Origin of the sequence: Nitrospirillum goiasense, assembly GCF_034427435.1 — a bacterium.
GTDB lineage: Bacteria > Pseudomonadota > Alphaproteobacteria > Azospirillales > Azospirillaceae > Nitrospirillum.
In genome coordinates, this window is sequence record NZ_JAXQNP010000001.1 from 400,391 (window position 1) to 458,061 (window position 57,671).

20 protein-coding genes (2 of these 20 running past the window's edge) are annotated in these 57,671 nt (G+C 70.1%); 6 read left to right on the forward strand and 14 right to left on the reverse strand.

Annotation, left to right across the window (positions count from 1 at the left end; translation table 11 throughout):
• The 5 genes from ULB03_RS01570 to ULB03_RS01590 form a co-directional block, all read right to left on the reverse strand.
• Positions 1-6,681 carry the 5' portion of a hypothetical protein gene (locus ULB03_RS01570; RefSeq protein WP_322481567.1) on the reverse strand. 18,708 nt of this gene lie to the left of the window's left edge, so only the first 6,681 of its 25,389 coding nucleotides appear in the window; it begins with the start codon at positions 6,679-6,681; the stop codon falls past the left edge of the window.
• 542 nt (positions 6,682-7,223) lie between these two features.
• Positions 7,224-7,940, reverse strand: coding sequence for an SDR family oxidoreductase (locus tag ULB03_RS01575; protein ID WP_322481568.1), 717 nt, complete (start codon positions 7,938-7,940; stop codon positions 7,224-7,226).
• Positions 7,941-8,019: 79 nt separating this feature from the next.
• Complete coding sequence (locus tag ULB03_RS01580) at positions 8,020-8,688, reverse strand: peroxiredoxin-like family protein (protein WP_322481569.1); 669 nt, start codon at positions 8,686-8,688, stop codon at positions 8,020-8,022.
• 51 nt (positions 8,689-8,739) lie between these two features.
• Positions 8,740-9,360: a glutathione S-transferase family protein gene (locus tag ULB03_RS01585; RefSeq protein ID WP_322481570.1), complete on the reverse strand. Its 621-nt coding sequence runs from the start codon at positions 9,358-9,360 to the stop codon at positions 8,740-8,742.
• The gene (locus ULB03_RS01590; protein WP_322481571.1) at positions 9,353-9,508 is read right to left on the reverse strand and encodes a hypothetical protein; all 156 of its coding nucleotides are present in this window, start codon (positions 9,506-9,508) and stop codon (positions 9,353-9,355) included. The genes ULB03_RS01585 and ULB03_RS01590 overlap by 8 nt, the downstream gene beginning before the upstream one ends.
• A gap of 116 nt (positions 9,509-9,624) precedes the next feature.
• Between ULB03_RS01590 and ULB03_RS01595 the strand changes: the two genes are divergently transcribed.
• From ULB03_RS01595 to ULB03_RS01610, 4 genes are all read left to right on the forward strand, one after another.
• On the forward strand, positions 9,625-10,521 hold the full coding sequence (locus tag ULB03_RS01595; protein WP_322481572.1) for a LysR family transcriptional regulator: 897 nt from the start codon (positions 9,625-9,627) through the stop codon (positions 10,519-10,521).
• Between the two features lie 99 nt (positions 10,522-10,620).
• Positions 10,621-11,391 (forward strand): enoyl-CoA hydratase/isomerase family protein, encoded by a 771-nt coding sequence (locus ULB03_RS01600; protein ID WP_322481573.1) that lies wholly within the window; start codon positions 10,621-10,623, stop codon positions 11,389-11,391.
• Positions 11,392-11,842: 451 nt separating this feature from the next.
• Positions 11,843-13,129: an SPFH domain-containing protein gene (locus ULB03_RS01605; protein WP_322481574.1), complete on the forward strand. Its 1,287-nt coding sequence runs from the start codon at positions 11,843-11,845 to the stop codon at positions 13,127-13,129.
• Between the two features lie 20 nt (positions 13,130-13,149).
• On the forward strand, positions 13,150-15,723 hold the full coding sequence (locus tag ULB03_RS01610; protein ID WP_322481575.1) for a WD40/YVTN/BNR-like repeat-containing protein: 2,574 nt from the start codon (positions 13,150-13,152) through the stop codon (positions 15,721-15,723).
• Between the two features lie 195 nt (positions 15,724-15,918).
• Here the strand turns inward: ULB03_RS01610 and ULB03_RS01615 are convergent, their stop codons facing one another.
• The 9 genes from ULB03_RS01615 to ULB03_RS01655 form a co-directional block, all read right to left on the reverse strand.
• A complete protein-coding gene (locus ULB03_RS01615; RefSeq protein ID WP_322481576.1) occupies positions 15,919-16,500 on the reverse strand; it encodes a YcjF family protein in 582 nt (193 codons plus the stop codon).
• Between the two features lie 97 nt (positions 16,501-16,597).
• A complete protein-coding gene (locus tag ULB03_RS01620) occupies positions 16,598-17,218 on the reverse strand; it encodes a YcjF family protein (protein WP_322481577.1) in 621 nt (206 codons plus the stop codon).
• Between the two features lie 457 nt (positions 17,219-17,675).
• Complete coding sequence (locus tag ULB03_RS01625; protein WP_322481578.1) at positions 17,676-19,325, reverse strand: cyclic peptide export ABC transporter; 1,650 nt, start codon at positions 19,323-19,325, stop codon at positions 17,676-17,678.
• The gene (locus ULB03_RS01630; RefSeq protein ID WP_322481579.1) at positions 19,325-21,004 is read right to left on the reverse strand and encodes a cyclic peptide export ABC transporter; all 1,680 of its coding nucleotides are present in this window, start codon (positions 21,002-21,004) and stop codon (positions 19,325-19,327) included. Before ULB03_RS01630 ends, ULB03_RS01625 begins: the two co-directional genes overlap by 1 nt.
• Positions 21,001-24,600, reverse strand: coding sequence for an AMP-binding protein (locus tag ULB03_RS01635; RefSeq protein ID WP_322481580.1), 3,600 nt, complete (start codon positions 24,598-24,600; stop codon positions 21,001-21,003). The genes ULB03_RS01630 and ULB03_RS01635 overlap by 4 nt, the downstream gene beginning before the upstream one ends.
• Positions 24,597-28,958 carry an amino acid adenylation domain-containing protein gene (locus ULB03_RS01640; RefSeq protein ID WP_322481581.1) on the reverse strand — a complete coding sequence of 1,454 codons (4,362 nt, stop codon included), beginning with the start codon at positions 28,956-28,958 and terminating at the stop codon, positions 24,597-24,599. Before ULB03_RS01640 ends, ULB03_RS01635 begins: the two co-directional genes overlap by 4 nt.
• On the reverse strand, positions 28,955-32,140 hold the full coding sequence (locus tag ULB03_RS01645; protein ID WP_322481582.1) for an SDR family NAD(P)-dependent oxidoreductase: 3,186 nt from the start codon (positions 32,138-32,140) through the stop codon (positions 28,955-28,957). Before ULB03_RS01645 ends, ULB03_RS01640 begins: the two co-directional genes overlap by 4 nt.
• The gene (locus tag ULB03_RS01650) at positions 32,059-41,586 is read right to left on the reverse strand and encodes a non-ribosomal peptide synthetase (RefSeq protein ID WP_322481583.1); all 9,528 of its coding nucleotides are present in this window, start codon (positions 41,584-41,586) and stop codon (positions 32,059-32,061) included. The genes ULB03_RS01645 and ULB03_RS01650 overlap by 82 nt, the downstream gene beginning before the upstream one ends.
• Positions 41,583-46,397 carry a polyketide synthase gene (locus tag ULB03_RS01655; RefSeq protein ID WP_322481584.1) on the reverse strand — a complete coding sequence of 1,605 codons (4,815 nt, stop codon included), beginning with the start codon at positions 46,395-46,397 and terminating at the stop codon, positions 41,583-41,585. Before ULB03_RS01655 ends, ULB03_RS01650 begins: the two co-directional genes overlap by 4 nt.
• Before the next feature lie 461 nt (positions 46,398-46,858).
• Here ULB03_RS01655 and ULB03_RS01660 point away from each other — a divergent pair, with 461 nt between their 5' ends.
• Together ULB03_RS01660 and ULB03_RS01665 are read left to right on the forward strand one after the other, a co-directional pair.
• Positions 46,859-50,722: a non-ribosomal peptide synthetase gene (locus tag ULB03_RS01660; protein ID WP_322481585.1), complete on the forward strand. Its 3,864-nt coding sequence runs from the start codon at positions 46,859-46,861 to the stop codon at positions 50,720-50,722.
• 36 nt (positions 50,723-50,758) lie between these two features.
• A protein-coding gene (locus ULB03_RS01665; RefSeq protein ID WP_322481586.1) for a non-ribosomal peptide synthetase/type I polyketide synthase crosses the window boundary here: on the forward strand, positions 50,759-57,671 show its 5' portion. The gene runs 5,558 nt beyond the window's last position; only the first 6,913 of its 12,471 coding nucleotides appear in the window; its start codon is at positions 50,759-50,761; its stop codon lies beyond the right edge, outside the window.

Consider the following 57,671-nt stretch of genomic DNA (forward strand, 5'->3'; position numbering starts at 1 on the left):
CACCAAGCCGGCGACCGTGCCGCCCAGGACGGCGGCGGCGTAGCTGGACCCCGCCCCGCCGGCCACCAGGGTGGCCGCGCCCGCCGTGTAGTTGCCGGCCGAGGACAAGCCAGCCAGGACCGTGCCGGCGATGGTCGCGCCATCGCTGACCACCAATTCGCCATTGCCGCCCAAACTCAAGGTGCCGGACGCGCCCTGGCTATAGGCACCGGTGATGCTGACGACGGTGGTGAGCGCCAGGCTGGCGCCGCTGTTCACCACCGTGTGGCCAGTGGCGACGATGCTGTCGTTCAGCAGCAGGTTGCCGCCAATGAAGGCCACGTCAGCATTGCTGATGAGCCTGCCCAGGCTGCCGGCCAGTCCGGTCAGGGTGCCGATGGTGGCCCCGGTGCCGCCGCTGATGGTCAGGACGGTGCCGCTGCGGTTGTTCACCGTGCCCTGGATCAGGCCACTGTCCACCAGCGCGCCCAGGACCCCGTCGATGACCAGGGCGCTGGCGGTGCCGTTGATGGTGCCGCTGTTGATCAGGGTCAGGATGGTGCCGCCCACGGCGATGGCGCGCGTGCTGCCCGTGATGGTGCCGCTGTTGACCAGGATGCCGGTGGTGCCCTGGCCGTAGTAACCGACGCTGCCGCCGGTGATGATGCCGCTGTTGTTTACCAGGCCGATGGTGCCGCCGTTGCTCACGCCAACCGACGCACCTGAGATATAGCCCGCGTTGCTAAGCGTCCCCAGCGTCCCGTAGTTGGAGAAGCCCGCCGCCGACCACGGGGCGCCCTGGCCAATCAGCGTGGCACCGGCCCTGTTGATAAGGGTGCCGAGATAACCGCCGGTCGCGATGCTGACGGCGATCGTGGCGGCGCTGACGGTGCCATCGTTGGTGAAGGTGCCCAGGCTGCCGGAGGTGGCGATATACGCGCCCACCGCGCCCGCGCCGATGCTGCCGCTGTTGCCCAGGCTGCCCAGCGTCCCGCCGATGTAATCGTTGGTGATGGTCAGCAGCAGGTTGGTGCCGCTGCCCGCGACGCTGGCCGCCAGGCCGGTGATGGTGTCGCCCAGGACGGCGGTGTAGGTGGACCCACCCCCGCCGGCCACCAGGGTGGTGCCGCCCACGGTGTAGTTGGCGCCCTGGGAAAGGCCGGCCAGCACGGTGCCCGCCACGGTGGCGGCGTCACTGACCACCAGTTCGGCGCCCGTGCCCAGACTCAAGGTGCCGGACGCGCCCTGGCTGAACGCGCCGGTGATGCTGACGATGGTGTCGAGCGCCAGCGACGCGCCGCTGTTCACCACGGTATGGCCGGTGACGGTGATGCTGTCGTTCAGCAACAGATTGCCCGACGAGAACAGCAGGTTCGCCAGGGTATTGACGATGGTGCCCATGCCGGACTGGCCGGTCAGGGTACCGATGGTGCCGCCGCTGCCGCCGGCGATGGTTAGTCCGGTAACGTCGTCGTTCTGGATAAGGCCGGCGATGACGCCACTGTTGATGATCGACCCGATGCTACCGGCATTGTACAGGGCGAAGCTCGCACCCGTGATCGTGCCGCTGTTGATGATCAGGCCAATGGTGCCGCCCCGGTTGCCGATGCCGGACTGGCCGCTGATCATGCCGGTGTTGTTGAGGGTCCCCAGGGTCGCGTTGCTGATGCCATCGCCGAACAGCAGGATGGCCGGGCCCTGAACGCCCTGGATCGCGCCGCTGTTGTCGATCCTACCGATCGTGACATCGTTGCTCCCGAAACTTGGGCTGGTGCCTATCCGGACGCCGATGAGGCCGTTGATGGTGCCGCTGTTGCTGAGGGTGCCGAGAGCCGCCGACGTGCCTGTCACGCCGCTGAAGGCCAAGGCGGTCGTCCCGCCACCGCTGAGGATGCCCCCCTGGTTAACCAGCGTGCCAACATACCCACCCGCCACGATCCTCATGGCCCGCTGACCGGCCATGAGGGTACCCGAACCAGTGTTGGTCAGGGTGCCGATGGTGCCGCCAACGTACAGCGCCGTGGTCATGCCAGCCAACAATGCGCTGTTCGACAGGCTGCCGACGCTGCCATGGGCGGCGATGTAAATCGGCAATTGGGCGGAATTGAAATTGGTGGTGTTGATCAGGCTGCCCAGCGTGCCGCCGATGTAGTCGTTTGTCACCGTCAGCAGCAGGTTGTTGCCGCTGACGCTGCTCCCCACGTCCGTCACACCGGCAATGGTATTGCTGATGTTGACGGTGGCGCCGCTGTAGTCGGCGCCATTGGCCGCGCCGACCAGGGTGATGGCCGTGTCCACCAGGTAATTGGCCGTGTCCGACGTGGCGGCCGTCACCATGCCGGCAATGGTGGCATTGCCGCCACCCAAGACCTGCAACTGCCCGGCGGTACCCAGATTCAGGGTGCCGCTGGCGGACTGGACGTAGTTGCCGGTGATGCTGACGATGGTGGACAGCGTCAGGTTGGCGCCGGTGTTGAAAACCGTGTGGCTGCTGGCGCCGATGCTGTCATTCAACAGCAGGTTGCCGCCGACCAGGGTGGTGTCGCCCGTCAGGCTGATGAAGCCCTGCGTGCCGGGGGTATATCCGCTAAAGGTGCCGACCGTCGCACCGCTGCCGCCCTGTATGGTGGCAATGGAAAAGCTGTTGAGGCCAAAAGCGGGGGTGAAGTTACCCAGGATGGTGCCGCTGTTGTTCAGGGTCCCGATATATCCGCCACTGATGGCGGCGCTGCCGGCGATCAGGCCGCTGTTGCTCAAGACGCTGATGACGCCGCCATAGTTCTGTATCGCGGTGATTCTATTGGTGATGGTGCCGGCATTGGTCAGCTGGCCGATGGTGCCTGTATTGGAAAGAGCGGCGACGTAGTTTGCGGCAATAGTGCCGCTGTTGATCAGCGTGCCGATGCTGCCCGAGCTAGTAAGGCCAGTGTTGCTTCCGGACAGAATACCGCTATTGCTCAGGCTGCCGATCAGCCCCCGGTTGAAAACGCCGCCCGCGGTCGAGCCATACATCCGGCCACCGTTCAACAGCGCGCCGATGGTGCCCGTGTTCCAAACGCCGGCATTGGCTGAGATGGAACCGCCGTTGTTCAGCGTGGCAATGGTACCGCCGTTGAAGATCGCGAAGGTTCTGGAACTGATGGTGCCACTGTTGGTCAGCAGGCCAAGGGTGCCCTGGTTCTGAATGGCGGCTTTGCTGGTAGAGCTCCTGACAACACTGTTGTTGATCAGCGTGCCGATACTGCCCTGATTGTTGACGCCCCTGAATTGGCCGCTCGAAAGCGTGCCGTCGTTGGTCAGCGTGCCGATGCCGCCCGTGCTGGCGACATACAAGGCGGTGGCGGACGGGGCGGTGATGCTGCTGACGTTGTGCAGCGTGGCCAGCGTGCCGCCGATGTAGTCGTTGCCGACGGTCAGCAGCAGATTGTTGCCGACCGTGCTGGTGGCGCTGGTAAGGCTGGTCAGGGTGCCGATGGAAACGGTGGCGCCGGCCAGCGACAGGCTGGACCCGCCGACCAGGGTGGAAACGCCTGCCAGGTAGTTGCCGAGGCTGGAGAAGGTGGACAGCACCGTGCCGCCGGACAGGGTGGCGCCGCCGCTGACGATCAAGCCCTCCTGGGTGGGGCCGATCACCAGGGTACCACCCGTCTGGCTGTAGGCGCCGGTGATTCTGACGATGGAGTTGAGCGCCAGCGACGCGCCACTGTTCACCACGGTATGGCCGGTGGCGTTGATGCTGTCGTTCAGCAGCAGATTGCCCGACGCGAACACCAGGTTCGCCGAGGTGTTGAGGATGGTGCCCATGCCGGACTGGCCGGTCAGGGTGCCGATGGTACCGGACGCCCCGCCGGTGATGGTCAGCGCAGAGGCGCTGTCGTTGAGAATGTTGCCGGCGATGAGGCCGCTGTTGGTCACAGGGCCCAGCGTGGCGCCGGATGCCACCAGCAGGGCGGTGGGGCCGCTGATGGTACCGCTGTTGTTGATGACACCGACCGTGCCGCCATTGATGGAAATGCCCACCTGCGTCCCGACGATCCGACCGCTGTTGGTGATCGTTCCGATGGTGCCTTGGCTGTAAATACCCCCGGTATTGCCGCTGATCAGCCCGCTGTTGGTGATCTGGCCGATAGAGGCGCTATTCAGGTTGTTCCCAATGCCGCTGCTGGCGCCGCTGGTGATCGTGCCGGTGTTGACGATGCTGGCGATGGTACCGCCGCCGTTGGCGATGCCGCCGGCAGCACCCGCCCCCGCGACGGCCACGATACGGCCCTGGTTGGTGATGGTGCCGACCTGGGCGCCGCTGTTCAGAAAGATGCCCCTGGTGTTCCCGGATAGCGTGCCGCTGTTGCTTAAGCTTCCCACCGATCCGGTGCCGGCCAGATAAATGGCGGTCTTCGCAGCGCTGATCGTGCTGCTGTTGCTGAGGCTGGCCAGCGTGCCGCCGATGTAGTCGTTGCCGACGGTCAGCAGCAGATTGTTGCCGACCGTGCTGGTGGCGCTGGTAAGGCTGGTCAGGGTGCCGATGGAAACGGTGGCGCCGGCCAGCGACAGGCTGGACCCGCCGACCAGGGTGGAAACGCCTGCCAGGTAGTTGCCAAGGCTGGAGAAGGTGGACAGCACCGTGCCGCCGGACAGGGTGGCGCCGCCGCTGACGATCAAGCCCCCCTGGGTGGGGCCGATCACCAGGGTACCACCCGTCTGGCTGTAGGCGCCGGTGATGCTGACGATGGAGTTGAGCGCCAGCGACGCGCCACTGTTCACCACGGTATGGCCGGCGGCGTTGATGTTGTCGTTCAGCAGCAGATTGCCGCCGGTGAACGCCAGGTTGGACAGCGTGCTGACGATGCTGCCCATGTTGGTGACGGTGTAGCCGGTCAGCGTGCCGATGGTGGCGCCGGTGCCGCCGCTGATGGACAGGACGTTGGCGCTGTGGTTGAGGATGTCGCCGGCGACCAGCCCGCTGTTGCTGAACCCGTTGACGATGGCGCCGGTCAGGGTCAGCGCGTTGGGACCGCTGATGGTGCCGCCGGCCAGATTGATCAGGGTTCCCAGGGTGCTGTAGTTCGCGATCGCGTTGGCACCGTCGCTGATGAGGCCCCTGTTGCTTAAGGTTCCCACCGACCCGGAGAGGATGTAAATAGCCGCCGTGGTTCCGCTGGCGGTGCCGTGGCTGATGATGGTGCCGGTATTGCTGATCTGGCCCACGGAACCATCGAGGACGAGTCCTGCGCTCTTCCCGCTGATCAGTCCATTATTAGTGAGCTGGGCGATGTCCTGGACCCACACCCCGGTATTGTTGTCGCCGACGATGGTGCCAGTGACGTTGTTGACGATGGTGCCGATTGAACCAAAATCATCGAGGCCTTGCTTGCCGCCCCTGATCAAGCCGCTGTTGATGAGGCTGCCGGTATTCCCCCCATCCCCCAAATAAACGCCCGTGGTGCCGCCGTAGAACGTACCTATGTTGCTAATCGTGCCGATGGACCCGCCGTTGCCCGACCCCGTAAAGGCCATATAGAGACCGCGCGCACTACCGCTGATCGTCCCGCTGTTGGTCAGGGTGCCGACCGTGCCGGTCAGGGCGATGTACACGCCGCTCGCGACGCCGCTGATGGTGCCGCTGTTGCCGATGCTGGCCAGCGTGCCGCCGACGTAGTCACTGTTGGCCATCAGCAACAAATTGTTGCCGTTCACGGTGCCGCTGGCCGCCAAGGAGCCGACCGCCAGCGTGACGCCGACGGCCACGCCGGCGTAGTCGGACGCGCCGCTAGCCTGCACCAGGGTGGACACCACGGTGCCGGCCAGATAGTTGCCGGTGCTGGACAGGCCAGCCAGGATGGTGCCACCGGTGATGCTGGCGGCGCCGGTGACGGACAGCGCGCCGGCCGTACCCAGCACCAGTTGGCCAGCCGTCTGGCTGTAGGTGCCGGCGACACCGGCCACCGTGGTCAAGGTCAGGGCGGCGCCAGCGTTGCTGACGGTGTATCCGATGGCGGTGATGTTGTCGTTCAGCAGCAAATTGCCCGATGCGAACACCAGGCCACCGCCGGTTAGGGTTATGGTGCCCGGGGTGGTCAGGGCATAGCCGGTCAGCGTGCCCACCGTGGCACCCGACCCGCCGGATATCGTCAGCGTGTTGTGACCGGTGTAAAGGACGTCGCCGGCGATGGTCCCGCTGTTCTCAATTGAATTGATGGTGCCGGGAATATTATTGAATGATGAATTCAGCAGCGCATAGCTGGCGCCCTCAATCAGGCCGGAATTGATGATGGTCCCAATAAAGCCGGCGTTGTGGATGGCGTCGCTGGCCGCACCGCCGATCGTGCCGCTGTTGACGATGAAGCCAATGCTGCTGCTGGTGTTGTTATTGGAGATTCCGCTGATACTACCGCTGTTGGTCAGCGTGCTTATCAAGCCCTGGTTGAACAGACCGGTATTCGCGATCAGGGTGCCGCTGTTGCTGAACGTGCCGATCGTTGAAAAGTTGCCAAAGGCGGTACTGACGCCACCAGCGGTTACAGTGACGCCAGACACGATGGAATAGGTGGTGACGATACTGGAGTTGCTTAGCCCGCTGCGGGACGACGTGATGGTGACGTCGCCCCCATGGGCGGGGCGGGGCGTGGCCAGGACTAAGCCGACCACCATCAGGGAAGAGCCGGCCAGCAGCGCCTTCGTGGACTTCTCACGCTTCATCATCATCCCCAAACCCCTGCCCCACACCCCTGGGCGGACGGGAAATGGGAACAGGTGCGGGCGCGAGACAAAGGCACCCCGAGGTGCCAAATGCCGCCCCACCTTAACCCTTGGATTTTTCCCGCACGCCCGTACCAACGCCAAGACCAGGCAACCACCTACCCAAAAGAGGGTAAATCGTACCCGTTCTGCGCGAGATAACTTGCACTGTCAATTAAACGATGACGAATGCGGGCGGCATCCAAATGTGAGCAGGAAAGTTATCATTGTCATTATTTTAATTGTTACTTGGCAGGTTAATTGGCAATAAAATTACCCAATCCGCTGCGACAACCCCACGAAATATCAGAATTCATTAGATTCTTGTTTTTCCGCCGGGGGACGACCCAGCATATTTAGAATATCGGGTCGAATACTAGCGATAATGCAACTATGAGGAGAACCTCAGCGCACCGCCAGAATGACCCCCTATCCTTAAGGATAGGAAATCCCCCCGGATTCTGAAACCAAGCCTACGCTTGTCCAGTGGCGCGCACAACACACCGCGATCAGAAAGCGGTCTTGCCGATCGAGGCGCCGCCATCGACATGCAGCGTCTGTCCCGTGATGAAGCCAGCCTCCTCGGATAGCAGAAAGGCGATGGCCGCGGCGATTTCGTCGGGTGTCGCGAAACGGCCCATGGGGACGCCGGCGAGATAGCGGCGCTCCCCCTCGCCGCCCGGAGGATTGTTGGCGCGGAACAGCTCCGTTTCCGTGGGGCCGGGAGAGACCGCGTTCACCGTGATGCCGGTCGTGGCGAGTTCCAGCGCCCAGCCCCGGCTGAAACTGACAAGGGCGGCTTTGGCCGCGGCGTAGGCCGTGCGCTCGACCGACCCCAGCACCGTCAGGCTGGAGATGTTGACAATGCGCCCCCAGCCCCGCTCCCGCATCCCGGGCAGCAACGCCTGCACGGTTTGAAGCGCGGGGTGCAGGTTGACCCGCATGACCTCATCGAGAGTGGCCAGGTCGACCGCGCCGAGCGGTTGCGGGCGGACCAGGCCGACGTTGTTGACGACACCATCGACGCGAAGGCGGGTACAGAGGTCGGCCAGCACGTCGCCGGTCGCGCGCCCATCCGCCAGGTCAACGGGAATGAGCGTGCCGGGGAAGGCGGGCGCCGCCCCCCGCGCCAGGCCGACGACCGTATGACCCTTTCGGGCCAGGCGATGGGCCAGCGCCAGCCCGATACCCTTGCTGGCGCCGGTGATGAGAAAGGTCCGAGACATGGGGCAAACCTCCGTGACGGGGACACGGCCATTGGCGTGGCCAGGGGGTGGTTAGAAGGGGGCGATCAGGCGGGGGAGATTAGGCGACGGTGGCGCGGCGTAGCGCCGGCAGCATGTCCTCGGGTTCGGGCCGGCGGGTGTAGTCGGGGTTCACCTCGGCGTAGAGGATCGTCCCGTCCGGCGCGATGACATAGCGGGCCGGCATCGGCAGCGTCCAGCTCTGGTCCCCATTGAAGGCGGGGAGGTCGTTCTTCAGGCTCTTGTAGAGGTCGACAAGGTAGCCGGGCAGGTCGAAGCGGAGGCCGAAGGCGGCGGCCACGTCGTTGTGCGTGTCGGACAGGATGGGGAAACCGAGCGCGTTCTGGCGGACGGACTTTCGGCTGTTCACCGGCAGTTGCGGAGAAATGGCGACCAGGCTGGCGCCCAGCGCCGCGAACGCCGGCAGGGCGGCCTGAAGCGCCTGCAGTTCCATATTGCAGTAGGGGCACCACACGCCGCGGTAGAAGCTCACCACCAGCGGCCCTTTGGTGAGCAACGCCGCCGAGGAGACGGGCCTGCCCTCGGGATCGTTCAGTGTGAAGCGGGGGGCCTGGTCGCCAGCCTTCAAGGCGCGGCTGGCGGCACCGCTGGCGATGAGTTCGGCGGTCGCGCGGTGCATGGTCTCGATCACCGACGGCGGCACGCTGTAGGGCGGCTTGCCGGCTTCGAAGTCCGCCTTGAAGGCGTCGAGCTTGGATTGAAGGGACATGCGATGTCTCCAACGGAAGGGGCAGGGCTTATTCCCCGCCGGAATTGCCGATCAGGCGGACGGCAGCAGCGCGTTGACGCGGGACAGGGCGCGCTGGATGGCGGGTCGCGCCGCGACGTCGGCGTACCAGCGCGCGACATGGGGGGTGTCCTCCAACCCGACGCCAGCGAACTCGCGCCGCCATAGCCAGCCGAAATGGGCGATGTCGGCGATGGTGAAGGCGTCGCCGGCGGCGTAGCGATGCCGGGACAGAACCCCGTCCAGCACGGACACGGTGCGTTTGGCCTCGCCCAGGAAGCGCTCGATCGCGATGGGCTGCGGCTCGGCCGCGAAGCGCTGGAAGAAGCCTGACTGGCCGAAGGCCGGACTCAGCCCCGAGGCATGGAAGAAGAGCTGCTCGAACACCCGCGCCCGGCCGTCGCCGGAGGCTGGCAACAAACGGCCGGTCTTCTCGGCCAGATGGACCAGGATGGCGGCGGACTCGGTCAGCACAAGATCGCCATCGACCAGCACCGGCACCTTGGCGTTCGGGTTCAGCGCGACGAAATCCGGCGCCTTCTGTTCGCCCTGGCGGACGTTGATGGCGTGCAACTCGTAATCAAGCCCCAGCTCCTCCAGCGCCATCGGCACCTTGATGCTGTTGGGCGTGGCGAAGGCGTAAACCTCAAGCATGGTGGTCTTCCTTGTGACGCAGCCCGGCGCGCAGGATGGGCGCGGCCAGCGCGAGCAGGGCTGGAACCGGGCTGCCGGTGATTTGAAAGGCGAGGATCCCGTCCAGCAGGGATGGCGCGACGGCGGTTCCCATCAGCCAGCGGACCATGATCTCGATCTCCTCGCCCCCTTCGGCCCATCCGAAGGCATGACCATGAGTGCCTCTTCCGTGCTCGACGGGGCAGCCAGCTCCGGGCGATAATGATCATTCCAAGGAGGAATGACGTGGACCGATATCAAGCGATGGCGACGTTCGTGCGCGTGGTGGAGACCGGCTCCTTCTCGGCGGCGGCACGGCAACTCAATGTCGGCCAGCCCGCCATCTCGAAGACGATCGCCCAATTGGAAGACCGGCTGCAGGTCAGCCTGCTGATCCGCTCGACCCATGGGCTGAGCCCGACCGAGGCGGGCCACCGCTTCTATGAGCGGGCCAAGGCCGCCATCCGGGAGGCCGATGAGGCGGACCTGGCCGCCCGTGGCGCGGGGGCGGGGTTGTCCGGCTGCCTGAGGGTTTCGGCGGCGACCACCTTCGCCCGCCTGCATATCGTGCCGATGCTGCCGCGCTTCCTGGAACGGCATCCCGAGCTTGAGATCGACGTGATCCTTGATGACCGCGTCATCGACCTGGTCGCGGAGGGCGTCGACGTATCGCTGCGGATGGGCGCGCTGCCCGATTCATCGGCGGTCGCGCGCAGGCTGGCGACCGGCCCGCGCTCCGTGTTGGCCACGCCGGCCTATCTGGCGCGCCGGGGGGAGCCGCAGGGCCCTGCCGACCTGGCGGGGCACGAGGCCGTGATCCACAGCCACTTGCCCACGGTGTGGTGCTTCACCCGCGACGGCACCGAAGCGTCGGTTTCCGTGCGCGGGCGCGTCAAGGTGAGTGCCGCCGAGGGGCAGCGGGCGGCGGTGCTGGCCGACATGGGGCTGACGATCGCCTCGGACTGGATGTTCGCGCCCGAACTCGCCAGCGGCGCGGTGCGCCGGGTGCTGCGGGACTGGACCCTGCCCGCGCTCGACCTGTGGGCGGTATTTCCCGGCGGCCGCATGGCCAGCGCCAAGGCGCGCGAATTCGCCCGCTTCGTGGAAGCGGTGATGGCCGCGCCCTATTCCGCGCTGGAATAAGCCATATCGCCCCGCGCCCTCGTCCGTCCCGCCCTGGGTTGGCCTAACTAATCCCTCACGCCGCCACTTCCGGACGGCTTGAGATCAAGGATCAGCATCATGGCCAAGTTCGAGACCTATCGCGACGCTTTCCCCAACGCCCGCCTCACCCGCAAGGACAATGGTGTCCTGGAAGTCGCCCTGCACACCGACGGCGGCAAGCTCGTCTTCAACGGGCATACGCATGAGCAGTTCGTGGAGCTGTTCCACCAGATCGGTGAGGACCGCGACAATCGCGCGGTGATCCTGACCGGCACGGGCGACGCCTTCATGGACATGATCAACCCCGAGGGCTTCGACTTCTTCACGCCCCAGGGCTACGACAAGATCCTGCGCGAGGGCCGCAAGGTGCTGTCCAACATCCTCGATATCGAGGTGCCCATGATCACGGCGCTGAACGGCCCGGTTCTGCTGCACAGTGAATACGCGCTGCTGACCGACATCATCCTGGCGACGCCGGAAACAGTGTTCCAGGACAAGCCGCACTTCGAATTCGGCATCGTGCCCGGCGACGGCATGCACCTGCTGTGGCCGCACGTCATCGGCTCGGTCCGGGGGCGCTACTTCCTGCTCACCCGCCAGGTGCTGGACGCCCAGACGGCGAAGGACTGGGGCGTCGTCAACGAGATCGTGCCGGCCGACCGCCTGCTCGCCCGCGCCCATGAGATCGCCGATGGCATCGCCGCGCTGCCGCCGCTGACCGGCCGCTACACCCGTATCGCGCTGACCCAGCAGCTTCGCCGCCTGATCGATGAAGGCACCGCCTACGGGCTGGCCCTCGAAGGCATCAGCGCCGCCGATGTGGCCCGCCGCATGGCCACCCAGGGCTGATACCAGAGGCACGAGATAGAGACTCGTGCCTCTGTAGCCCGCGACTGCGGGCGCTGCAGCGAGCACCGCCCAGTTCATGTAAAGGGGGACGCAGCGAGGAAGCCAAAGGGCGCGGATGCGCCCGCCGGCGCTTGAGGCGGCATTTGAGAGGTCACGATCAAATGCCGCGCGTATGAGATCGCGGCCGCCGCCCGGTCAGCGCCGGGCGGCGGTCCCCATCCCGTCCCAAGGCGCCCAGGCCGCCACAATCTCTGGGCGGGAAATTTAGTAGGTTTTGTTCGGAATACGATTAGCGGCTTCTCGCGCTCGCCAAATTCAGTTAATTTTCGGCGTCGTTTAAGGCCAAGGGGGCTCCCGGAATGACCGCCGCGCTGATCGCCCGCCCTCAGCCTACCCCATCCGGGGACTATTCCCAACCCGTTGAGGACCTGATGAAGAACGGTGTGGAGGCATGACCGCAGCCACGGACGCGAACACGGCGCCCCCCGCCGCGAAGCCGGGCCTGCGGGCCCGCTTCAAGGCCTGGCGCCGCCGCCATCGCTTGAACATATTCCTGGCCGTCCTGGTTCTGGCTTTCCTGGTCGTGGCCCTGGCTGACCGCATCTTCATCAACATTCCCGCCGGCTCGGTGGGCGTGTTGTGGCTGCGCTTGGCCGGCGGCACCCAGTTGGGGTTCCACTTCAATCCCGGCCTGAAGATCATCGCGCCCTGGGACCGCATCTACATCTACGACGTCCGCCTGCGCCGGCTGGACGAGACGGTGCAGGCCCTGACCCGGGATGGCCTGTCGGTCGACGTGCAACTGACCATCTCCTACTTCATCGACCGCGACCTGGTGGCCAACCTGCATGAAACGCTGGGCCCGCAGTTCGAGACGACCCTGATCCTGCCGACCATGAGTTCCGAGATCCGCAACGCCATGGCGGAGCTGCGGCCGGATGATCTGTACAGCATCAATCGCTCCATCCTGGAGCAGCGGGTGGCGACCCTGGTCCGCAATGAACTGACCCGCAGCCACCTGGACATGGGCGGCAACCGCCAGATGCTGAACATCCAGGACATCTTCATCCGGAACATCGCCCTGCCGCCAACCGTGCAGGCCAGCATCGAACAGAAGATCGCGGAAGAGCAGAACGCGCTCCGCTTCCAATTCGTGCTGGAGAAGGAACGGCTGGAAAGCGAGCGCAAGGCCATCGAGGCCCAGGGCGTGCGCCAGTTCCAGGAGATCGTGTCCAACGGCATTTCCGACCGCTACCTGCGCTGGAAAGGCATCGAGGCCACCCTGGCTCTCGCCAAATCGCCCAACGCCAAAGTGGTGGTCATTGGGTCGCAGAACGGCTTGCCGCTGATTCTCGACACCACGGATCGGGGCAGCGCCCTGCCGGCCGACCTGGTCGGGTCGGGGACGGAAGCCCCCCCCTCCAAGGGGCCGCGCGTCGGCACCGTGCCGGCGGCGCCGGGCAACGGCGGACCGGCGTCTGGAAAGGCGCTGGGCGATCCGCAGGAGGGCAGTCCCTGGCCGCCGCCCCTGCCCGATGGTGTCGCCCCGCTGGATGCCGCGCCGCGCACGCCCCCGTCCTCCAACCAAGGCCCGCCGCATCAACCGCCGCTCCCCGGCGGGGCCGCACCTGGTGGGAGCCAGGGGGCGGCACCGGCGCCCGCCTCGGCTCATCCCGCCGCCGCGGACGCGGTGGCGCCACAGCCGACGCCCCGGTCGCCGGCCCCCCACGCGCCGTGACTCCGGTGGCCCTCCGTCCCATGACCGTCCGCCGGCGCCTGGCGTTCCTGGCGGCCCTGTTCGCGGGCCTGGCCGTGATCGCCTGGCTGTTCCCCCAGGGAGTGGTCGCGCTGTACCGCCGAACGGTCGCCCCCGCCCCGGTGGTGGCCATTGCCGGCTTTCACGAAGCCTACGCCGGCTCCGAGGCCCTGCATGGCGTCACCAGGGCCCGCATCGGCGGTCGCGTCACGCTGGTGGCCGTCGGCGAAGGTGGCTTGGTCCTGACCAATTTCGGCGGCCGGGCATGGTCACGCCAGTACACCCCCATTCGCAGCGAGTTGTATGGCATCGCCAGCGGGCCCGGCGGTCTGGTGGCGGTCGGCTCCGGCGGTAGGGCCCTGCTGTCCACCGATGCCATCACCTGGCATGTCGAACAGACGGGGGTCGCCGGCACCTTGACGGCTGTCGCCGCGTCGCCCGACCGTTATGTCGCCTTGGGTGCGGCAGGCCTCGCGACCTCCGCCGATGGCCGGACCTGGACGGCGGTGGAACTGTCCGCCGACGTCAACCTGAAGGACGCCAACCTGAACGCCGTGACCTATGAGGCCGGCAGGTTCGTGGCGGTGGGCGAGGGCCTGTCCGCCACGTCCAGCGACGGCGTGGTTTGGACCCCCTGCCTCCTGGGCAACCGGGCGGTTCTGGATGCCGTCACCTATTCGCCCACGCTGGGCTTCGTGGCGGGCGGCAGCAATGGCGAATTGCTGCGCTCCAGCGACGGCTGTCATTGGCGCCAGTTGACTCCTGTTCCCGACATCACCATCCATGCGGTGCTGGCGACGGCGGAAGGCATCGCGGCAGCGGGCACGGGCGGGGTATTGGGCTTGGCCTGGCCGGGGAAGGCCTGGCAGGAATGGGCGTCGGATGCCCACTATGACGTGCGCGCCCTGGTCCGCACTGACGATCGCCTGGTCGCCGTGGGCACGGGCGGCGTCATCCTGTCATCGACCGACGGGCGGCGCTGGCGGGTGGAGCGCCCGTCCATCGGCCAGCCCGTCCTGGACGTTGTCTACAACGACGGCATCGGTTTCACGGCGGTGGGGGGCGGTGGCGCCATCCTGTCCTCCATCGACGGCCAGAACTGGATCCGCCGCACCCCACCTACCCATCACGGCCTGTGGGCTGTCACGCGGTTCGAAGGCGGCTTGGCCGCCGTGGGCGACCGGGGCCTGGTGTTGATGTCCCGGGACGGCGTGCTGTGGTCATCCCGTTTCAGCGGTACCAAGGCCGACTTGATGGGCGTGGCCGCCTACCAGCGACGCCTGGTGGCCGTCGGCCGCAACGGCACCCTGCTGACCTCGCCGGACGGTGACCTGTGGGAGACGCGGGCTGTGTCGGACCCGCTGCAGGCCGGGCAGCCCACCTCCTTGGCTCTGATGGCGGTCGCCGCCGCCCGCAGCTATGCCGTCGCCGTGGGCGAGAACGGGCTGATCGCCGTGTCGCGCGACGGTGTCGTATGGCGCACGCTGCCCCCGCTTACCCATCAGGACCTGCTGGCGGTGGTGACCGACGGCGACAGCGCTGTGGCCGTCGGGTCCGACGGCGTCGCCTTGCGTACCCTGGACGGCCAGACGTGGACCCGGGAAGAAACGGGCACGGACGAGAAACTGTGCGGTGTCACCCTCACCACCGCCGGCGTGCTGGCCACCGGCAGCGGCGGAACCATTGTCGCCTCACCGGGCCCCGGGCGCTGGATCGCCCGCCAATCGGGCACGCGCAGCACCCTCTGCGCCATCGCCCAGGGTCCGGGTCAGGTGGTCGCCATGGCCTATAGCGGCGTCAGCGCCCACTCAGAGGATGGAGGGGCCACGTGGCAGGCCGTGGCCCTGCCCATCAACGAGGGTTATTGGCTGGCCCAGGCCGACGGCCACGTCCTGGCGGCCAAGCCCGCCGTCAACCAAGGCCAGATCAGCGCCGTGTCGAGCAGCCCCATCGTCGCCATGGCGGCGCCGGTGACGGGTGATGGTTACTGGCTGCTGACCCGCGACGGCCATGTCCATGCCATTGGCAACGTGAAAGAATATGGCGAGGCCCACGATCTGTTGCCCGACCAGAAGGCGGTGGGCCTGGCGTCCAGCCCCTCCGGCCTGGGTTATCGCATCGCCCTGTCGGATGGCACTGTCCAATGCCACGGCGACGCGTCCTGCGATTTAGGCCCCGGCCCCGGGTCACCCACCGCCCCGGTCGGCGCCCCCGTGGTCGCGATCGCCACCAGCCCCATTGGCGAGGGCTACGCCCTGCTTCACGCTGATGGCTCGGTCCGCACCTTCGGCACCATGGCCCATCTGGGCGACGCCAGCGCCGCCGCCGTCGCGCTGGCCATCCGGCCGGCCGGCGATGGCTATTGGGTTTTGGCCACGGACGGCCATGTCGCCGGCCTCGGCGCGGCGCCAAGCTTCTCCGCCGGTGACATCCTGCCAGCGGCCAAACGGTCCAAGGCGCAGAGCCAGCGGCCCGTGGCATTGGCCTCCCTCGCGGATGGGGCCGGCGTCTGGGTGGCGCTCGCCGGTGGACGGGTGGTGGAGGTAAGGGCCGACCAGCAGACCAGCAATCCGTGAGGTGCGGGGCAGGTGCGGTGGCCCGCCTAGAGTGCGATCGCTTCAGATGGACTCATCTGAAGCGTGAAACGCACGACGGAACAAAAGCTTAGAGTTTCTCTGAAGCTTCAACGAAAGTCAGAAAAACTCTAAGGGCGGGCCACTGAAACGGAGCCGCGGAAGGGCCCCGGCGGAGAGGCCGAGAGGCCGCGCGTATCAGGCGGCCGGCTTGCTCTTGGCGGCCTTTTTGGCCTGCTTCGCCTTCTCCTTGGCCTCCTGCCGGGCCTGGCGGGCCAGTTTCTTGCCCGTCTCGAACTGCTCGGCGATGAAGTCCTTGAAGGTCAGCGTATCCAGGTCCAGCAACGACCCGCCATCCTCGTAATGGCGGACGAAGACCTTGCCCACGGCGTAGGTCATGGCGCCGGTGGCCACCGGCAAGCCGGCCAAGGCAACCGCCTCCCCCACGCCCGGCACCAGCTTCAGCAGGCTGACGGCGGCCATGCCACCGGCCAATCCGCTGAAGGTCCCGGCCAGCGAGGCCAACACCGACGTTCCCAGTTCCTTGCTGAACGGCTTGCCGTACAGCTGGGACAGCTTCTGCACCATGCGCAATTGAATGAGGGTGATGCCCGCCAGGTCCACTATGGGCAACGGCACCGCTGACAAGGCCATGGTGGCGACGACGTAATCCTTGATCTTGTTGTTGGCGAGCAGGGTCAGGGCCAGATCGCCGCGCACGGACTCGCCGGCGGCGTGGACCACCGCTGGGGTCGGGGCGACAGCCGCGCTTTCCACCATGCCACTCTCCCTCAGGTTCCATGAAAAAGTGCCCCCCGCCAAAGGACGGGGGGCACCGGACAACCATCCCGGCGCCGGACGGCGGCGCCGATCTGCCTTAAGCCGCAGCCGCCTCGGGCGCCGGTGCCGCCAGCTCCTTGGCCGACTTGCCGCGCGCCTGATTGAAGGTGCTGGTGAAGAAGTCGCGCGCCTTTGCCACTTCGAAGCTCAGCAGGTCGCCGCCGGTGGCGAAATGGTGCTGGAACACCTTGCCAACGGCGTACGTGAAGGCGGCACCGAAGGCCGGCTGGGTGGCGATGCGCAAGGCCAGGCCGGCAGCGGGGACGGCGTTGGACAGGGCCGTCACCAGACCGGAGCGGACGACACCACCGGTCAGCAGGGTGGGCGTGACACTGGCCAACAGCGAGGAGATGGCGGCCTTCCCCACGTCAGCGCGGAAATCCTTGCCGTACACGCCGGCGAGGTCATGGACCAGCTTCAGCTGCACGGCGATGAGCGCGGCGGTATCGACGAAGGAGAACGGGATGACGCCGGCAACGGCAGCCAGGTAGATATTGTGGCGGACCACGGTGTTGGCGTGGGCTTCCAGCGCCAGGGCGGTGGATTCCGGCGTGGTGGTCGCCGTCTCGGCCGGGGTCGCTTCGGCGTGAACAGCCTCGGCTTGGGCGGTGTCGGCGTGAGTGGTGTCGGCCGGGGCCGTCTCAGGGGTTTCGCTCATCGGTCGATACTCTCCAGGGGGGTGGTCGGGGTTCGGGCCGGCCGCGCTGGCGACCGGGGAAATGGGGGGGTGTCCAACGCAGCGGCCGGTTCGGCTGGCGGCTCGCCGGGGAAGCTGGACGGGTCAACGACGGGGGAACCGGTATCGCCACCGGCGCCGGCGGGGGGCGTGACACCGCGCGCCGGGCGCCGCCCGCGACCGCTGGAACCAGAGCGCTTGTCTGCCATCGTACCCTGTGCTCCCGTCAGCACCCGCAGGGGCAGGCCGCAATCGGCCAGGGGGTGGAACCGTCGATCACGATCCCTCCCAAAACACATCCCTATACTACGTTTAACAATTCCTGATATCCAGGACTTTAACGTTAGAGTTGTTGGAATCTTTGGTTAGACCCAATTCCGGTATTCCACCCGGGCAATGCCAGCGACGCGAACACGACCGGAATCCCAAGTCTTTGCTCTCAAGATTGCAGTTCCATGGCAACGGTTACCGACGGCCGCTGTTCCATCACTTGGCCTTCGTTCATGTGATAGATGCGGTCGGCCATGCCGAACCAGCGATCATCATGGGTCACGCAGATGACGATCTTCCCCCGCGCCTTGAACGCCGGCAGCAGTTCCTCATAGAATACATGGCGGAAATGGGGGTCCTGGTCCGCCGCCCATTCGTCGAAGACCAGGACGGGCTTGTCCTCCAACTCCGCCACCAGCAGGGCCAGCCGTTTGCGCTGGCCGGTGGACAGGTCGATGGTGCTGAAGGCGCCGTCGGCCACATGGACCTTGCCCGTCATCTCCAGCCGCTCCAGCAGGGCCTCGACGCGCAAGGGGTCGATGGCGCCCACGCCATAGAGGCGGCGGGACAGGTGGTGGTCCGCGAAAATGGCTGAGAAGTGGTCGCGATAGGCCTGCATCTGCCCCGGCGCCACCGGCACGCCATCGGCCAGCATCTGGCCGCCGCTCAACGGCGCCAAGCCGGTCAGCAGGCGCAGCATGGTGGATTTGCCCGACCCGTTGCCCCCGGTGACGAAGGTGATCTCGCCCGCCTTGAAGGACAGGGTCAGGGGCCCCACGGAAAAGAGGGGGCGGCCCTTGCTGTCCGCGTAGGAGAAAACGGCGTCCTGCAGCGCGATCTGCCGCGGCGCGGATAGCGGCAGGGCGGATTCCCCCGCCCGCAGTTCCACCGCCCGGCGCAATTGGCTGGTGATGTCGTCCATGTTGGCCAGCGCCATCTCCGTCTCCGTCACCATCGGGGTGACGTGGGCCAGGGTGCCGACGGGGCCGACGACGAACAGCGCGGTCATGGTGGCGGGCACGACCACGTCGGCATAGTCCTTGGCCACCAGCGGCACCAGGAAGACCATAAGGCCGATCAGGGTGTAGAACATGGCCTGCAGCAGGGCGAACTCCCAGCCCCACTGCGCCTTGGTCCGGCTTTTGATGCGCCGCGCCTCCGACGAGGCCGCCCCCACGTCGGCGACCAGCCCCTGGGCGCGCGTCGTGCTCATGCGCACTTCCTTGAAACCGTCCAGCATGTCGGACAGGCCATCGAACACCGCCATCTCCGCCGCCACCGCGTCGCGCATGGCCTGGCCCAAGGCCTTCATGCGGGCATAGCGCACCACCACCGCCACGATGGCGAACCCGAAGGCCATGACGAAGGCGGCCACCGACAGCCAGGCGAGGTAGACGCCCAGGAAGACGAGGACGATGGCCTGCTGCACGCCGATGACCAGGAAGGGCAGGCTGCGCGCCAGGGTCTGGGTATCCTGGGTCAGGGCGCTGTATAGCCGGGTACGCCCCAGCCGTTCCACGCTGACCAGGTCGGAGGCGCGAACGGCGTCGAACAGCCGGGTGCGCAGGCGGTGGATGATGTTTTCCGCGTCCTGGGACGCGGTGACCAGCACATAGTTGTCGCTGACGGCGAACAGGGTGATCGACAGGGCGAACAGCAGGACCAGCCGTTCGCTGACCGACCCCTTTGCCGCCTGCTGAGAGGCCTCGTCCACCAGCCACATCAGGGTGGTGGAGGCCAGCGCCGACAGGGCCGCCGTCCACGCCAGAGACTTCAGGTTCTGCGGAATTTCTTCGCCGACAAGGCGCCACAAGCGCATCAGGCGCCCTCCCCCGGCTGGCTGGCCGCCGCCGCGATGGCGGGATCGGGGCGGTCCTCGCGGACGATGCGCCCCATCTCCATCCGCAGGCAGCGATCGGCCGCGTCGAAATAACGGTCGTCATGGGTGACCGCGATGATGGTCAGCCCCCGCGCCTTCAGCGCCGGCAAGATCTCGCGATAGAATTTCTGCCGGAAGTGCGGATCCTGGTCGGCGGCCCATTCGTCCAGGATCAGGATGGGCTTGCGCTCCATCAGCGCCGTCACCAGGCCCAGGCGCTTCTTCTGACCGGTGGACAGGTCCTGCCGGCCGAAATGGTCCCCCTCCAACGCCGTGATCTCCGCCATCTCCATCCAGCGCATCAGGGCCGGCGCCTCATCCTTGGCACCGGGCGCGGCATCGTGCAGCCGCTTGAACAGATGGAAATCGGCGAAGACGGTAGCCATCAGCTGACGATAGCCGTCATAGCGCTCGGGACCGATCCGCACCCCGTCCACGGCCAGGGTGCCGCGCAAGGGATGGTACAGTCCTGTCAGCAGGCGGACGAACGTGGATTTGCCCGAGCCATTGCCGCCGGTGACGAACACCGTCTCGCCCCGGCGCAGGGTCAGGTCGATGGGGCCGACGACGAAGGGGCGTTCACCCGCCGGCGCCGGGAAGCTGAACTCCACCCCGGACAGCGTGATTTCCTGGAAATCCGCCGATACGGGCTCGGGCGTCACGTCGGGCCCGCCCTCCTCCAGCGCCAGCAGTTCCTCCCCCAAGGACAGCATGCGCCCGGCCGCCGCCTCCGACGCGCCCATGAGGGTGACGGTCTGCATCAGCGCGGAGAATGGCGAAGACATGAACAGCACGGCCGCCGCCACCTTCACCACCTGCTGGCTGAAGGACGTGGAATAGGTGGGCACGATGAAGACCACGGCCCCCATGATCAGGTTGAACACGGTGGCGCCGAAGATGAACTGCTGCCAGCCGTGCAGGTGAACCTCGCTCTGCGCGGTCATAACCCGGGCGGAGACACCGCTGAACGTGGCGCCCAGGTCATGGCTGCGGGCGCTGCTCAGCCGCTGTTCCTTGAAGCCGTCGAACAGGTCGGTGACGCCCTCGTGCAGGCCGGCGGTCTCCGCCGCCAGGATACCTTGGCGGTCGTTCAGGTCACGCCCGAGGCGCAAATAGCCGACGGCGCAGAACGCCAGCAAGCCGGTCACGACCAGGAAGGCCAAGCCGGAGATCCAGGCGATGTAGACCATGACGGCGATGGTCAGCAGGAAAGATCGCAGCGACAAGGCCAGGAAATGGGAATTGGCCGAGATCATCTGCGTGCTTTGGGTGATGCTGTCGTACAGGCGCGTGCGCCCGAAGCGCTCCAGCTTCCATAGGTCAACCCGGCTTAGCCGCCGCATCAGTTCCATGCGCACGCCGTCGATCGCCTCCTCCAGGTCGGCGCCCATACGGGCCACCATCCAGGTTTCCATGAGGGCGTAGACCACCACGCCCACGGCGAAGGCGACGGCGAACCACAGGTTCACCTGGCTCGTCTTCTTCTCGGCGATCTCGGCGGCGGCGGCGTTCACCACCGCCAACACCAGGGTGCTGGACAGCGCCGACAGCGCGGCCCCCGCCACCAGCCGGCGCAGGGGCCCCGGCCCCAGCCGGGCGAGCAAACGGACGAGATTCATCGGGACCCGGGAAAGGCGACGGGACCGGGAGCGGGTATCGGGCTGGTCGGCATACGGACGGGGCCTGCTGATCGGCGGTTGACCGGGTCCAGCCACAATCTCACGTGGGTGGCAAGCTCGGCAAGCCAGGGCTGGACCAGCATCTGTCCATGGGTCCCCTCCATCCACCGCAGTTCCACGCCCTGGCTGGCCAGTTGACCCCAACCGTTCAGGGCATCGCCGGGGATCCCCGGGGCCTGGCCGGTGATGACGCGCGGCCGCACCAGCAGCAGGCGGGTGTCCAACTGCCGGGGACGATAGCGCACCGCCGCCAAGCCATTGTTCTGGAACAGGGCCAACAGGCGGCGCATCCCCGCCCGGTCCATGCCGTCCGGCAGGAAATGACCGCCCTTGTTCTGCTCCAGGATGAAATCCAGCCGCTGTTCCGGCGTCATCGGCCGCAGGGTGTCGGCGTCGAACAGACCCATCTCGTCGAACAGGGCGGCCAGGTATTCCGCTTCGTCCTTTTGCAGCAGCGCGCGCACCGGGTCGGGCGCGGCGACGCCGTCCAGGACGATGACGGCACGCAGGTCGACGCCCGCGCGGTGCAGCTGGCACGCCGCCTCCCAGGCCAGCAGGCCGCCGAAGCTCCAGCCGGCCACGGCCACCGGGCCGTCACCCAGCACCGGCCGCAGCGCCTTCACATAGGCGTCGGCCTGGGCCTCCACCGTCGGCAGCAGGGGCTGCCCCTCCTCCAGACCATAGCTTTGCACCATGTAGACCGGCTGAGCCGGCCCCAGGGCCTGCGCCAACTCGCGGTAGCAGAGCACGTTGCCGCCCACGGGGTGGAAACAGACCAGGGGCACGCGGTCGCCGGTCGGATTCACCGCCACCACCGGCTGCCAGTCGGCGGCCTGCTTGCGGCCGTCGATCAGCTGGGCCATGGTCGCCACGGTGGAACTGGCGAACAATTCCGCCAGCGGCAGGCGCACGGCGAACTCCGCCTCCACCGCCGACAGCAACCGCACGGCCAGCACGCTGTGCCCCCCGCTCAGGAAGAAGTCCGCTTCGGCGTCGGCCACCGGCTGGTCCAGCACCTGTTCCCAAATGGCGGCCAGGCGCCGCTCCGTCTCCGTGGCCAGGGGCCGAACCACGGCGGTCGCCTGCTCGGCCGGGCTGGGCAGGCGCGCCTCGTCCAGCTTGCCGTTGCTGGTCATGGGCAAGGCGTCCACCGTCAGGATATGGGCGGGCACCATCCAGGCGGGCAGCGCCGCCTCCAGCGCCGACCGCACCTCGGCCGCGTCGAAGCCCGGGCGCGGCACGACATAGGCGATCAGGATCCTGTCACCGGTGCCGCGCGGGTCACGCGCCAGCACGACGGCGTGGCGGATCAGCGGATGCTTGGTCAGGCGGGTTTCCAACTCGCCCAGCTCCACCCGATGGCCCCGGATCTTCACCTGCCGGTCCTCCCGCCCCAGGAACTGCAATTGGCCATTGGCCAGGCGCCGCGCCAGATCGCCCGTGCGATACCAGCGCTGGCCCTCCGCATCCGTCTGGAAATACGCGGCGGTCTGCACCGGGTTGCCCAGATAACCCCGCCCAACAGAGATGCCGCCGATGCGGATTTCACCGGGCACGCCATCCGGCACCTCGCGCCCCTGGCCATCGGTCAGGCGCAGCTCGATGCCATCCAGGGGCAGCCCGATGGGCGGCGGCAAGTGTTCCCGCCACGTGGCGGCCGTCATCAGGTACTGGGTGGCGCAGACGCAGGCCTCGCTGGGGCCATACTGGTTCACCACCGAGGCGTCGCGATGGGCCGGCACGTCGAAGAAGCGGCGCAACGCCGCCTCCGCAATGACCTCTCCCCCAAGGATGAAGCGGCGGACCCGGGTGGAGCGGCCACTGTCATGCCAATAATCCGCCAGCAGGCTGAACAGGCTGGGGGTGGCATCGCACACGTCGATGTCGTGGCGCTCCAGGAAATCGTGCAGGGCCGACGGGTCGCGCCGGGTGTCCTCGCCGCTGATGTGCAGGGCGTGACCGTTCAACAGCGTGGTGTAGATGGCATGCATCGAACCATCGAACGCGAAGGTGAAATTGCAGGTGGCGGCAAGCTGCCGTCCCTGCGCCATGGGCTGGTGCAGGCTGCGGTCGATGGCGGCGGCCATGTTGACGACGGAACGATGCTCGATGACCACACCCTTGGGCACGCCCGTGGTGCCGCTGGTGAACATGAGATAGGCGGCCCTGTCCGGCGTCACCTCGACCGTCGGCGCGGTCGCGGGCAGCGCCTCCAGCGCGGCGGCACCGGCGATCCAACGGTGGCGCCGCGCGCCCTCGCCCCGGCCATCCACGCGCACCACCAAGTCGAAATCATAGGGCGCGGGGTCGAAGCCCGGCGCCTCGATGGCGGAAAAGTCCAGCGACGGCGCCTCCGGCCGGCCGGCCGCCCAATCGCGGAAGAAGGCCCGGGGAGCGAAGAAGTTGTCGGCCAGGTCTAGGCGGGGGTGGTAACCCTGCCCGGCATGGTCGCGGGCGAACGTGGCCAGATCGGCCAGGTAAGCCTCCTTCCGGTCCAGATCCCAGATGTTGCCCAGGAAGAGGGCGCCGCCGGGCCGCAGCAAGGCCATGGCCTTGTCCAGGACGGACGCCAGGTAACCGAAACCGGGGAAGCTCTCAATCACACTGTTGAGGATGACCAGGTCGAAGGATCCCGCCGGCAGCAGATCGATATCATGCGAGGCCAGGTGGCGCCCGACGACATGGTTCAAGCCCAGGCGGCGGGCCACCGCCTCCGCCCGCTCCGCGTTCAGGCGGGAAATGTCGCTCGCGACGTAATGGCCACAAAGCGGCGCCACCCGCCGCATGGTGAAGCCCGAGGCGCAGCCGATCTCTAGCACCCGGGCGGTGGGGCCCAGCAAGGGCGCCAGCTTGCGCCGGGCGTTGTCACCGAACGCCGTCATGGCCTCCGGCGCCATGGGTTGGCCAGTGAAGGGGCTTTTCCAGCCACCGGCGTTGACGTCGTCCACCTCCTCCGCCGCGATATGGTCCCACAGCTCGGTGGACATCATCACGCTGGGGGCCTCGACCATGGCGGCGGGGTCGGCGGCATCCAGGCAGAGGCCATGCGCCAGGGACGGGCATTGCCACTGCAGCGTCCGCAGGTCGCCCAGGTTCGCGATGTCCACGATCATGGCCTCGGCCCCGGCGATGCGGACCAGTTCGCGCCGGCGGGACAAGGGCTGGGTCGGGTCCAATGGCACATAGACGCAGCCGGCCTTCTGCACCCCAAGCGCCGCCGCCAGATAGCCGCGACTGCGGCCCATCATGACGGCGACCCGGGTCTCCGGCGCCAGGGCCGCCTGGCCCAGCCAGTGCGCGATGCGGTTGGACCAGGCGTCCAAGGCGGCGAAGGTGGTGCTCCCGGCCTCGTCCACCAGCGCCGGCGCATCCGGCCGGAGGGCGACCCAGCGGCTGAAGCGGGTGAGGATGGTCTGCCCCGCCACGTCGTCAACGGCCCGGCGGGCGCCGGCCTTGGCGGATGCCTCATGCGCCTTGGTGTCCTGTTGGCGCGCGCGGTCGTCGTCCGCCTCGAACATGAAATCGGCGATTCTCACTCCGCGGCCTCCTTGCCTGGTCGGTTCACGATCATGGTGGCGAATTGGCCCAGATAGGCCAGCCAGCGTTCGGCCGTTGGCCGGTCGATGACGTCGGTGTCGTATTCGAGAAGGAATTCCATCTGACCCGGCCGGTCCGTGAGGAACAGCAGCAAGTCATGCTTGGCGGTGGCGGGCCGGATGGCCGCCTCCACCTCCTGCATGAAGGCGGGATCAAGGGCGCCAGCGCCATCCCGCCCTTCGGCGTCGGCCCTGGCAGTCCCCAGCGCCGGGCCGTCCTCTACTGCCAAGTCAGCGCCAAGGTCCTGGAAATGCTGGTATTCGAAGACGACGTTCACCAATGGCTGGCGGTTGCCGCTGCGCTTGGGCGCGACGGCGCGCACCAGCAGGTCGAAGGGATAGTCTCGATATTCCAGGGCAGCCATCAGCGCGGCATGGGTCTGATCCACCAAGCCGTCGAATTCCGTCTCATCATCGAAACTCAAACGGATGGGCAGCACGTTGACGAAGAAACCGATCAGGCCTTCAAGCGCCGCCCGGTCCCGGCCCGCCACCCCCATGCCGACCACCAGGTCAGCCTGGCGGGCCAAGCGGTACAACAGGCTGGAGAACAGGGCCAGGCCCACCGTGGCCAGGGTCACCCCGCGTTGCCGGGCGTAATCCGTCAGCCCCTGGGCCACTGCTGGTGGCAGCACCCGGGCGACGGTGTCACCCCGGTGGGACTGGACGGCCGGCGGCGGCCGATCCGTGGGCAGCGCGATGGCACCGGGCGCCCCATCCAGGGTGCGGCGCCAATAGTGGGCGGCGGCGCGCCAATCCCGACCCGCCTGCCAGACGGCGAAGTCGCGATAGGTGATGGCGCGTTCGGGTGCTGCGAAGGCTACCCCGGCCAGCACGTCACGGTAGTGGGCCGCCAGCTCGCGCAGCAGGATGCGGGTCGACCAGCCATCGCCCACCACATGATGCATGACCAACAGCACCAGCCAGCCCCGCTCATCCAAGCGCAGGGCGCAGGCGCGGGCCAAGGGAACCCGGGTCAGGTCGAAGGGCGTCGCCGCCTCACGCCGGGCCCAGCGCAGGGCCTCGGCCGTCGGATCGTCCGTCTCCCGCAGATCAACCACGGCCACCGCCGACAGGGCCTCGGGCTCGATACGCTGGCGGATGGCGCCGTCCACCTCGAACAACAGGGTGCGCAGCGGCTCATGATCGCGCACCAGGCGATCCAGCGCCCCGTTCAAGGCGTCCGGATCCAGGTCGGCCGCCGGCAAGGCGAACGTGATGTTGTAGGCACCGCTGTCACTGTCCAGGCGATGGGCCAGATATAGGCGGGCCTGGGCATTGCTGGCGGGATAGTCCGGCGCATCCGCCGCGCGCGGAATGGGCGCCTCCGTCCCCGTGCCCCGGCCGGCCAGCGCCGCCAGGTCCGCCACCGTGTCGGCCGCGAAGAAGTCGCGCATGGTCAGGCGCACGCCCGTGGCCTCGGCGATGCGGTTGACCACACGGATGGCCAGCAGCGAATGGCCCCCCAGGGCGACGAAGCCCAAACGGCGATCCTCCACCGGCCGGTTGAAAAGATCCGCCAGGATGTCGGCCACCAACCGCTCGATGCCAGGAAGCGGCGGTTCGACGGCGGCGTCCAGGTCGGCACCCAGGTCCGCCAGCAGGCGGGCTCGATCGACTTTGCCATTGATGGTCACCGGCACGTCGGCCACGGCGACGAAGCGGCTTGGCACCATATACGCTGGCAACCGCTCGGCCAGCCAGGCGCGCAAATCTTCCGGCCGCCACCCGGCTCCCGCCACGTCCTGATGAAACGCCACCAAATCACCGGGCTGCGGCCGGTGCAGGACCACAGCCCGGGCAACACCCGGACAGGTCGCCAGAGCCTGCTCGATCTCCTCCAATTCAATACGATAGCCGCGAATCTTCACCTGTGAATCGCGCCGCCCGCCAAATTCCAGGACGCCGTCCGCCCGCCAACGTCCCAGATCGCCCGTCCAGTAGAGCATCTGGGCCGGGTCCTCCGGGTCGGCACGGAACCGCTCGGCCGTCAGGTCCGGGCGACCGTTATACCCATCGGCCAAGCCTAGCCCGCCCACCGCGATCTCCCCCCACACGCCGGTGGGGACGGGACGGCCCTCGGGGTCCAGGACCGCGACGCGGGTATGGGCGATGGGGCGCCCGATGGGCACGGGCCCGGCCCCCTGCTCCAGATCGGCCGCCGTGACGCGGTGCATCGTGGAGAAGGTGGTGTTCTCCGTGGGGCCGTAGCCATTCAACAGCACCAGATTTGGCGCCGCCTCCAGCACCCGGCGCAGATGGGCGGGGCTGGCGGCCTCGCCCCCGGTGATGACGGCCCGCACGCCCTGGAAACACGACGGGTCGGCGTCCGCCTGCCGATTGAACAGGCCGGTCGTCATCCACACCACCGTCGCCTGGTGGTGGCGCAAGGCGCCCGACAACTGAACGGGATCCAGCAACTGCTCCCGCGTCACCAGGCACAGGGTGGCGCCCCGTATCAGGGTGACCCAGATCTCATAGGTCGAGGCGTCGAAAGCCAAAGAGCCCGTCTGGGTCACGCGGTCATCCGGCCGGATGTCGGCGTGGTCATCGCCTTGGGCCAACCGCAACACCGCCCGCTGGGACACCAGGACCCCCTTGGGCCGGCCGGTGGATCCCGAAGTGTAGAGCAGATAGGCCAGCCCATCCGTCGGCGGGGTCGGCACCGCGTCCGCCTCCGCGTCGCGCATCTCCTCCGCCGCCAGGACGGGCAGGCGGTCGGACAGCACGGCCCGGCCGGCGGCGTCCGCCACCGCGACCACGCAACCGCCATCCTCCAGCAACCAAGCGACGCGGTCGGGGGGATAGGTCGGGTCCAGGGGCATGTAGACGGCGCCGGCGCCGACGATGCCCAGCACCAGGGCCACGGCGGCGGCGTCACGTTCCACATGCAGGGCAACCCGGTCCCCGGGGCGCACGCCGGCGGCGGTGAGGCGGGCGGCCACGCCGCTGGCCCGGCGCAACAGGGCGCCATAGGTGAGGTCACCATCCGGCCCGCGCAACGCCACCTTCGCGGGGTTGGACATCGCCTGCCGGGCGAAGGCGCCGAACAGGCCGAGGTCCAGGTCCAGGGCGGGCATGGCCCCCCGCTCCCAGCCGGCGATACGGATCGCCTCGGCCGGGGGCATCAGGGGCAGGCTGGCCACCATCGTGTCCGGTCCCGCGGCCGCCAGCCCGGCCAGCAGGGTTTGGAAATGATCCGCCAGACGGTCCATGCGGTCGGGGTCGAACAAATCGGCCGCGTACTCGCAGGCGACCAAAACGGAGTCCGGCAGGTCGCGCACAAAGATGGCCAGATCCGCCTTGGCCTCGGTCCGGGTCAGGCCGAAACTCTCCACCGCCACGTCATCGCCGAGGGCTTTGAAATTCATGTAGGACAAGGTGATGTCGGCCAGCGGGGTCCGCCCGGGCTGGGCGGGAACGGCCAAATCGGTCAGCAGGCGTCCCAGGCCATAGGCGCGGTGGCGCAGGGCCTCGGTACAGGTGGCCTGGGCGCGGTCCAGCAGGTCGGCCACCCGGTCCCCCGCCATTACCGACAGGCGCAGGGGCAGCAGCGAAACCATCATGCCCACCATCCCAGCCAGCCCATCCTGGGCGCGGGAATCGATCGGCACCGCGATCACCAAATCGTTCACCTGAGCATAACGCGCCAGCAGCACCGACCACGCCGCCGTGACCAGGGCGAAAGGCGTGGTCCGCCGGGCGGCGGCGGCGGCGCGCATGGCGGCCATCACCGTGGGCGACAAGGTGAATTCCAGGTTCCCGGGCCGGCGGCTGGGCTGGGCCGGGCGGGCACGATCGGCCGGCAGGTCCAACAGGGGCGGCATGGTGGCGAAACGCTGACGCCAGTAGGCGGCAGCCTCGCCGTCAACCAACGCCCCGGCACCCCGCCGCGACCACCAGGCGTAGTCCTTCAACTGTCGCGCCGGGACCGGGGGCAAATCCCGGCCCCGCAGGAGTACGCCCAACTCCGCCAACAGCACCTCCACGCTGAAGGCATCGGCCAGGGCGTGATGCACGTCCAGCAAGAGGTGCCGGGGCTGGCCGGCCACGGCCAGCAGGGCGAAACGGACCGGCGGCGGGCCATAAAGGTCGAACGGCCGCACCCAGCCGCGCATGGCGGCGTCCGTCCCTTCATCGTCCGCCACATCCAGCCGTTCCAGGGTGATTGGTCCCGGCGGCAGGAGGGTCATGGTCGGTTCCGCGCCATCGGCCGCGGCCGGCAGGAAGCGGGTGCGCAAAATCTCCTGCCGCGCGACCAAGGCCTCGACCGCCGCCGCGACCTGGGCCCTGGTCATCCCGGGGGGAGGTGCAGGGCCATGGGCAGATTGTAGGCGGTACCCATGTCGGCCACAGCCTCGGCATTCAGCACCGCCAACTGTTCCCAGGCCACCGGATAGTCGTCGACCTCCGGTGCCAGGGGCAGCACAGGCTCTTCCAGCGCCATGGTAGCTGTGGACGCGGGAGTGGCGGTGCCACGGGACTTGGAGCGCAGCCGCGCCGCGAGCGCCGCCACCGTGCCGGCCTCCAGCAAATCGGCCAGGGTGACCGAATGACCCAGGTCGCGCACCACCCGTTCCACGATCTGCATACCCGCGATGGAATCGCCGCCGAGGCTGTAGAAGTCATCCTCCTGCGCCACGGCGTCGTACCCCAGAACCTGGGCCCAGACGGCGGCAAGCGCCGCCTCCAACGCGCCGCCACCCTCCGCGGGCGCATCCGCCTTGGCCATGCCGACCGGCACGCCCGGCGACCCTGGCTTAGACGTGACGGCAGGCACCTCGCCCCTCAGGGCAGGACCGGCATGGGGGTCAAGCATGACCACCTGCGCCTCACCCGCGGCCAGCGCCAGCCGCCAAGCGGCGGGAAGGGTGGCGGCGCCCAGGTGCGCCTCCAACCTCAGTCGGGTATGTTGGGTGCGGGCCGCCATGCCGACCTCGCCGATCATGCACCAGTCCACTGTCAGGGCAGGACGCCCCTGGGCGCGAAGGTGGGCCGCGAAACTGTCAAGGAAGGCGTTACCGGCGGTGTAACCCGTGAAGCCGGCGGCGCCCAGCAACCCGGTCAGGGAACCCGCCATGACGAAAGCCCGCAGGGGATCGTTCCGGGTCAACTCGTCCAACAGCCGGGCGCCCACCACCTTGGCCGCCATCTCGCACACCACGTCATGGCCGGTATTGACGAGGAAGCCCCCATCCGACACGCCCGCGTTGTGCACCACGGCCGTGATTGGGCCCACGGATTGGCGGATATGGTCCAGCGTGGCCGCCAGCGACTCCCGGTCGGTGACATCGCACGCGTGCTGGCTAAGCCTGAGCCCGGACACCTGCAGCCGCTCGACGACCGCCGCCCGCGCCTGAGCGTCCGGATCCGTGCCCGTCACCCGGCCCTGACGCGACACCAGCGCCAAGGCGACCTTGCCGCCCGCCGCCAGGGTGGGGGCCAACAGCAGCGACAAGCCGCCCAGACCGCCGGTCACGACGCATACACCCTCCGTCGGCCATGCCAAGGCATCGGGCGCCGAGTCCGGCACGTCCCCCGCCAGGGGGGCGAAGCCACGCACCAGGCGCTCACCTTCCCGCCAGGCGACCGCGCGAAACGGGGCCTCAGGCGCGGCGAACTCGGCCAGCACGGCCGCCGCCGGCGTGGCCGGTCCGGCATCCACATATCGGGAGGACAGCAGCGTCTCCTCCCTACCCGCGCAGAGAACGGCGCCGAAGGTGATGGCCTGGTCGGGGTCGCCCAGGGCCTGGCCATTGACGGCGAAGGCGCCGAACCCGACACCCAGCAGGCGGGTGCGCCGGACCAGGGCGCCCAGGACCACGCGCATGACGTCCGTCACCCTTCGAATCAGGTCAGGTCCGCCATCCGGCGCCAGCACCACGTCCACAGGCGCCGCGGCCAGGATGTCGGCCACCGCCGCCCGATCCAGGGCACCGGTGGCGCAATGGCCCGCCAACAGACCGGCGGTGGTGAGGTGGCGCACCAGGCTATCGGCCAACGCCCCCTCACCCACGACCAGGACCGGCCTTCCGTGCGCCGGGGCGGTGAGCGGTGTCCTCGTCCAGACCGGACGGGACGGGACGATGCCGGTCGAGACCGGAGGAATGGCGGCATCAGCGGCCCGCCGCAGGAAGCGCAGGCCATGGAAGGCGACCGCCACGCGGCCGTCGGCCGGGTCGGCCAGCACCACGTCGGCCTCCCGCCCGTCCGGCACGGCACGCCAACGCACATGGACCACAGGGGCCGACGGCAGGCGGCCATGGATGGCGATTTCAGCGCATCCGGCGGGGATCAGGCCAGCCTGGTCCAGGGCCAAGCTGGTGGATACGTCCAACAAGGCGGGGTCGAGCGCCAGACCGCCCGCATCCGCCGGGGTGGTTGCCGGGGAGGTCCAGGCCAAGCGCTCCCCCTCGCCTTCAGCCAGGCGGTCCAGCCGCTGCCAACGATCACTGACCACCACCGGACCATTGGTCGATAGGGGGAGCGCCGCCGTGGGCGCGGCACAGCGAGCGACGATTTCGGCCACGGACACCGGCGGCGTTGGCTGGGCCGCATCGTCCAACCGGGCCTCCGCGAAAGTCTGCCAGGCACCGCCACGGGCGCGGCCCTCCAGACTGACCCGGCCATCGGCGTGAAAGCGCAGGGTGACGGTGCCCGGTTCCACTTGTGACGCCCGAAGGGGGCGCAGCCACCGCAGATCCCGAAGACGCGACGGCCCCCGCGCGGTCGCCACCAGGGCGGGGAAGGCCATGCCGACCAGGGTCGGCTCCCCATCCAGCCGGTGTTCCGCCATGGGCCAGAAATGGGGGGCGTGCACGTCCAGGGGATGATAGGCGCCCTCGCGCGTCACCGCCGCCGGACCCAGCAGGTCGGGCGCGCTCGACAGCACGGGCATCGCCGCGGGCAGGTCGGGCGCCAGGCGGCGCCGGGCCAGCGGGGCCGCCGGCAGATGGGCGCGACCCGTCGTCCCGTCCGTGGCATCCCAGGTCAGAACCGCGCCGGTGACGAAGGCCTGGGCGGCGGCCTGGGCCGCGGCCTGGTCCGGCCCCACGGCCGCCCAACGGCGGCCAGGCGGGCCTGGGGGAACCACCCCGACCAGCACGAGATCGCCCACGGCGGCCGGCGCCGCGACGAACACGGCCAAGCGGGCCATCAGGTCGCCCCGGTCGCGCACCGCCACGGCCAAGCGGGCGGGCAGCGTGTCGCGCCCCTCCGTCAGCGTGCGGGCGATCTCCTCCAAACTCCAGTCCGGGCGGGCGCGCAAGGCCGCGACCAGGGCATCGGCGTAGCCGCGCAGAGCCTCCGGTTCCGCCGCCGACAGACCCACGGCCATCCACCGGCCGGTGGCGGGTGCCGCCACGCGCGCCGGGGCCGCCTCCACGACCGCGTGAACGTTCACGCCACTGAGGCCGAAGGCGCTGATCCCCGCCCGGCGCGGGCCACCCCGGTCGGCCAACGCCATGGCCCGCCGAGGCACGGCGACCGGCGCCCGGTCGAAGGCGATCTTGGGATTGGGCGCGGTGAAATGGGGCTGCGGGGGGCGTGATCGTGCGTCAGGGCCAGGATGGCCCGCGCCAAACCCAACACCCCGGCGGCGCCATCCAGGTGGCCGTAGTTCCCCTTGGCGCTTCCCACCCAGGCGAAGCCCACCTCCGGCGTGTCCGCCGCGAAGGCCGTGGTCAGTCCCTGGATTTCGATGGGATCGCCCAGCGTGGTGCCGGTGCCATGGGCCTCGACATAGGACAGGCTGGCCAGCGAGACGCCGGCATCGGCGGCGGCGGCCCGGATCACCTCGGCCTGCGCCACGGGGTTGGGCGCAGCCATCCCACTGGAGGCGCCATCCTGGTTGACGGCGGTGCCCAGGATGACGGCGTGGATAGGGTCGCGCGCGGCCAAGGCCGCCGCCAGCGGGCGCAGCAGCAAGGCCACCGCGCCCTCGCCCATGCCGGTGCCATCGGCCCCCTCGGCGAAGGACAGGGTGCGGCCGCTGGAACTGTCGATGGTCAGGCGCTGGTCCTGGCCTGGGGGCAGCAGGATGGCCTTGGCCCCGCCCACCAGGGCCCAGTCGCAATCCCCGGCCCGCAGCGCGCGCACCCCCTGGTGCAGCGCGCTCAGCGAGGCCGAGCAGGCGGTGTCGACCAGGGCGGCGGGACCGCGCCAGTTGTGCTGGAAGGACAGGCGCGTGGCGACATTGGACGGAACCGTCAGGGCGAAGGCCTGCTCCACCCGCTGCGGCTCGACGGCGCGCAGCAGGGCCGCCCGCCAGGGGCCGGGGCCGCTGGCGCCGACGAAGACGCCGACCTTGGCGTCGTCCAGGGCGTTGCCGCCGCGTCCCGCGTCCTCCAGCGCCCGCAGGGCCACATCCAGGAACAGGCGCTGTTCCGGATCAATCAGGGCGGCGTCGGCGGGCGACAGGCGATAGCGCCGGCAGTCGAAGCCCAGCACCTCCTCCAGATAGGCGGCCTCACGGAAGGTCGCGGGAACCGGCAGCCCAAGGGCGGCGTAAAGCGCGCGCACATCAGCGACACGACCGGCCGGCAGCGGCCGGAACCGGTCGACGCCCGCGGCCACGTCGGCCCAGAGGTCGGTCAGCGTCTCCGCCCCCGCCACGCGGACCGCCAGGCCCACCACGGCGATGGCGCCGGACGGGATGGCGGGAAGGGCGGCAACGGATGGGGACGCCGAAGCCGGGGGAAGCCCCGTCCCGGGCGGAACGGCGGTCGGCACAGACGGGGCGGGGGCGGCGGGGGCGCCCGTGGCCGCCGCCACCCGCCGGGCCTGGTCGGCCACCGTGGCGGCGGCGAACAGGTCGGCGATGGCGAAGACGCCCGGCCAGCGCGCTTCCAGACGCTGGTGCAGGCGGATAACCAAGAGGGAGTTGCCGCCCACGGTGAAGAAGCCGTCCCGGGGCCCGAACTCCGCCTCCGGCAACAGCGCCCGCCAGAATGCGGCGATTTCCCCCTCGATGGCCGCCAGGGCGACCGGGTCCGCGTCCGCCGGAACGGCGGTGGATGGGGCGGCACGGGATGGAACGATGGCCGGCGCCGGCATGGCCGGGGCCGCCCGCAGGGGCGTGCCGGCCAGAGCCTTGCGATCCAGCTTGCCGCTGGAGGTCAGGGGCAGGTCGGCCAGCTGGAAGAAGCGGGCGGGCACCATGGCCTCGGGCAGGCGGCCAGACAGATGGGCGACCAGATCGGCCGGACCGACCGGACGCCGCAACAGCAAATAGGCATGCAGTTCCGTCAGCCCTTCGCTGGTGGCGGGCACCACGGCGGCGCGTTCCACCGCCGCATGGGCTTCCAGGGCATGCTCGATCTCGCCCGGCTCAATGCGCTGGCCCCGCACCTTCACCTGATGATCGATGCGGCCCAGATAGTCCATGCTGCCATCGGCCCGCCACCGGCCCAGGTCCCCGGTCCGGTACAGGCGGGCGCACAGGTTGTCGCCGGCGAAGGGATCGGCGATGAAGCGCTCCGCCGTCAGGTCGGGACGGTTGCGATAGCCGCGCGCCACCTGCACGCCGCCGATGTGGATTTCCCCGGCAACGCCGATGGGCGTAGGCTGGCCCCGCCCGTCCAGCACGTAAAGCCGGGTATTGGCCACCGGCCGCCCTATGGGCACGTCGCCGCCCGTCCAGGGCGTGCAGGGGTGCCAGCTGACGTCCACCGTCGCTTCCGTCGGGCCATAGAGATTGTGCAAACCCGTGCCGTGGACACGGTGCAGCAGGCGGTCGAAACGGTCGGCCAGGCCGGGATCCAGCGCCTCGCCGCTGGCGAAGACGTACCGCAGGGTCTTTAGGTCCGAAATCCGCACCCGGCCATCCTCCACGCAGGCCAGGAACGCGGCCAGCATGGACGGGACGAAATGCACCACCGTCACGCGGTGGCGGGCGATAAAGGCGGCCAGCCCCACCGGATCGCGCTCCAGGCCCGGTGGCGGCACCGCCAGCGCGGCCCCCGTCCACGACCACCAGAACAGCTCCCATACGGACACATCGAAGGTGACCGGGGTCTTCTGCAACACCACGTCGCCGGGGCCGATAGGAAACTGCCCCTGCATCCACCACAGGCGGTTCAGCACCGCCCGATGGATGATCTCCACCCCCTTGGGCCGGCCGGTGGAACCGGAGGTGAACAGCACGTAGGCCACGCCGTCCGGACCAGTGGGATTGGACGCCCCATCATCGGGCGCTGGAACGGTCGTCGCGTCGGCCGACAGGATGTGGTCGATCTCCAGCAACCGGGCGGCGCCCGCCACCCGGTCCCGGGTGGCCGCGGTCGCCACCACCAAGGGCCTGCCCAGGTCGTCCATCATGTCGGCCAAGCGGGCCGGCGGCTGATCCGCACCCAGGGGGGCATAGGCCGCCCCGGCCCTCAGCACACCGAAGATGGCCGTCAGCAGGCCGGGCCCGCGCGGCAGGCAGAGACCGACGACATCGCCCGGCCCGACGCCTTCCCCGCGCAACCGCGCGGCCACGCGGGCGGTCGCCCGGGCGAAACCCTGATAATCCAGCGTGGGGAAATCATCCCCCACCAAGGCCGGCGCGGCGGGCGCCAACCCGACCCGGTCCAGGAAGGGGGCGATGACGACCCGGTCAACCGGCAGGTCCTGGGCGGTGTCGTTGAAGCCATGCACCACCAGCGCCCGTTCCGCCGCCGGCAGCAGGTCCAGCGCCTCCAGCGTCTGGGCGGGGTCCGCCACCACCGCGCGGGCCAAGGTTTCCAACCGGGCGGCCAAGCGCGTGATCGTGGCCGGCGCGAACAGTTCCGTGCTGTATTCGATCTCGCAAGCGATCCCCCCATCGCGGCGGCAGAAGTGGAAGGCCAGGTCGAACTTCGCCAACGGGAAGTCCACGTTCACCCCCGCCGTGCGCAGGCCAGGCAGGTTCGGCGCCGCCGATGCCGCCTCCTGCCAAACCACCAGGACGTCGAACAAGGGATTCCGGCCCAGGTCGCGGGGCGCGTCGACAGCCGCGACCAGCGCCTCGAACGGGCAATGCTGGTCGTCCATGGCCTGCAGGCAGACGTCCCGCGTCTCCGCCAAATGGTCCCGGAAAGGCCGGTTTCCCGCCACCGCCTGGCGCAGCACCAGGGTGTTGACGAAGAAGCCCACGGTGTCGGCCAGTTCCGGCCGCTCACGCGGGGCGACGAGGGTACCCAAGGCAAGGTCGGTTTGGCCGGTCAGTCGATAAAGCAGGGCCTGCACCAAGGCGGTGGCCAGGGCGAACGGGGTCGCCCTATGGGCATGGGCCAGCGCCGTCAGGCGGTCGCTCAAGGCCCGGTCGAAGGTGTGAACCAAGGTTCCGCCCTTGAAGCCGCGCACCGCCGGGCGGCGGTGATCCGTGGGCAGGTCCAGGGGCGGGGGCGGAGGCGTCAGGCGGGCCACCTGCCGCGCCAGCATCGCCCTTCCCTGCGGCCCCGCCGCCAGGGCACGCTGCCACACGGCATAATCCTGCATCTGGCACTGGGGGGCGCCCACCACCGCCCCCTCCCCGGCGGCACCAGCGCCGGCGGTGTAGAAGGCGGCCAGGTCACGTAACAGCAAGCCCATGGACCAGCCATCGCAGAACGCGTGATGCACGACCAGCAGGACGCGCCAACGCTCCGGCCCGAAGCGCACCACCCGGGCACGGGCCGGCCCTTCGTGTCCAAGGTCGAAGGGCCGTATCATTTCGGCCTCGACATAAGCCTGGGCGGCGGCCGCGTCCGCCACCTCGGTCCAGTGGGGCCGCAACCCGCCCGGTGGGGCCAAACGCTGCCGAAGGCCACCCTGCCCATCGTCCACGACCCTGAGGCGCAGGGCGTGGTGCCGGGTCTCCAGGGCGACAAAGGCCCGCTCCAGCGCCGCCAGGTCCAGCGGCCCCTCGATATCGAACACCACCGGCACGTTGTAGGCGCCGCTGCCCGGGAACAGGCGTTGCAGGACGATCAGCCGTTCCTGGCCTGGGGACAGGGGATGGTCCATCCCTTCGGGCTGGCGCGGAATCGCCGCGTCGCCGTCCAGCTCGGCCGGCGCTACCCCGGCGGGCAGCAAGGCGGCGATGGCCGTCACGGTGCGGGCGGCGAACAGCGCGCGCATGGGTAGGCGGCAGCCCGTCTCATCCGCCAGGCGCACGGCCAGCCGCATGAGCAACAGCGAATGGCCGCCCAGGCGCATGAAGTCACTGGCGCCATCAATGGCCACGCCGGGGAAGAACTCGCTGAAGACGCGGGCCACCAGGCGTTGGCGCGGGTCTTCCAGGGCGGGCGTCACGACCGGCCCCACGGTCAGCGTCGCCACATGCCGGGCCAGCGCCCGGCGATCCACCTTGCCGTTCCGGTTCATGGGCAGGGCAGGCACCAGGACGAAACGCGCCGGCATCATGTAGGAGGGCAGACGTTCCCCAAGGCGCCGACGCCAGTCCGGCTCCGCCGCCGCGTCATCCGCCACCACACAGGCGACCAACAGCCGCTCCGCCCCCTGCCCCGTCACGACCACGGCGGCGGCGCGGATGTCCGCCCCTTCCTCCAGCACCGCCTCGATGGCGCCGGTCTCGATGCGGTGGCCCCGGATCTTGACCTGGCCGTCGCGCCGTCCGCCGAACTCCAGCACGCCGTCATGCCGCCAGCGGGCGTAGTCACCGCTGCGATAGGCCCGCTCCCCGCCCGCCCAGTCCAACTGGACGAAGGACGCCTCCGTCAACTCGGGCCGGTTGGCATAGCCCAGGGCCAAGCCATCGCCGGCACACAGCAATTCGCCCCAAACGCCCACGGGCACCGGTTGCAGACGATCATCAACCAGATAGACGCGGGTGTTGGCGATCGGCCGGCCGATGGGCACAGCCCCCGCCAGGTCGGCCAGATCGGCCGGGGTGACGGCGTGGACGCTGGTGAAGGTGGTGTTCTCGGTGGGACCATAGCCGTTGATCAACCGCAGGCCGGGGCAGGCCGCAAGGACCCGGGCCATTTGCGCCGGATTGGCGGCCTCGCCCCCGGTCAGGACCACGCGGGTGGTGGCGAAGGCGCCCGGCGCCTCTTCCGCCACCCGGTTGAACAATCCGGCGGTCAGCCATAGGACGCTGACGCCCGTCTGGCGCAGGGTGGCGGCCAGCGCCGCCGGATCCATCAGGTCGTCATCGCTCAGGATGCGCAGATGCGCCCCGTTCAGCAGCGTGCCCCAGATTTCCAGCGTGGCCGCGTCGAAACCCAGCGGGGCCGCCTGCGGCACCACGTCGTCCGCCGTGATCGGCGCCGCCACCGGGTCCAGCGCCAGGCGCGCCACGGCGCGATGGGGCACGACCACACCCTTGGGCAGGCCGGTGGACCCCGAGGTGAACATGACATAGGCGGGTGACCCGCCCGCCACGGCGCGCGGCGGTGCGATTTCCCGGGCCTGGGTCGGGGCGGGTGGCACCTGGTCCAGGCGGACGACGGCGACTTTATCCGTCGCTGGGCCATCCCTTTCCGGACCGCCCAAATCAGCCAGGCGCTGGGCCGCACCGTCGTCGGCCAGCACCAGCCGCGCGCCGGCATCGGCCATCAGTCGCCGCACCGCGTCCACAGGCAGCTTGGCGTCCAGCGGCAGGTAGGCGACCCCCAGCCGGGTCAGCGCCAGGGTGGCGATCACCGCCGGGACGCCCCGATCCAAGGCCAATCCCACCGCCGCGTCGTCACCCACCACGCCCGCCAGGGCGGTGGCCAGGGCGCCGACGCGCTGGTCCAGCTCGGCATAGCTGAGGGTGACACCGTCCGCACCGGTCAGGGCCGGCCGGGTGGCGTGGCGGGCGGCGGCGGCCCGCCACAGCGATCCCAGGTCGGCATCGCGCGGGTAGTCCCGGGCGGTCTGGTTGAACGTCCTCACCACGCGGTCGCGCTCCGCCGACGGCAGGATCTCCAGGTCGCCCAAGGGGGCGTGCGGCCGGGTGGCGATGTCGGCCGTCAGCACGGCCAGACGGTCGATGAAGGCCCACGCGTCGGCCTCGGCATACAGCCAGCTGTCGTATTCCACCGCCAACAGGCCACCGCCATCAGGCAGGCGGCTGAGGATGAAGGCCAGGTCGTACTTGCCGGTGTTGAGGTCCGGGGCGAACCACTCCTCCTGTCCCGGGCCCGCCTCGTCGTACACGACGACGGCGTCGAACAGGCTGTCGGCGTCCCCGCCGCCGGTCCGGGCGCGGTCGGCGATGATGCGGGTCAGCGGATAGTCCTGATGGGCGATGGCAACCGCGATGCCCTGGCGGGTGGCAACCAGATGGTCCTGGAATGGCTGGTCCATCCCCGCCGGCAGGCGGATGGGCAGGACCTCGGCATAGCAACCCACCACGCCCGCCAACTCCGGCGTCGTGCGGCAAGCGAAGGGCAGGCCCACCGCCACCTCGCGCCCATCCCCCTTCAAACGCGCCAGCAGGGTGGCCACGATGGCGGCGAACGCCGCGGTGGGGGTGGTGCGCGCCGCCTGCGCGATGGCGTCCAACATGCGGCCTTGGCGACCATCAATGCGGACCTGAACCTTGCGTCCCCGCCGGGCGGCGGCAGGGGGCCGGCGGCCGAGCGCGCCCGGCGGATCCCCCAGCGCCATCCCATCCAGGGTGGTGCGCCAATACTCCGCCAGGCGGGCGCCCTCCGGACCGGCCAGCAGGGTCCGATGGGCCTGCGCTTGGCTGATAGGGGTGAGTTCCGGCACCGGCGGCTCCCCGCCCGCCAGCAGGGTTTGCAGGTCCCGCGCGAGCAGGTCCTGGGACCAGCCATCGGTGACGATGTGGTCGGCCACGATGTACAGGCTGGCGCCCGCCGCCCCGCGCAGCAGGTGGAAACGGTAGAGCGGCCCCCGCGACAAATCGAAAGGACGGGCCAGTTCAGCCCGCAGAAAAGCGGCGGCGCGCTCCCCATCCATGCCGTCCTGGACGTCCAACGCCACCGGGCCCGGCACGGCGACCCGCTGCCATACCTGCCCTTCGCGCTCCACCAGCGTGGTGCGCAACGCCGGATGCAGGGCCGCCAGACGGGCCAGGGCGGCGCGAAGCCGGGCCTCCCCCACCCCCGCGTCCCCCAGCCCCGCGTCAAGGGGTATCAGGCAGGGCACCATCCAGTTGGCGGCATCGGGGTCATCCCGCCGGGCCAGCCACAGTCCCTCCTGCGCGGGCGACGCCAGCGCCTCCTCGGCAATGGCGTGCGGCGCCTCGGGCGGGGAAGGCGCGGCCACTGTCCGGCCGTCCAGCACCGCCGCCATGGCGGACAGCCGGGTATTGGCCAGGGCGTCGGCCAGGCTCAGTCGGCCCAGGCCCATCTCCGCCACGCGGTGGACCATGCGCATCAACAGCAGGCTGTGCCCGCCCAGCAGGAAGAAGTCGTCGTCCCGGCCGATGTGGGCGGCCTGCAGGAACTCCGCCCAGACCGCCGCCAGGCGCCGCTCCGTCCCGGTGGCGAAATCGGCCACCGCCCCAGCCGGGAGCGCGGGACCGGGCGGCGACATCCGATCCGGGCCAGCCGCCGCCCCGGGGGCGAAATCCAGCGGCTGGTTCCAGATGGCGGGCACGTCCGCCAGCGTCGCCAGGAACTGATCCCGCCATCCGGCGACGGTCGCCCGGTCCAACAGCGCGGTGGCGTGGATCAGCGAGCCCTCAAGGCCACCGTCGGCGGTGGGCAGCAGGTTCAGCATCAGCTCGTACCGCGCCGCGACGTTGCCGTCAGGCAGGACGGAAACCTCCAGCCCGGCCAGCGCCGGAGCCATCACCGGGGCCGGCTGCAGGGCGAAAACGGTCTGCACCAGGGGCGTGGTGGCGGCCGACCGGGGCGGGGCCAACGCCTCCACCAAGGCCTCGAACGGCACCGACTGGGCGTCCAGTCCGGCCAGGACCGCCTGGCGCACCCGCCCCACCAGCGTGGCGAAATCGGCCGCCCCCTCCAGGTCGATGGGAAAAACGACGGTGTTGGACAGATAGCCGATGAGCGCTTCCGCCGCCGCGCTGTCGCGACCGGCCACGGGCGCCCCCACCAGCAGACGGCGCTGCCCCGTCAGCCGCGCCAGCGTCAGGGCCCAGGCGGCCAGCAGGACCATGTAGGAGGTGGCTGACACCTGGCGTCCGGCCAGGTCCAGCGCCGCCAGCACCGGTGCGGACACACGCACCGGCAGGGCGTTCCCCTGACCATCGGCGACGGCGCCGCGGGGGCGGTCGGTGGGCAGGGACAGCACCGTCGGGAAGCCCTGGCACGCCTGGGCCAGACGGTCGACGGCCGCCTGGGCGGCGGCGGTGCCCAGGCGCTCACGCTCCGCCCGCGCCAAGGTCGGGATGTCGACGGTGATGTCCGGCAGCGACGGCGGCCGCCCCTGTCGCCGAGCGGTGTAAAGTTCGGCCAGTTCCGCCAGGAAGACGCCATTGGACCAGCCATCCCAGGCGGCATGGTGGGCGGCGACGGATAGGACATGGTGATCCTCCGCCATCCGCAGCAGCGTGAAACGCGCCGGCGCCTCGGTCGCCAGGTCGAAGGGGCGATGAGCCAACGCCGCCAGGCGATCCGCCAGGTCACCGGCCGCGATCGGCACCACCTCCAGAGCCGGCGCCTGGGCGGACGGCACCTGCGTCGCGCCGGACGGACCGTCCCGGAACAGGGTGCGCAGGGGGACATGCCGGGCCACGATGGCGTCGACGGCGGCGGTCAAGGCGGCCAGATCCAGCGGCCCGCGCAGATCCAACGCCAGATGCTCGGTGTAGGCCCCGGCCCCCGCCTCCAGCCGGTTCAGGAACCACATGCGCTCCTGTCCGGACGACAAGGGCGCAGGACCCGCCAAATGGCCCATCAACGCCGATCGGGCCGACCGCACCCGCTCCTTCAAGGCGTCGCTGAACACTCCGGCCGGCGCGTCGTAACGCAGGCGTCCGCCCTCCACCCGCAAATGGATGTCCAGCGCGGCCAGTTCAGCCAACAGGGCGGTCGCGTCCGTCACAGAAACCCCTCCTCCCGAAGGCCGACCGGGCGGACCGCCTCCAACAACCGAGCCAAACCGGCCACCGTGGCGCCGCGGAACACCGCCTCCGTCGACACCTCACACCCCAGGCGCTCCCGCAGGCGGGCGGCCACGCGCACGGCGATCAGCGAATCCCCACCCAGCGCCAGGAAATCGTCGTCCGGTCCGATGGCGGCCATGCCCAGGACGTCCCGCCACACGGCCGCGACGACGTCTTCGACGGCGCCGCCCGCCGCCGGGGCCGGGTGCGGGCTGGCGACCGGATAGGCGGCCGATGCCGTCAACGGGCCCCGCGACAGGGCGCCCGCGGCCGCGCCGGGGATCGGGGCCGATGTGGCGCCATCGGCCGCCGGCTCGATCCACAGTCGCTGAACGTCGAAGGGATAAAGGGGCAGGCGCGCGCGCGGTCCGGCTGGCGTCCGCGCCACGGGTGCGCCCGCCGTCCACAGCCGCCCGACGGCCGCCAGCAGGGAGGCCCGGCCATCCTCGGCCCCGGCCTGGCTGGCCTCGGGCTGCGTGGCGATGATACGCGGGGCGGCGACGCCGCCGGCGCGGGCCATGCGGCCCAAGCCGACGCCGGGCCCCACCTCCACCAACAGGCGCCGGGGCGCCTCCGCCAAGCGGGCGATGCCGGCCGCGAAACGCACCGTGCCGCGCAGATGCCGCACCCAATAGGCCGGATCGATGGCGTCGGCGGGCGCCAGCCAATCGCCGCTGAGGTTGGAGATGATGGGGATGCGGGGCGGCGCCAGCGCCAGGCGCGCCACCGCGTCGGCGAAATCGGGCAGCACCGGATCCATCAAGGCGGAATGGAAGGCGTGGGAAACGGTCAGGCGCCGCGCCGTCTTGCCCAGCGCCGCGACCCGATCGGCCAGGGTGGCCATTTGGGCCTCTGTTCCCGCCGCCACGCACTGGTTGGGGCTGTTCACCGCCGCCAGGTCGGCACCGACCTCGGCCACCAGGGGCGCCGCCACCGCCTCCGGCAGGGAGACGGCCAGCATGGCGCCCCGCGCCGCGGCGCCCATCAGGCGGCCCCGCGCGACCACGAGGCGCAGGGCGTCCGCGAAGGGCATGACGCCGGCCAGGCAGGCCGCCACATACTCACCCACGCTGTGACCCATCAACGCCCCCGGTCGCACCCCCTCCGCCATCAAGGCCTGGGCGATGGCGTATTCGGTGACGAACAGGGCCGGCTGGGTCATCGCCGTCTCCGCCAGGGCGCGGGCGGCGTCCGCGTCGCCGGGGTCGGCCATCAACAGATCCGCCAGGGCCGCCACTGGCGTGCCGCGCAGGATGGAGTCCGCTTCCGCCAAGACGGCGCCGGCGGCGGGCGAGGAGCGATAGAGGTCGCGCCCCATGCCCGGGTGCTGCGCGCCCTGGCCCGGAAACAGGAAGGCGACCTCCGCCCCAGTGGCCGCTGGCGCCACGCCGGCGTCGGACGCGGGATCAACGACCCGCAAGGCCGCCGCCGCCTCGGCGGGGGACGCGGCCACGACGGCACGACGCAGCCGCAGCGGCCGGCGCCGCGCCAGGGTGGCCGCTACCGACGGCAGGGGGGGCGCGTCCGGCTGGTCCAGTTGGTCGGCCACGGCCGCCGCCAGGCGGGCCAAGGCCCCGGGGGTGGCCGCAGACAGCGTCAACAGGTGCGGCGTATCGGTCCGGGGGATATCGAGCGGAGCGGCATCAGGCGGAGCCGCCACCACCAGGTGGATGTTGGTCCCCCCCATGCCGAAGCAACTGACGCCGGCCAGGCGCTCCCCCGCCACCGGCCATGACTCCGCCTTGGCGTTCACGCGGAACGGCCCCTCGGCGAAGGGGATGCGGGGATTGGCGGTGCTGAAATGGGCGGTGGGCGGCACGACGCCGTGGCGCACGGCCAGCAGCGCCTTGACCAGGCCGGCCATGCCGGCGGCGGCATCCAGGTGCCCGACATTGCCCTTGACCGACCCCAGCGGGATAGCGCCGGCCGGCACCCCGGCGTAGGCCAGGTTCAAAGCCGCCACCTCGATCGGGTCACCCAGGGCCGTGGCCGTCCCGTGTCCCTCGACAAAACCCACCTGGGTCGGCTCGACCCCCGCGTCGGCCAGGGCGGCGCGGATGGCGGCCGCCTGCCCCTGGACCGAGGGGGCGGCGAACGCGGCCTTCGCCGCGCCATCGTTGGCGACGCCCACCCCCCGGATGACGCCATGGATCAGGTCGCCATCGGCCAGGGCGTCCCCCAGGCGCTTCAGCACCAGCACGGCTCCACCCGCCCCGCCCACGGTGCCATCGGCGGCGGCGTCGAACGGCCTGCAGCATCCCGTGGCCGAGGCGATGCCGCCTTCGGCATGGATGTAGCCCCAGGGTGAGAACATGCCCAGCGACGCCGCCCCGGCCAGCGCCACCCGGCAGCGACCCAGGCGCAGGGCGTCCACCGCCGCCGCCGTCACCGACAGGGCGGTGGAACAGGCGCTGTTCACCGTCGCGGCGGGACCCGTCAGGTCCAGCTTGTAGGCCAGGCGGGTGGCGGCGAAGTCCTTGTCGGCCCCCACCACCACGGAATACCGGTCGGCGCCCCCGGCGAACCCGGCGCGCCCCCGCAAGTTGTCCAGCAGATAGGCGTTGAAGCCCACGCCGGCATAGACGCCAACGGGGCCATCGCGGGCGGGATCGCACCCCGCCTCCTCCAGCGCGTGCCAGGCCAGGCCCAGCAACAGCCGCTGCTGCGGGTCGATCTCCGCCGCCTCACCCGGGCCATAGCCGAACGGCACCGGATCGAACAGATCCAGGCCGTCGACGGCGGCGTTGGCCGCCACCAGGTCGGGATGGTCGGCCAATACCGCCGGCGCCCCCGCAGCCTGCAGGTCGGCGCGGTTGAAATGGCGCACGGCGTCGCGGCCGGCCAGCAGGTTGTCCCAGAAGGTGACGGCATCGTCCGCCCCGGGAAAGCGGAACGCCCACCCCACGACGGCGATGGCCTGACCGGCGCCGGAGGGGTCGCCACCCCGTGGGCGCGGGCCAGACCAGACGCTGTCGGCATCCGGGGAGGGCGCGTCGCCCGACAGGTGGCGCGCCAGGGCCATGACGCTGGGGAAGCGGAACAGGTCCACCGGCGTCAGGAGCCGACCCGTGGCGGCCTCGATGCCGGCCAGGGCCGGGGGCACCAACAGGGAATGGGCCCCCATCTCGAACAGGTTGGCCGCCGGATCCACCGGCCGGCCCAGCAGGCCGGCCCAAACCCCGGCGATGGCGTCCTGCAGGTGGGCGGCGCTGGGCATCGGACTGGAGGACGCGGGGGAGGACGCCGGGTCCGCGTCCGGTGGTGGCAGGGCGCGCCGGTCCACCTTGCCGGAGGTGGTCAGCGGCAGGGTGGCCACGGGGATGATGCGCAAGGGCACGGCCGCCGCCGGCAACTGGTGGGCCAGAACGATGCGCGCGGCCACGGGATCGACCACGCCGGCCACATAAGCCACCAACGCCATGCCCCCTGGGGCGTCGGCCCAAGGCACCACGGCCGCGGCGGTGACCCCGTCCAGCGCCCGCACGGCGGCCTCGACCTCACCCAGCTCGATACGCTGTCCCCGGATCTTCACCTGATCGTCCTGGCGCCCGCCGAACAGCAGGGTGCCATCCGCCGTCCAACGGGCCCGATCCCCCGTCCGGTACAGCCGGTCACCCGGCGCGCCGTGGGGATCGGCGATGAAAGACTGGGCGGTTGCGGCATCCAGGCCCCAATAGCCTTCAGCCAGGCCGGCGCCGCCGATGCACAACTCCCCCTCCACCCCCACCGCCACGCGGGCCAGCACCTGATCCAGGATGCGGACGCGGCAACCGGGCAAGGGGCGGCCGATAGGGATTTCCGCCTCGTCACCCGCGACGCGGTGGCCGGTGGCGTCCACCGTGGCCTCTGTCGGCCCGTACATGTTGTAAACCGGCACCGGCCCCAGCAGCGCGCGGATGCGCTCCACATGCCGGGGCAGCAAGCGCTCGCCGCCCAACACCACACGACGTAGCGTGGGTGGCGGCGACAGGGGTGGCCGCGCCAACAGCGCATCCAACTGGGAGGGCACGAGGTTCAAATGGGTGACGCCCCGCTCCGCCACCTGCGTCCAGAAAGCCCCCGGATCCAGTAGGGTGGCGCGATCCGGCAGCCACAGCGTGCCGCCGGTGGTCAACGCGAAGAACAGCTGCTGCAGGAACGGATCGAAGCCGATACTGGAAGCGCCGCACACCACCTCGTCCCCATCCAGCCCGAACCAGGCGGCCATGGAGCGGACACGCCGGCTGAGCGTGCCGTGGGCCAGGGCCACGGGCTTGGGCCGGCCGGTGGACCCGGAGGTGTGGTACAGGCAGGCGGTCGCCGCCGGATCAAGGGCACGGGTGGGCGAGGCCGGCACGTCCCCCCCGGCAGGGATCGGCGGCCCCTGGTCCAGCCGCACCAGGTCGGCAGCGGTGGCCAGGGCGGCCGGCGCGCTCGCATCCGTCAGCACCAGGCGGCACGCCACGCCACTGGCCAGAAGCGCCAGCCGATCCGCCGGCAGCGCCGGATCCAGCGGCACCAGCACGCCGCCCGCGCGCATCACCGCCAGGAAGCCGACCACCACCGCCGGGCTGGCGGCGGCGCATAGCCCAACGGGCCGACCCGCCACCCCCAGGCTGCCCAAATGCGCGGCCCAGGCCGCCACCTGCTGCTCCAGGACCCCGTAGCTGAGGGAGGTGGGGCCGACCATGACGGCCGGCACCTCGGGGTGGCGGGCGGCCACGGCAGCCACCAGTGCTGGCAAGGCGGTCGCCCCCAGGTCAGGCGGCAACGTCCCCCATCCTCCCAATCGGGAGGGGGGTGGGAACCCGCCGCTGACCCCTTACCCTTGGACGCCACCACAACCCCCCAATAGACACGCATCGTGTCCCGTCAGCCGTCCCTCACCACGCACAGCCTCGTTGACAACGCAGCGTAAAGCACATCCGGGAGACACGATGGAAGTGCAAATTTTGTTACGAGTGTTATTCAGGGTTGCAGTTGTGAGCGTTTGGTGCAAGATCAAATCGCGGATAACGGTCACCAACGTCCGCGTGGAAACGCCCAATCCCCTGATACAGAGCGGCGGCGCCCAAGGCTCAGCCAGCCCGCTCGAGTTGCATGGTATATCACCGCACTATTATGGATTGAAGCATCTGGATCCCACTGCCACTAGGCCGTGCCTCCAAGGGATAACACCGCCCAGGGGATGCCGCCGCCCGGGAATCCGCCGCGAACAAGGGAGTTGCCAGTATGTACGCGGACGATATCGCAGCGCCGCCAGCCCCGTCGGCCGCCGCCCATCCGCAGGGCGTGCGCCTGTCCAGCGCGCAGCAACAGGCCTGGTTCCTGGAACGGCTGGTGCCCGATACCGTGGCCTACAACTTCCAGGCGCGATTCTCCATCACCGGGCCGCTGGACACGGCAGCGCTGACCGGGGCCCTCGCCGATCTGATCATCCGCCATGAAATCCTGCGCACCGTCTTCCTGGAGGGTGAGGACGCGCCCTATCAGGTGGTACAGGCGCCCTGGCTGCCGGAACTTCCCGTGGTGGATCTGGCGGGCGTGCCGGGCGGCATGCGCGACAGCTACGCGGAATTGCTGATCGAGACGGAAATCCGCAAGCGGATCGATGTGGGCCGGCTGCCCCTGGTGCGCTGGCTCCTGGTCCGCCAGGCGCCCGACCGTCACCTGCTGCTGCATATCGAGCATCATCTGGTCCATGACGGCTGGTCCTACCGGCTGTTCATGCGGGAGCTGGCGGCGCTGTACAGCGCACGGGTACGCGCCGGCGGGACGGACACCGCGCCCGGCGGCGATCTGGACGCCACCTTGGGCGAGGTCACCCAATTCGCCGATTACTGCCGGTGGGAGGGGGCGTGGTTGGAATCGGCGGAGGGACAAGGCCAGCGGGCCTTCTGGCGTGACCGCCTGGCGGGCTGGCCGGCCTACGGCCACAGCCTGGTGGCCGGCGTGGCCGAGCGGCGCCAGGCCCTGACCTTCTCTGGCGCGTCGCAATCCTTCCCCATTCCCGGCGCCACCTTGGGGGCCCTGGCGGACCTGGCCACCGCCACCCGGACCACCCTGTTCGAACTGATGCTGACCATCTTCGGCGCCCTGGTGCGGGAGCGGCGGGGCCTGGACCGGGTCATCATCGGCACCGCCATCGCCAACCGCGACCAGCCGGAAACGCAGACGGTGATTGGCATGCTGGTCAACATGCTGCCCCTGCGCCTGCACGGCGGCGGCAGCCTTGACGACCTGTTGGCCGCCACCCGGGAGGAAGTGCGCGGCGCCTTCCTCAATGGCCGCATCCCCGTCTCCACCATGGTGGAAGACCTGCAGCCGGCACGGGCGGCCAATGCCCTGCCCTACATCCAGACCAGTTTCAGCTTCCACAACTCCATGACGCGCGATCTGGACTTCCACGGGCTGACCGTGGAGGTGACCGAGGGCGTGTCCAACGGATCCGCCAAATTCGACCTCAACGTCATCGTCGTCTTCGATGACGAGGCCAATCCCCGACGGGGCGGCCGCGTCCTGGCCGAATACGCCCATGACCTGGCGCCCGCCGCCGACATCCAGGCGTTCTTCGAGGATTTCCTGGCGACGGCGGCGCGCTGGGCCGCCGCCCCGCATCTCGATCTGGCCGGGCTGCGCGCCGGTGCTTCCTCCGCGGCCAGTGGACGGGACGTCGACCTGGCCTATTGGCGCCGGGCGCTGGCCGACCTGGGGGATGCCAGGCTGGCCGGACCGGCGTACCGCACAGCCCGCGCCAGTGGGCACCGGGCCCGGCTCAGTCAGTCCCTGCCCCTGACGCCGCATGCGCCGGACCTGCTGGCGGCCTACGCCCTGGTCCTGGCCCGCCACACCGGCAGCGACGACGTGCTGTTCGGTTACCGGCCCGAGGGTCGGGCGGAACCCTTGCCCCTGCGGTTGCGGGTGGACGAGGAGCAGTCCTGGACCGCGTTGAAGGCCCAAGCCGCCTCAACCGCGGCGTCGGCGTTGGCGCATGGCGACCTGCCCCTGGCCACCCTGGCCGACGCGGTGGCGGATGGGCGCGACAGCGGCCTGTTCCAGACCGCGCTGGTCATGGGCGCCGGTGGCCCCCCGTCGACCGCGCTGGAACTGCGCGTGGCGGGGGACCACCTGATCCTGGACTATGACGACGGCCTGTTGACGGAAGCACAGGTGGCCCGCCTGGGCGCCAGCCTGGCGCGGGTGCTGGCCGCCGCCGCCGCCCAGCCGGAGGCACCCCTTGCCGACGTCCCCAGCATGGATCCGGCGGAACGGGACCGGGTCCTGGCCTGGTCCACCGGCGCCACGCCGGCCTTTCCCAACCGGACGGTCCACGGCCAGTTCGAATACTGGGCCGCGCGGCAGCCCGACGCCGTGGCCTTGCGCCACGGTGGCGTCCGGGAGCCCGCGACCGTCAGCTACGGCGCCCTGGACCAGGCGGCGGCGCGGATCGCGGCCGGCCTGCGGTCGCGGGGGGTGGCGCCGGGCGACACCGTGGGCATCGCCGCCAGCCGGGGCCCAGCGCTGATCGCCGCCTTGCTGGGGATTCTGAAGGCCGGTGCCGCCTATGTGCCGTTCGAGACCGAGTTCCCGGCGGAGCGCCAGCGCCTGATCCTGGTGGAAAGCCGGGCCCGCCTGGTCCTGACCGACGCGCCCGATGCCATCACCGCCGGGCTGGACCTCCCGGTGGTGGTTATCGACCCGTTGCTGGCGGAAGCGCCGCCCGCCCGGACGGACGGCGCGGTGGACACCGCCCCCTCCCCCATGCGGGGCGCCGCAGATCGCGCCTACATCATGTTCACATCGGGCTCCACAGGGACGCCCAAGGGGGTCCACAGCACCCATGAGGCCGTCGTCAGCCTGGTGTGCGACACCGACTATCTTACCGTCGCGCCCAGTGACCGCCTGATGGCGTTCGCGCCGCTGTCCTTCGACGCGTCGACCTTCGAAATGTGGGCCGCGCTGTTGAACGGCGCGTCCCTCCTGCTGCCGCCGGTACGGACCGGCCTGGACGAACTGGCGGAATTGGTGGCGGCGGAGAAGGTCAGCATCCTGTGGATGACCACCGCCTTGTTCAAGGAACTGGTGGAGGCCCATCCCGCCATCGTCGCGGCCACGCGCTGGGCCATGACGGGCGGTGACATCGTGCCAACGGACAGCGTACGGGCCCTGTTCGCGGCACCGGGCGCCTGCCGCCTGATGGTGGCCTATGGTCCCACCGAGGCCACGACCTTCACCACCTGTCACGAAATCACGCGGGACGCGCCCCTGGGCGACCGCGTGTCCATCGGCCGCCCCATCGCCCACACCAACGTCTACCTGCTGGACCGCCGGGGCCGGTTGGTGCCGCCGGGCGTGCCGGGGGAGATCGCCATCGGTGGCCGCAGGGTTTCCGGCGCGTACATCGACCGGCCAACCCTGACGGCGGAACGCTTCATCCCCAACCCGTTCATTCCCGGCGACACCCTGTTCCGCAGCGGCGACGTCGGCGTCTGGGCCGAGAACGGCACCCTGGATTTCCAGGGCCGCACCGACGACCAGGTGAAAATCCGGGGCTTCCGGGTAGAGCCTGGCGAGGTGGAGGCGGTGCTGCGGCGGCTGGATGGCGTGCGGGACGCCACGGTCATCGCCCATCGCACCCCGCGCGACAAGCGCCTGGTGGGCTTCGTCGTGCCCCAGGCCGGCGCGAACCTGACGGAGGCGTCCCTGCGCGCCGCCCTGCGCACCACCCTGCCGGATTACATGGTGCCGGCACGGTTCCTGTTCGTGGAGGCGCTGCCGCTGCAAACCACGGGCAAGCTGGACAAGCGCCGCCTGAACCGGCTGGCGGACGAGGTGACACCGGACGGCGGCACGCCCGAGACCGCGCCATCCAGCCTGGAACCGATGGTGGCCCGGGTATGGCGGGAAATACTGGGCCTGGCGGCGGTGGCGCCGGAGGACGACTTCTTCGCCCTGGGGGGGCATTCACTGGCCGCCATGCGCATCATGTCGCGCCTGTCGCGGGAGGTGGGACGCCGCCTGCCCCTGAGCCTGCTGTTCGAGGGGCCGACGGTACGGGCCCTGGCCACCGCCATCGACGCCCGCCGGCCCGCATGATCCCGGCCCCGCGCCGCTCCACGGGGATGGCCTGCCATGGATGACGCCTTGGCCCGCGATCTGGCCCCCCGGCTGCCACCGCCCTCGGCCGCCCAGCGGCGGTTGTGGTTCGTCAGCCAGTTCGAGGACCAGGGCCGGACCTACAACGTGCCGGTTGCCCTGCATCTGCGGGGGCGGCTGGATGTCGCCGCGCTGGAGCGGGCGCTGGCCCTCATGATCCAGCGCCACGACGCCTTGCGTTTCCGCTTCCCCGCCGTGGATGGCGAACCGGTCATCGACCTGGTGGAGGAGCCCTTCGCCCTGGCCCGCGCGACGGTAGCCGACGAGGCGGCGTTCGACAGGTTGGCGGCCGCGGAGGCTGCCCGGCCTTTCAACCTGGAGCACGGGCCGCTGTTCCGCGCCACGCTGGTGACCCGCGGACCGGAGGCGCACGTCCTGCTGCTCAACTGCCACCACATCATCATCGATGACTGGTCGGTGGCGGTGTTGCTGCGCGATCTGGGGCGGGCCTACGATGCCCTGGTCGCGGGGCTTGCCCCGGCCCTGCCGCCCATCCAGTTCCGTTTCGCCGACCATCTGGCGCGGGAGGCCGCGGAAGGCATTCCCTTCCTGGAGGAACAATACGACCACTGGGCCCACCGGCTGGCCGATGCCCCGGCCCTGATCCCCCTGCCCACCGACCACCCCCGCCCCCGGATCCAAAGCTTCGTCGGCGACCGCGTGTCCTTCACCGTGCCGACAACGGCCGCCGCCGCCCTGCGGGCCCTGGGCCGCCAATTGGGCGCCACCTTGTTCATGACCGGCCTGGCCGCCTTCGCCCTGGTGCTGGCGCGCTACACCCGGCAGGCCGACCTGGTGGTGGGCGCGCCCATGGCCCGGCGGACCACGCCGGAGGCCGAGGGCCTGGTCGGCTTCTTCGTCAATGTCGTGCCCCTGCGCCTGGACCTGGGCGGCGCCCCCACCTTCGCGGAGATGGTGCGGCGGGTGCGGGCGGAGCTGCTCGACGCCCTGGACAACGCCGACGTGCCGTTCGACGGCCTGGTGGAGCGGTTGCGGCCCCGCCGCGATCCCGGCCACACCCCCCTGTTCCAGGTGATGTTCGACGCGCTGGCCGACAGTTTCGGCACCTTGACCATGAGCGGGCTGGAGGTGGAGGCCAGCCCCCTGAACTCCGGCACCTCCAAATACGACCTGACGCTGAGCCTGAAGGACACGGGCGGCCACATCCTGGGGGCGGTGGAATACAGCACCGACCTGTTCACCACCGCCACCGCCGAGCAGCTGGTCCGCCACTACACCACCCTGCTGGCCGCCGCCGTGGCGGCGCCGGAAACGCCCATCGCCCAGTTGCCCCTGATGCCGGCGGACGAGGTGGCGACGCTGCTGGCCCTGGCCCAGCCGGCGGATCCGATGGCGCCACCGCCCTGGCCCCCCTTCCCCCACCTGTTCCAGGCCGCCGCCGCCCGCCGAGCGACGGCCGTGGCCATCGTTCACGGCGACCGCCAAATCCGCTATGGCGAGCTGGCGACACGGGTGGAGGCCCTGGCGGCACGGCTGACCACGGCCGGGGCCGTTCCCGGCCGGCCGGTGGCGGTGATGCTGGATTATGGTCCTGACGTGGTGGTGGCGCTGCTAGCGATCCACCGGGCGGGCGCCGCCTTCCTTCCGGTGTCGCCGGACGATGCCCGGGCGCCCGACGTGCTGGCCGACGCCACCCCCACCGTCATCCTCACCACGGCCACCCGCCGGCCATCCAGCCCAGCCGCGCCCGTGCTGCTGATCGAGGATGGGACTGATTGGGCGGGGGCGCCCCAGATAGTGAATTGGGGGGCAGGGGACCTGGCGTACGTGCTGTACACCTCGGGGTCGACCGGGCGGCCCAAGGGCGTACGGGTGACGCATGGCGCCCTGGCCGCAGCCTGCCAGGCCTGGGCCCAGGTCTATGATCTGGCCGACCCCGACTTGGCCACCTTGCAGATGGCCAACGTCACGTTCGACGTGTTCATCGGCGATGTCGCCCGCACCTTGGGATCCGGCGGGCGGCTGGTGATGGTGCCCCGAGACACCCTGCTGGACCCGCCCAGCCTGCATCGCCTGATGCTGGCGGAAAAGGTGCGCTTCGCCGAATTCGTGCCCGTGGTGTTGCGCGAGTTGCTGTCCTACCTGGAGGCGGCGGGACAGCGCCTGGACGGCCTGAAGACCCTGGTTTGCGGGTCGGACATCTGGTTCGTGCACGAATATCGCCGGGCCCAGGCCCTGTGCGCGGCGGACGCCCGCGTCTACGGCTCCTACGGCGTGACCGAGGCCACGATCGACAGCGCCCTGATCGCGCTGGAGGCCCTGGAAAACGGGGACGGGGACGGGGACGAGCGCGCGATGCCGATCGGCCGGCCCATTCCCAGCGCCCAACTGCACGTGCTGGACCCCGACCTGTGCCTGGTGCCCCTGGGCGTTCCGGGGGAATTGGTCATCGGCGGACCGGCCGTGGCCGACGGCTATCTGAACCGGCCCGACCTGACCGCCAGCCGCTTCCTGACTGGCGGCTTCGACGGCCAGGGCCGGCTGGTGGCGGGGCTTGGCCCCGGGCGCTATTACCGGACAGGCGACCTTTGCCGGCAGTCGGCCGATGGCGTGATCGAATTCCTGGGGCGGTTGGACAACCAGGTGAAGATCCGGGGGTTCCGGATCGAGCCGGGCGAGGTCGAGTCCGTGCTGTCGGAACATCCGGGCGTGCGCGAATGCGCGGTCCTGGCCCACCCCACGCCTGGGGGCGAGGCGGAACTGGCGGCGTATGTCCGGGGGGAGGCGCCGTTGGATGCGGTGCGCGCCTACCTGCGCCAGCGCCTGCCGGCACACATGGTGCCCAGCCACCTGATGGCCATGGACGTGTTTCCGCTGACCAGCAGCGGCAAGATCAATCGCAAGGCCTTGCCTCTCCCGACGCCGATCAGCGGCAGCGGCGTCCAGGTGGCGCCCCGTGACGAGACGGAGCGTCAGGTGGCGGCCCTGTGGGTGGAGCTGCTGCGGGTGCCCGCGGTGGGCGTACACGATGATTTCTTCGCCCTGGGCGGCCATTCCCTGCTGGGCGCCCGCCTGATGTCCCGCCTGCGCGATCATTTCGGGGTGGCGCTGCCGCTGTCGGACTTGTTCGCCGGGCCGACCGTGGCCGACCTGGCCCAGCGGGTGGCCGCCGCCACGCGGGAACCGGGTCCATCGGGACGGATGGACGCCGCCACCCTGCCCCCGGCGCCGGCGGATGAGCGGCGGCGCCTGTCGCATGCCCAGCGCCGGCTATGGCTGATCCAGCGGCTGGGCGGCATGACCGCCGCCTACAACATCCCGGACGCCCAGCGCCTGCGCGGGCCCCTGGACACGAGCGCCTTGGTCCTGGCCCTGGCGGACGTGGCAGCGCGGCATGAGACCCTGCGCAGCCGCTTCAGTGCGACGGTGGAGAGCATCACCACCGCCGATGGCCATCGGGTGGAGGAACCCACGGTGGCGATCGTCCCGCCCGGCCCCGTGGACCTGGTCCAGCGCCCAGCCACGGAGGATACGCTGCCAGCCTTGCTGGCGGAGCAGGCGTCCCTGGTGTTCGACCTGGCACAGGAGGCGCCCCTGCGCGCCCTGCTGCTGACCGTGGCGGCCGATGACCACGTGCTGTGCGTGACCACGCACCACATCGCATCGGATGGCTGGTCGTCCGGCTTGTTCTGGCGGGAGCTGGCCGCCTGCTACGAGGCCCGCCGCCACCGCCGGACCCCAGCCTTGCCGCCCCTGCCAGCCCAGTACGCCGACTACGCCGCCTGGCAGCGCAGCCGCCTGGTGGAAATGGAACACGCCCACCTGGCCTATTGGCGCCGCCAGTTGGCCGATCCACCAGCCCCCCTGGCCTTGCCCGTCCGGCCCGGCGCGCCCACCCCCGCATCGGACGCCGGCGCCACGCTGGACTTCACCCTGCCGCCGGCCCTGGCCCAAGGCCTGCGCCAACGGGCCCTGGCTTGGCGCTGCACCCCGTTCATGGCGCTGTACGCCGCCTTCGTGCTGGTGCTGTGGCGCTATACCGGCCAGGACGACATCATGGTGGGCTGCCCGGTGGCCGGCCGGCGCCACCGCGACGCCGAGCCCCTGATCGGCTTCTTCGTCAACATGTTGCCCCTGCGCCTGACCATCGGGGAGGACGACACCGTCGCCAGCCTGGCCGCGCGGGCGCGGCAAACCTGCCTGGATGGCTTCGATCACCAGGACGTGCCCTTCGACCTGCTGGTGGAGCGGCTGAACCCGGAGCGTCGGCCGGGGCAACACCCTTATTTCCAGGTGGGCCTGGTCTGGCAGGATGGGGTGGAGGCGCCCGCCGCCTTGGGCGACCTGGCGATGACGCCCGTGCCCGTGGCCCTGGCCCACGCCAAGCTGGATCTGGTGCTGGCGCTGGGGGGACCGGAAGCGCGCACCGCCAGCCTGGCCTATCGCACGGACCTGTTCGACGACGCCACCATCGCCCGCCTGCGCGATCACCTGCTGGTCCTGCTGGCCGGCCTGGTGGAGGGGGATGACTCCCGTCGGGTGGTCGATCTGCCGCTGCTGACAGCGGCGGAACGCCGGCAGGCCCTGGTCGATTGGAACGACACCGCCACCCCCTGGCCTCACCCGGCGCCGACCCTGGACGGGGTCATCGCCACCCAGGCCCGGCGCACGCCGGACGCCGTCGCCCTGGAGCAAGGTGGCCGCCGCTGGAGCTATCGGGCCCTGGACCGCTTGGCCGGACGACTGGCCATGGCCTTGCGCGCGCGGGGGGTGGGACGCGGCGACACCGTCGGCCTGTACATCGGACGCCACCCCCATCTGGTCGCGGGCATGCTGGGCATCCTGAAAGCCGGCGCCGCCTATGTGCCCCTGGACCCGGAGGCGCCGGCGGACGGTTGGAGCCGCCATGTCGTGGCCGACGCGGGCTTGTCGGCGGTGGTCACCCGCGCCGACCTGGCGACGGCGGCGGCGGCGCTGTGCCTGCCGCTGGTGGTTGTGGACGACCTGGTGGATGACACGTCGGCGGATCCGGACACAGCCCCGGCCGGCGAGCACCAGACCCGCGAACACCAGCCGGGCGACCGCGCCTACATCCTCTACACCTCCGGCTCCACCGGCCGGCCGAAGGGCGTGGCCGTCAGCCACGGCGCCATCCGCAACACGGTCCTGGCCTTTGTCCGGCATATGGCCTTGGCCCCGGGCGCCCGGCTGCTGCAGTTCTTCTCCCCCGTCTTCGACGGTGTCGGGTGTGAAGTCTTTCCCACCCTGGCCGGGGGCGGCACCGTAGTCTTCGCCGACCGCGCCGACCTGCTGCCGGGCCCGCCCCTGGCGCGGACCTTGGCGCGAAACCGCATCAGCCATCTGCTGATCACGCCGTCCGCCCTGCGGCTGGTGCCGGAGGATGACCTGCCGGACCTGCAGGTCATCATGGTGGCGGGGGAGGCTTGCCCGCCGGCCCTGGCCCAGCGCTGGGCCACCGGCCGCCGCTTCCTCAACGGCTACGGCCCAACGGAAACGGCGGTCTGCGCCTCCGTCACCGACTATTGGGCGGAGCGGGGGCGCCTGGTATTGCGCCCGTTGGAAAACGCCACGCTGGACGTGTTGGACGCAACCGGCAACCTGATGCCGGTGGGCCTGGCGGGTGAACTGTGCGTGGGCGGGGCCGGCCTGGCCGATGGCTACCTGAACCTGCCCGACCGCACCGCGGCCGCTTTCGTGGCCGACCGCAACCGACCGGGCGGTCGCCTGTACCGCACGGGCGACCGCGTCCGCCGTCGGCCCGATGGCAGCATCGAATTCCTGGGCCGCGCCGACCGGCAAGTGAAGGTGCGGGGCTTCCGCATCGAGCTGGATGAAGTGGCGGTCGCCTTGGCCCGCCTGCCGGGGGTGCGTGAGGCCGCGGCCCTGGCCCCCACCGATCATGAGGGCCAGCGTCAGCTGGTGGCCTACGTCGTCGCCGACGGAACGTCCCAGCGCTTGCTGGCGGCCGCCCGGCAGGCCCTGCCGCCGGCGCTGGTGCCGGACCGGATCGTCCTCTTGGACGCCCTGCCCAAGACGACGGCGGGCAAGATCGACCATCGTGCCCTGCCCCCGCCATCGGACCACGCGCCGTCGGGCCAGCCCGCCCTTCCCACCCCGGCTGGCGCCCCGGTCGGTGACGGCACCCTGGCCATCGTCACCGCCATCTGGCGTGAGGTGCTTGACCGGGCGGACGTGGGACCGGACGAAGCCTTCTTCGACGCCGGGGGCCATTCCCTGCGCCTGGCGGTGCTGTACCAGCGGCTGGCGGCGCGCTTCGGCCCGCGCTTGGCGCTGGCCGACCTGTTGCAGCATCCCACCATCCGTGCCCAGGCGCGCGCGCTGCGGGGCACCCCGGAGGACGGCACCGCGCCTGCGGCGCCCACCCCCGCGGCCGCTCCCATGACGGACGCCGCCGCGATCGCCGTGATCGGCCTGGCCGGCCGCTTCCCCGGGGCCGGGGACGTGGCCGCATTCTGGCGCAACCTGCGCGAAGGCATCGACGTCACCACCCATTTCACCGAGGCGGAACTGCGGGCCCGGGGCGCCGAGGCGGAGACCCTGGCCCACCCGGGCCTGGTCCGCACCGCGCTGCCTCTGGAAAACATAGATCGTTTCGACAGCGGTTTCTTTGGCTTTTCCCCCAAGGAAGCGCAGGTGATGGACCCGCAGCAGCGCCTGTTCCTGGAATGCGCCTGGACCGCGCTGGAGGATGGCGGCTATGGCGATACCGCCGGACCGGATCGCCAGATCGGCGTCTTCGCCGCGTGCGGCATCAGCCACTACCTGCTGGACAACGTCCACCCGCGCCGGGGGGAGTTGCGCTTGCGTCCCGAGCAGTGGGTGTTGGGCAACGACAAGGATTTCCTGGCCACCCGTGTCGCCTACAAGCTGGACCTGCGCGGCCCGG

Coding starts and splice junctions, on each gene's coding strand:
- ULB03_RS01575 (WP_322481568.1), bottom strand. CDS start 7,940: ATGTCTCGGACCTTTCTCATCACCGGCGCCAGCAAGGGTATCGGGCTG.
- ULB03_RS01580 (WP_322481569.1), bottom strand. CDS start 8,688: ATGTCCCTTCAATCCAAGCTCGACGCCTTCAAGGCGGACTTCGAAGCC.
- ULB03_RS01585 (WP_322481570.1), bottom strand. CDS start 9,360: ATGCTTGAGGTTTACGCCTTCGCCACGCCCAACAGCATCAAGGTGCCG.
- ULB03_RS01590 (WP_322481571.1), bottom strand. CDS start 9,508: ATGGTCCGCTGGCTGATGGGAACCGCCGTCGCGCCATCCCTGCTGGAC.
- ULB03_RS01600 (WP_322481573.1), top strand. CDS start 10,621: ATGGCCAAGTTCGAGACCTATCGCGACGCTTTCCCCAACGCCCGCCTC.
- ULB03_RS01605 (WP_322481574.1), top strand. CDS start 11,843: ATGACCGCAGCCACGGACGCGAACACGGCGCCCCCCGCCGCGAAGCCG.
- ULB03_RS01610 (WP_322481575.1), top strand. CDS start 13,150: ATGACCGTCCGCCGGCGCCTGGCGTTCCTGGCGGCCCTGTTCGCGGGC.
- ULB03_RS01615 (WP_322481576.1), bottom strand. CDS start 16,500: ATGGTGGAAAGCGCGGCTGTCGCCCCGACCCCAGCGGTGGTCCACGCC.
- ULB03_RS01620 (WP_322481577.1), bottom strand. CDS start 17,218: ATGAGCGAAACCCCTGAGACGGCCCCGGCCGACACCACTCACGCCGAC.
- ULB03_RS01625 (WP_322481578.1), bottom strand. CDS start 19,325: ATGCGCTTGTGGCGCCTTGTCGGCGAAGAAATTCCGCAGAACCTGAAG.
- ULB03_RS01630 (WP_322481579.1), bottom strand. CDS start 21,004: ATGAATCTCGTCCGTTTGCTCGCCCGGCTGGGGCCGGGGCCCCTGCGC.
- ULB03_RS01640 (WP_322481581.1), bottom strand. CDS start 28,958: ATGACCAGGGCCCAGGTCGCGGCGGCGGTCGAGGCCTTGGTCGCGCGG.
- ULB03_RS01660 (WP_322481585.1), top strand. CDS start 46,859: ATGTACGCGGACGATATCGCAGCGCCGCCAGCCCCGTCGGCCGCCGCC.